The 57,671-nt window shown below is 58.2% G+C and carries 35 protein-coding genes and 7 pseudogenes; 26 read left to right on the forward strand and 16 right to left on the reverse strand.

Annotated elements, in window-relative coordinates:
• The 6 genes and pseudogenes from ABIB66_RS40970 to panB form a co-directional block, all read left to right on the forward strand.
• On the forward strand, window positions 1-209 hold a 209-nt coding region (locus ABIB66_RS40970; RefSeq protein ID WP_354211521.1), incomplete at its 5' end, for an ATP-binding protein.
• A 1,080-nt stretch (window positions 210-1,289) separates the two neighbouring features.
• A pseudogene (locus ABIB66_RS40975) lies at window positions 1,290-1,813 on the forward strand (radical SAM protein); the annotation flags it as partial.
• A 59-nt stretch (window positions 1,814-1,872) separates the two neighbouring features.
• Entirely contained in the window at window positions 1,873-2,226 is a 354-nt protein-coding gene (gene panD / locus ABIB66_RS40980) for an aspartate 1-decarboxylase (protein ID WP_275174115.1), read from the forward strand.
• 83 nt (window positions 2,227-2,309) lie between these two features.
• Window positions 2,310-3,202 (forward strand): annotated as a pseudogene (locus tag ABIB66_RS40985) (aminotransferase class I/II-fold pyridoxal phosphate-dependent enzyme).
• A complete protein-coding gene (gene bioD, locus ABIB66_RS40990; RefSeq protein ID WP_275174113.1) occupies window positions 3,199-3,831 on the forward strand; it encodes a dethiobiotin synthase in 633 nt (210 codons plus the stop codon). The pseudogene ABIB66_RS40985 and the gene bioD overlap by 4 nt, the downstream one beginning before the upstream one ends.
• Before the next feature lie 1,418 nt (window positions 3,832-5,249).
• On the forward strand, window positions 5,250-6,122 hold the full coding sequence (panB, locus tag ABIB66_RS40995; protein WP_275174152.1) for a 3-methyl-2-oxobutanoate hydroxymethyltransferase: 873 nt from the start codon (window positions 5,250-5,252) through the stop codon (window positions 6,120-6,122).
• 974 nt (window positions 6,123-7,096) lie between these two features.
• On the opposite strand, the gene nolL is transcribed toward panB, so the two are convergent.
• The 5 genes from nolL to ABIB66_RS41020 form a co-directional block, all read right to left on the reverse strand.
• Entirely contained in the window at window positions 7,097-8,218 is a 1,122-nt protein-coding gene (nolL, locus tag ABIB66_RS41000) for a nodulation factor fucose acetyltransferase NolL (protein WP_354259456.1), read from the reverse strand.
• Window positions 8,219-9,144: 926 nt separating this feature from the next.
• Window positions 9,145-10,407: a diaminobutyrate--2-oxoglutarate transaminase gene (gene ectB / locus ABIB66_RS41005; protein ID WP_354259508.1), complete on the reverse strand. Its 1,263-nt coding sequence runs from the start codon at window positions 10,405-10,407 to the stop codon at window positions 9,145-9,147.
• Between the two features lie 980 nt (window positions 10,408-11,387).
• Entirely contained in the window at window positions 11,388-11,732 is a 345-nt protein-coding gene (locus ABIB66_RS41010; protein ID WP_502918363.1) for a response regulator transcription factor, read from the reverse strand.
• A gap of 135 nt (window positions 11,733-11,867) precedes the next feature.
• Window positions 11,868-12,551 (reverse strand): response regulator transcription factor, encoded by a 684-nt coding sequence (locus ABIB66_RS41015; RefSeq protein WP_354259462.1) that lies wholly within the window; start codon window positions 12,549-12,551, stop codon window positions 11,868-11,870.
• A gap of 2,024 nt (window positions 12,552-14,575) precedes the next feature.
• Window positions 14,576-14,728, reverse strand: a complete 153-nt coding sequence (locus ABIB66_RS41020; RefSeq protein ID WP_354259465.1) for a hypothetical protein — start codon at window positions 14,726-14,728, stop codon at window positions 14,576-14,578.
• Here ABIB66_RS41020 and ABIB66_RS41025 point away from each other — a divergent pair.
• The 5 genes and pseudogenes from ABIB66_RS41025 to ABIB66_RS41040 all read left to right on the forward strand — a co-directional run.
• Window positions 14,708-19,579, forward strand: a pseudogene (locus ABIB66_RS41025) (AAA family ATPase); the annotation flags it as partial. The gene ABIB66_RS41020 and the pseudogene ABIB66_RS41025 overlap by 21 nt on opposite strands.
• A gap of 12 nt (window positions 19,580-19,591) precedes the next feature.
• The gene (locus ABIB66_RS43770; RefSeq protein ID WP_502918364.1) at window positions 19,592-20,101 is read left to right on the forward strand and encodes a sensor histidine kinase; all 510 of its coding nucleotides are present in this window, start codon (window positions 19,592-19,594) and stop codon (window positions 20,099-20,101) included.
• Between the two features lie 1,277 nt (window positions 20,102-21,378).
• Complete coding sequence (locus ABIB66_RS41030; RefSeq protein WP_354259471.1) at window positions 21,379-22,644, forward strand: pectate lyase family protein; 1,266 nt, start codon at window positions 21,379-21,381, stop codon at window positions 22,642-22,644.
• A 215-nt stretch (window positions 22,645-22,859) separates the two neighbouring features.
• A pseudogene (locus ABIB66_RS41035) lies at window positions 22,860-23,741 on the forward strand (TauD/TfdA dioxygenase family protein).
• Window positions 23,742-23,820: 79 nt separating this feature from the next.
• Window positions 23,821-24,027 (forward strand): polysaccharide deacetylase family protein, encoded by a 207-nt coding sequence (locus ABIB66_RS41040; protein ID WP_354259474.1) that lies wholly within the window; start codon window positions 23,821-23,823, stop codon window positions 24,025-24,027.
• A 2,294-nt stretch (window positions 24,028-26,321) separates the two neighbouring features.
• Here the strand turns inward: ABIB66_RS41040 and ABIB66_RS41045 are convergent.
• Window positions 26,322-26,642: a transposase domain-containing protein gene (locus ABIB66_RS41045; RefSeq protein ID WP_354259477.1), complete on the reverse strand. Its 321-nt coding sequence runs from the start codon at window positions 26,640-26,642 to the stop codon at window positions 26,322-26,324.
• Between the two features lie 421 nt (window positions 26,643-27,063).
• On the opposite strand from ABIB66_RS41045, the gene ABIB66_RS41050 reads away from it, so the two are divergent.
• The 6 genes and pseudogenes from ABIB66_RS41050 (at window position 27,064) to ABIB66_RS41075 (ending at window position 31,919) form a co-directional block, all read left to right on the forward strand.
• Window positions 27,064-28,302, forward strand: a complete 1,239-nt coding sequence (locus ABIB66_RS41050) for a cytochrome P450 (protein ID WP_354259480.1) — start codon at window positions 27,064-27,066, stop codon at window positions 28,300-28,302.
• A 222-nt stretch (window positions 28,303-28,524) separates the two neighbouring features.
• Window positions 28,525-28,794: pseudogene (locus ABIB66_RS41055) on the forward strand (type 2 isopentenyl-diphosphate Delta-isomerase); the annotation flags it as partial.
• 113 nt (window positions 28,795-28,907) lie between these two features.
• On the forward strand, window positions 28,908-29,054 hold the full coding sequence (locus tag ABIB66_RS41060) for a hypothetical protein (RefSeq protein ID WP_354259517.1): 147 nt from the start codon (window positions 28,908-28,910) through the stop codon (window positions 29,052-29,054).
• Window positions 29,055-30,519: 1,465 nt separating this feature from the next.
• Entirely contained in the window at window positions 30,520-30,720 is a 201-nt protein-coding gene (locus ABIB66_RS41065; RefSeq protein ID WP_354259483.1) for a hypothetical protein, read from the forward strand.
• Window positions 30,721-30,778: 58 nt separating this feature from the next.
• On the forward strand, window positions 30,779-31,174 hold the full coding sequence (locus tag ABIB66_RS41070) for a type 2 periplasmic-binding domain-containing protein (RefSeq protein WP_354259486.1): 396 nt from the start codon (window positions 30,779-30,781) through the stop codon (window positions 31,172-31,174).
• Window positions 31,167-31,919, forward strand: a complete 753-nt coding sequence (locus ABIB66_RS41075; protein WP_354210487.1) for a 4Fe4S-binding leucine-rich repeat protein — start codon at window positions 31,167-31,169, stop codon at window positions 31,917-31,919. Before ABIB66_RS41070 ends, ABIB66_RS41075 begins: the two co-directional genes overlap by 8 nt.
• Before the next feature lie 53 nt (window positions 31,920-31,972).
• Here ABIB66_RS41075 and tnpB read toward each other — a convergent pair whose 3' ends face one another.
• From tnpB to ABIB66_RS41095, 4 genes and pseudogenes are all read right to left on the reverse strand, one after another.
• Window positions 31,973-32,158 carry an IS66 family insertion sequence element accessory protein TnpB gene (tnpB, locus tag ABIB66_RS41080; RefSeq protein WP_354210486.1) on the reverse strand — a complete coding sequence of 62 codons (186 nt, stop codon included), beginning with the start codon at window positions 32,156-32,158 and terminating at the stop codon, window positions 31,973-31,975.
• Between the two features lie 616 nt (window positions 32,159-32,774).
• Window positions 32,775-34,128 (reverse strand): annotated as a pseudogene (gene hemN, locus ABIB66_RS41085) (oxygen-independent coproporphyrinogen III oxidase).
• Between the two features lie 741 nt (window positions 34,129-34,869).
• The gene (locus ABIB66_RS41090; RefSeq protein WP_275174433.1) at window positions 34,870-36,195 is read right to left on the reverse strand and encodes a DUF3422 family protein; all 1,326 of its coding nucleotides are present in this window, start codon (window positions 36,193-36,195) and stop codon (window positions 34,870-34,872) included.
• 1,854 nt (window positions 36,196-38,049) lie between these two features.
• Window positions 38,050-38,259 (reverse strand): response regulator transcription factor, encoded by a 210-nt coding sequence (locus ABIB66_RS41095; protein WP_275174434.1) that lies wholly within the window; start codon window positions 38,257-38,259, stop codon window positions 38,050-38,052.
• Window positions 38,260-40,565: 2,306 nt separating this feature from the next.
• Between ABIB66_RS41095 and ABIB66_RS41100 the strand changes: the two genes are divergently transcribed.
• Window positions 40,566-41,339: a polysaccharide deacetylase family protein gene (locus ABIB66_RS41100; protein ID WP_354259511.1), complete on the forward strand. Its 774-nt coding sequence runs from the start codon at window positions 40,566-40,568 to the stop codon at window positions 41,337-41,339.
• 1,226 nt (window positions 41,340-42,565) lie between these two features.
• Window positions 42,566-43,138: a GNAT family N-acetyltransferase gene (locus ABIB66_RS41105; RefSeq protein WP_275174435.1), complete on the forward strand. Its 573-nt coding sequence runs from the start codon at window positions 42,566-42,568 to the stop codon at window positions 43,136-43,138.
• A 250-nt stretch (window positions 43,139-43,388) separates the two neighbouring features.
• Here the strand turns inward: ABIB66_RS41105 and ABIB66_RS41110 are convergent, their stop codons facing one another.
• From ABIB66_RS41110 to ABIB66_RS41135, 6 genes and pseudogenes are all read right to left on the reverse strand, one after another.
• The gene (locus tag ABIB66_RS41110) at window positions 43,389-44,624 is read right to left on the reverse strand and encodes a diaminopropionate ammonia-lyase (RefSeq protein ID WP_354259490.1); all 1,236 of its coding nucleotides are present in this window, start codon (window positions 44,622-44,624) and stop codon (window positions 43,389-43,391) included.
• 206 nt (window positions 44,625-44,830) lie between these two features.
• Window positions 44,831-45,585 (reverse strand): annotated as a pseudogene (locus ABIB66_RS41115) (aldehyde dehydrogenase family protein); the annotation flags it as partial.
• A 248-nt stretch (window positions 45,586-45,833) separates the two neighbouring features.
• Window positions 45,834-46,097 (reverse strand): DUF3551 domain-containing protein, encoded by a 264-nt coding sequence (locus ABIB66_RS41120; RefSeq protein WP_354259514.1) that lies wholly within the window; start codon window positions 46,095-46,097, stop codon window positions 45,834-45,836.
• A 365-nt stretch (window positions 46,098-46,462) separates the two neighbouring features.
• Window positions 46,463-46,933 carry a MarR family winged helix-turn-helix transcriptional regulator gene (locus ABIB66_RS41125; RefSeq protein WP_275174437.1) on the reverse strand — a complete coding sequence of 157 codons (471 nt, stop codon included), beginning with the start codon at window positions 46,931-46,933 and terminating at the stop codon, window positions 46,463-46,465.
• A gap of 506 nt (window positions 46,934-47,439) precedes the next feature.
• Entirely contained in the window at window positions 47,440-47,691 is a 252-nt protein-coding gene (locus tag ABIB66_RS41130) for a DUF1045 domain-containing protein (RefSeq protein ID WP_354259493.1), read from the reverse strand.
• A 290-nt stretch (window positions 47,692-47,981) separates the two neighbouring features.
• Entirely contained in the window at window positions 47,982-49,325 is a 1,344-nt protein-coding gene (locus ABIB66_RS41135; protein WP_275174438.1) for an LLM class flavin-dependent oxidoreductase, read from the reverse strand.
• Window positions 49,326-49,890: 565 nt separating this feature from the next.
• Here ABIB66_RS41135 and ABIB66_RS41140 point away from each other — a divergent pair.
• The 7 genes from ABIB66_RS41140 to ABIB66_RS41170 all read left to right on the forward strand — a co-directional run bounded on the left by ABIB66_RS41140 (window position 49,891) and on the right by ABIB66_RS41170 (window position 57,667).
• Window positions 49,891-50,820 (forward strand): TauD/TfdA dioxygenase family protein, encoded by a 930-nt coding sequence (locus tag ABIB66_RS41140; protein WP_354259497.1) that lies wholly within the window; start codon window positions 49,891-49,893, stop codon window positions 50,818-50,820.
• Between the two features lie 26 nt (window positions 50,821-50,846).
• Window positions 50,847-51,917, forward strand: coding sequence for an ABC transporter substrate-binding protein (locus ABIB66_RS41145; protein ID WP_275174440.1), 1,071 nt, complete (start codon window positions 50,847-50,849; stop codon window positions 51,915-51,917).
• A complete protein-coding gene (locus ABIB66_RS41150; protein ID WP_275174441.1) occupies window positions 51,914-52,780 on the forward strand; it encodes an ABC transporter ATP-binding protein in 867 nt (288 codons plus the stop codon). The genes ABIB66_RS41145 and ABIB66_RS41150 overlap by 4 nt, the downstream gene beginning before the upstream one ends.
• Window positions 52,781-52,916: 136 nt before the next feature.
• Window positions 52,917-53,648, forward strand: a complete 732-nt coding sequence (locus tag ABIB66_RS41155; protein ID WP_354259501.1) for an ABC transporter permease — start codon at window positions 52,917-52,919, stop codon at window positions 53,646-53,648.
• A gap of 1,414 nt (window positions 53,649-55,062) precedes the next feature.
• A complete protein-coding gene (locus ABIB66_RS41160) occupies window positions 55,063-55,359 on the forward strand; it encodes a PilZ domain-containing protein (protein WP_275174457.1) in 297 nt (98 codons plus the stop codon).
• 722 nt (window positions 55,360-56,081) lie between these two features.
• A complete protein-coding gene (locus ABIB66_RS41165) occupies window positions 56,082-56,387 on the forward strand; it encodes a helix-turn-helix domain-containing protein (protein WP_354259504.1) in 306 nt (101 codons plus the stop codon).
• Window positions 56,384-57,667 carry a type II toxin-antitoxin system HipA family toxin gene (locus tag ABIB66_RS41170; RefSeq protein ID WP_354210474.1) on the forward strand — a complete coding sequence of 428 codons (1,284 nt, stop codon included), beginning with the start codon at window positions 56,384-56,386 and terminating at the stop codon, window positions 57,665-57,667. The genes ABIB66_RS41165 and ABIB66_RS41170 overlap by 4 nt, the downstream gene beginning before the upstream one ends.
• The last annotated feature ends 4 nt before the right edge of the window (window positions 57,668-57,671 follow it).

Consider the following 57,671-nt stretch of genomic DNA (forward strand, 5'->3'; position numbering starts at 1 on the left):
TCGTCGACGATCGACACCAGCGCGGATCGACCATCATCACCAGCCAGGTGCCGATCGAAAATTGGCATGAGGTCATCGCCGACCCGACCATCGCCGACGCCGTCCTGGATCGGCTCGTCCACAATGCTCACCGCCTCACACTCAAGGGAGACAGCATGCGAAAGATCACTGCGCAGCGCGCCAATCTTGACGCAGCCAAGAAAACCTGACCCAACTCCTCATGCCGGCAACGACACTCCGGCCGCCTTCGTCGGAACAGGTGGCCGCCTTCGATCGGAATGCATGGTCGCGTTCAATCGGAATCCCTGGCCGCAATCCCCGGAATCCGCATAAGTTCGGTGCAGATGATCAGGAGTAATTGGGACTGCCCATGCCGGGGTGGCAACCGCTCGATATATCAGCCAGAGGACACGAGCCGTGCCGGCGTCAACTCTATCGGCCGAAGCATGGAGGAACGCGTGAGGAAGCAAATCTTAGAAAAACTCGAGGCAGGGCGTGTCGGCGATGGCCGATTCGCCACCGAACCAGGATCTGTTCCTTCCGCTCACTTCGCGCAGGGGCCTTGTGGCTGTCACCGCGAGATCATTGGCTTCGTTCGTTCGGGGATGGGAGCATGTCTGGGTGTCGGCGCGACGGCGATCTTCAAGCTGGGACGAAATGTGCCTCGTCAAAGACCTGTTTGAGACGACGCGGCGAAATCCGTTATGAGACCGCACTCATCTGCCCAAGCAGATTTGCCGCTTGAGACGGCTGGAGCCCGGCGCTGTTTAAGTCGAGCGGCGGCAAAGTACTTTGCTGCTCCTACAGGCGGCGAGCACACCGTCGATGGAGCCTAGGTGACCTAGTGGTGCACAGGCCCGCCAAGGACGTGCGGGTCACCCCTCTGCGCCCCAGAGCCAAATCCGCTGCGCTTCTGAAGGCGGCGGGAGGCAACGCTCGCACAAGCGGTTCGTGTGCGGAATGCGACGTGCATAACCACACCAGCGAGGAATCGTCCGGGGGGCGAATAGAGCAGGTCCGTGGATCCGTTATATATGTCGTGCCTTCAAAGACATTAGTATCAGGAAAGGATCCTATGGAGCGCAACCACGGTACGCATCGGCTAGTTGCCTGAGTGAGGGGCGCTGAGGAGTGTTGTTGCGCGTTCCTCGATGCTGCGAGGAAATCCTGCGTGAGAGCCGGCTATGAGCCTGATATGAGCGCCATCCCGGCGCAACTCGGCGACAATTCTCGTTTAAGACCGGGCAAGAGTGTTGCTTTGCGGAGCTACGCACGATGGTATCGACTATATGATTGGGCGAAAGTACCGGAAGGCCGTGGAAATCGAAGGCAATAGCGGCCGCAACGGCGCGCCGGTCCGCCGCGACTGGGAAGGTGCCGAGGCGGGAGAGCTTTACGCGCTACCATTTGCCGGCCTCCTATTTCACGGCCAGACCGTTCATCGCGGCAATTTCGATCCAAACCATGTCGAAACCGCAAGCTTCCCCAGCGTCAAAACCGGCGGTTGTTCTGAAGACTGCGCCTACTGCGCACAGGTCGTGCATTACGACACTGGCCTGAAGGCGACTCGCTTGATGGATCGCGCGGATGTGGTCGCCGCCGCGCAGCACGCCAAGGCCGCCGGGGCGACTCGCTTCTGCATGGCCGCGGCCTGGCGCAGTCCCAAGGACCACGATCTCGATCAGGTCTGCGGCCCGATCGCCGCGATTAAACGTGTTGTCATGGAGACGTGCGTAACGCTCGGCATGCTTACGCCAAAGCAAGCCGCACGGCTCGCCGGCGCGACCTCGATTTTTACAATCACAACGTGGACTTCGCTTAGGTTGTCAAACCGATAGAGGTGCTGCGCGCAAGCATCAGCGTAGGTGAAAAATGCAAATTGTCTTGATGAAGGGAACGATTCATTGCGCCTCGGTAACTGAAGCCGACCTGCACTATGAAGGCTCGATCTCGATTGATCGCGGGCTCCTGGACGCGGCCGGTATCCTGATCAACGAACGCGTCGAACTCTACAATCTTGAGACGGGGGCACGCTTTGCAACGTTTGTGACAGAAGCGCCACAAGGATCCGGCACCGTAGACGTGAACGGTGCGGCGGCCCGACTGGCGATGCCCGGTGATAAGATAAGTATCGTCGCATACGCGTCATTTGACGAGGAGGATGCAAAAGTCTTCAGGTCACGCATTGTGCTGGTTGATCGAGAAAATCGCATCCTGCCAGTTTGAATTCAAACGGCCAACGCGGGAACGTTTAATCGTCGCCGCCACTTGGAGTTTTGCGGCGTCCATCGTTGCTCAGCGAGTGAAGAATGAGTTCCGTCATTGCCGCTAAATCGGCCAGCTATGTGGCAGGTTTGGATGCGCTTAAGGAAGACGATCGCCTGCGCGGTATCATGCCGCGCATCGGGACCGACTTTTCATCAAGCGATGATCTGGCCCTGGTGAGCGCGCCGCGCATGGAAAAGGCCATGCTAACCGCGCTGGAATCCGGTACTCCGATCGGAGCCGGCGGATCACGGCTTCTGCGCGGCAACTGCGAGGTCTTCGGCGGTGGCTATTTTGCAAGTTTTCCAGTGCTGACAAGGCTGCAACAACGGCACAACCTGCTTGTCATTGAGTCTCTGGTTCACGCCAGTACTCATGAAGGGGCGCGAGCTGGCCGATCCGCTTTCAGAATCTGCGCCCACAAGGGACGCGAGGATATAGAGAGCGAAATTCGCGACTGGCGTGCCGCGGGCGGAGCGGGGCAGGTCTGGATCGTAGTCGAGAGCCTCCACATCATGGATGGCGTTTCCGCACCGGTTGAAGATTCGCTCACGATCGCGGACCGGCACGATGCGTTGTTGGTTGTGGGCGAGGTGCATGGGGAGGCTCTGTTGACCCTGCAGGCGGAGCCGGAGCGCCAACAGCGCCTAGCGAAACTTGTCGCGTTCAAGCATTGGGGAGATCGTTGCGCGAGGCGAGAGAAGTCCTTCGAACTCGCAGATCTTGCCCTATATCGTCGGCGAGAATGCCCGCGCCATGAGGCTAGCCTCGGCGCTACACGCTCGCGGATTTGACATCCGAGGAATTAGACCGCAAACGGTGCCGGCCGGCCGGCACGCTCCGCTTACGAATTTCACTGACGCTTAACGTCGGAGAGGAAGAGGTACATGCGATGCTCGATGCGCTCGCTGAGGAGACGAGGGACGGATCTCGATGAGTCAGCGGATCGTGGTGACCGGCACAGATACTGGGATCGGCAAAACTGTCTTTTCGGCAGGCCTTGCCCATCTCCTCGGCGCGAATTATTGGAAACCAATTCAGGCCGGTCTTAAAGAAGAGACCGACAGCCAACTGGTCGCCCGACTGGGCGGTATGTCGGCCGATCGGATCATTCCGGAGCGTTACCGTCTTAGAACGTCCGCTTCCCCGCATCATTCCGCCGAAATAGACGCAATTCGCATCGATCCCGATTCGCTCGTGGTGCCGGATGCCGGGGAGCGACCGCTCGTCATCGAAGGCGTCGGCGGACTGATGGTGCCGCTGCATTCCAACGCACTTTACATCGACGTCTTCGAGCGGTGGCGGCTTCCCGTCGTGCTTTGCGCCCGCACGCAACTCGGAACCATCAACCACTCTCTGCTGTCGATAGAGGCCTTGCGAAAGCGCCAGATCGAACTTCTTGGGATCGCATTCATCGGGGAAAGAAATTCTGAAACTGAGAGCGCAATTTGTGACATCACGCGGGTGCGTTGGTTAGGACGGCTTCCCTGGATTTCTCCTCTGACGGCAGACAGCCTGCAGGCTGTCTTCAAGGGCTCGTTTATCCCCGGCGATTTCGGGCCTTGACGCCAAACAAGAGGTGGCCAACTTGGCATCCATTCACGCCGCATGCTCTTGACAACGAAATGACCAAAGTTGTGCATGGCGACGGTGCTTATCTCTACACTGCGCCATCGGATCAAAAATGAAATCGCATCCTGGTGGATCGTCACTCACGGCCATTACTATCCGCAAATCGCGAGCGCGATTTAGAAGAACAGGCCGGCAAGCTGACCAAATCATGTTCGCCGGCTCCACGCACGATCCGGCTGAAGAGGTCGCTCGGCTCCTTTTGAACCTCGCACCCCGAGGCGCCGAACATGTTTTCTACTCGGATAGTAGCTCAGCCAGCGTGGAAGTCGCCTTGAAGATGGGACTCTGCTATTTTGCAAACGTTCGCCGTTGCGGCACAATCACAGCACACGATCTGAAGACGAGATAGACCGGGCTATCTCGCAGGCGTTAGCCCCAAGCTTCACGCCATCTTTAAAGATCGCAATCTCTTGCTGCGCCCATTCGGTAATACGATTTACATGATGCCGCCGTATTGCGTAATAGCAGGAGACCTGGCTGAAAGTTATTACGCGTCTGTGACGGTGCCGATGCGCTGGCCTGAAGACGCGCGCGGGAGTGCAAGATCCAGGAGTCCGAGCTGTCGTCCGCTTCTCGAACACTTGAGAGAGCCTTGCCCTAGACTGCCTACGAAATTGACGATTGTTGCTTCGCATCCTGCAATGTCGGTGCGGCCGGCCGGGAGACCGCGGGCTTCGCCGGCCGGTCCACAGTGTGACCGTGCGTTCGTTTTCCATCCGATCGCGTCATGGCGAGTGGGTACCCGTTGAGGATGCCTACCCGAATCCGCCATGAGGTGATGAAGTTATGCGTCCATTGGTGACGGTCTGTTGCGGAAGGTCGTTCGTCATTTTGATTAGAGAAGATCGGCCTGGCGGCGGGTCTGATCAAGAGGCGACGCACGCGAAGATGGTGGACACGTCATCCGCATTCTGGAGTGTGAGGCAGCCGTGCGAGCGCCGGTGCATCTTCCCTATTTCGTTCGCCTGGATCACGCATCGGAATGTGCCTGCAGTCCGCCGAAGCCGCGGCTTTGAGCGCCAATCAACGGCCATACGAAATCGACTTGCCGCCTTAACGTGGGCTTTGGCACGTCGATCGGACCCTCATAAGGACATTCACTGTCGCCGCGTGCGTGCATCGTCTACAGGCCGCCGTTTTGAGTCGCAGAATGTTTGGATGGTGGAGTCCCAGAACCACCTCGCAGAGGAACATCTTGAAAGAGTTTGTTTGCTGATCGCGCAATCATTGGAAGCTTTGTGCTCTCCAACTTCTCAGCGACGCGTCTTTTCGGCCTCCCTATTGACAGAGACCATTTGCTCTTCCAAGGGAAAGGCCATTTCCAGAAACATGCGGGCCGGGTCCGATCGAACATGAGTCACATTTCGCAGCTGCCAGTTGAGCGCGTCACGATTCCAGTTCTGCAACGATTCAAAGAGGAGAGGCGTGCCATCGTCATGACCACGGCTTATGATGCGGTAACGGCGCGTATCGCCGATCCTGTGGTCGACCTCATTCTTGTTGGCGATAGCGTCGGCAACGTATGCCTTGGGTTTGATGACACTTTACCGGTCAGCATGGCGATGATGAATCACCACCTGGAAGCGGTCGCGCGGACAAGGCCTCGGGCCATGCTTGTAGCTGACATGCCGTTTCTTAGCTTTCATCTCAGTCCCGACGACACGATACGCAACGCTGGAGGCTTCCTTCAGCGTGGCGCCGATGCCGTCAAGCTTGAGGGAGGGGGTAAGCGTGTCGAGACGATCCGAGCCTTGGTGAATTGCGAAATTCCCGTGATGGGCCATATAGGTCTCACGCCACAAAGCGTCAACGCAATGGGTGGCTTCAAGGTACAAGGTCGGAACGCCGACGATGCCCTACGTCTGCTTGACGATGCGCACCAGCTACAGCATGCGGGATGCTTTGCTCTTGTCCTTGAAGGCATCCCGGCTGAGCTCGCTGCCCGAGTGACTGAATCTCTGACCATACCAACGATTGGGATCGGAGCGGGTCCAAGTTGCTCAGGGCAAGTCCTAGTGTTCCACGACGTGTTGGGGCTCGCAGGAAGCCATTATCCAAAATTCGTGCGTGTCTATGTAGAGGGCCATCAGCTGCTGCAGGAGGGCCTCTCGCGCTGGGCAGCTGATGTCCGTAGCGGAGCATTCCCTGCGGCGCAGGAGTCATATCGGCTTCCGGACGGCTTGCGCGGGGCGGTCGTAAACTGGACGCCTTCCAAGTCAAGCTAGTGCAAGGTCCAACATGCAAACGAGCAAGTACGGTCGGGGAACTGCGCGGCGCCATTGCAGAGGAGCGCCAGTCCGATAACGAGGCGGGGCTTGCTGCGACGATACGTTGGCCGCACGATCGTCATCTAGCCCAGGCCGAAAGCTCGACGACCTCCGTTATCACCGTTAGTGAGCGCCTTCCTCGCACCCGCCCTAGTTGAGACCAAAAGAGGATCTCGGCAGATCGTCTCGTGACTTCCCAAACGGTGGCCGTGCCGCGAAGCGGCTCGGGTTCGTCTCTGCGCCAGATCCCGGGAGACTTGTCCGGCTTTATTTGAGACCTCGTCGAACCGGCGAGCCCGCCAAGCCTCGACACGCTTGCATTTTCGCGGCCATGCAAAGTACGTGTGCAAGCTGTTTCATCGTGGAGCCATTGTCGCATGCATTGGACGCGGGAGTTCAACAACGCGCGGTCGTGCGCCGCATGATCGTTAATCTCAATTAAATCTTCCGATCGAGATCGTCACCGTCTCGAGACGGTGAGAAGCAGACAGGCTCGCGATGAGCAATCGGATCGCCTCAACGAACAAGAACGGCTTGTTGGTTTCCAAAGGCCTTTTACTTCGGGCAGCTGCGGGTCTAGACGGAGATTCGAACGACTGGGAGATCTCGGGTTCAGTACGGCAGTCGAAGAACCATCTTGTTGAGTGTGAATGGATTGGCTTCGATCTGGGAAAACTGACGGCTAGACGACTGGTACAGCCGAAGCTAATCTCACGGCACTCGACCGTATTTGGATGGACGGCAATGGGCTGAGTTCGCCGGTGCCATACAACTGAGAGCAATACACGCTCGATTGGGTTGCTCTTATGCCGATCATCGCCTCGACGGCGGCTCGCCGTCGCCGCCGGATCTGGGTTCGAAAGCTATTCCAGCGGCTTCACAAGTCGTTGCTATCGGCACCCTGCCGTACTCAAACAATCAAATGGATACAGCTAGTTCATTGCAGGTTTGGCTTGCGGGAGACCTGAGCGTGGCGGCATTCCAAGGACGAGCTGAGACAGATATGGAACGCCTCGAACGATCGAGCGGATCGTTAGGGCGATCGCAATGATCGCGGCCCCGAGCACACCCGCGATGATCAACCGGGTCGTGAGATCCCAAAGCTCTCCGAATTGTATGAAATCCATGAGACGGAACACGGTACCCTGGACCAGGTAGAGCAGCAGCGTGGTCTGGCCCAACTCCACAGCGATAAAGCGGGCCATTCGATTTGAATGGCCAAAGCGCCAGCATTGCAACAGGAGTACGATAGCGATTGCGGACGCAGCTGCAGAGCCAACAAACATCACAAGCACGTCTTGAGTTGACCGAAAGTCGTGAATTACCCCAAGATTGTTGTAGACATAGGTGCTCTTGCCCCAAGCTAGAAAGCATACGCAGGTCACAATTGAGAGAAATAAAATCAGGAGCGGCTTGTGATGTCGCAATGCACTGGTCGATCGTTCTCCCGATTGAGCAAGCAAGAAGCCGAAGCAGAAGAACGGGTAAGTAAATCTGATCAGCGGTGATATGGAGAATGTCAGAGGCACGAGCGCGACCAGTATGGCTGAGCCAGTTATGACCCACGATCGGCGGGTAAGGATGGTAGAAATCTTGATGAGAAGGTAGGAAATAAACGTGGCCCAGATGAACCAATACGTGCCAGCGAGATCGTCTAGAACTTCCGAAAGTCCGCTTGTTAGGCTGGTCGCGCGCCACAACGCCGCCAACTTAGCTGTCTCCATTATTGCCCACCAAAACAGCATCGGCAGCAACAGCTGCTTCGCACGGTCGCTGGCGGCTCGAGTGAACGGCTTTTGCAGCAGCGATCGAGCAGAAAGATATCCGCTTATCGCCATAAAAAGTGGCATGTGGAACATATAGATCAATTTGTAGTACGGTGAATACCAAAATCCGTCGTCTCGGTAGATGACATACTGGATCAGGTGCCCAACAATCACCAAAACAATGAGGGCACCTTTCGCGAAATCTAAACTGAGATCTCGATCGTATGCCTCTGCCGTGCGCGAGCTGGGGACGTTCGTTCGAGTCACGGATAGCAATGTATCAAACATCTAGATATCTGTTGCTGAGGAGCCGGCGGCCCGTTGTCCGCTTCTTCTGCCTCATTTTCGATCGAAACGAAAGGCGATGGCGGGAGTTTTTGGAAGGGGAATAGGCTCAGCTTGTTAGGCCTTCCACGAACTAGCTGTGGGCCGCGCATCTCTGAATGCCCCGCGGAACTTTGTGGCAAAGACAAGATACCCTAATTTCGCACACGGCGGTAGCGGCATAGGCGCGGCATACGACTTGCAGACGCGTTTGCGGGAGGAAGACTGTCACGCTCAGTCTCCCGCTCGGCCCGACGCATCTCAGACCCGGCAGATGCGTCGGGCTTCCTTGGTTGGCCCAGCCTAGTTGGCATGCGGTCCATCACTTTCGCTTGACCCCGAGGTGCTCACGCCAATAGGGGCTTCTGATAACGGAACGGCGAGCACGCCAACATTGGGATTACGGCACGTGCTACGGGCGTGCGCCGATAGCGGTGCTCTGCAGTTCTGGAGCAAAAGCCGAGGACCAACCGTTTTGATTGGGAGGCTTGTTCGGCTTCGTGTGACTCATGCCGTCAACCCGCGTGCCTTGACGACTTTCGTCGCGCCATCTCTTGGTGCAGCTCGTGGCTTGGTGTGCATCTGCGAAGGCTTTGGTTGGATCGTACTCGCAGGATGATTGATAGAGAGCCAGCTCCACTAGTGTCGTTCGCGATTGCGAGGTTCTATGCTCAAAGGCGCTGCTCGCACTCACTGTTGTGGATGGAGGGCAGCAGCCGTTCTTCGCGCATCAGCCGACTCAGCGGATCACAGACAGAATCGGCGTTCAGGCGTCACCTCCATAATCGCGGCTTCAAAACTCCTGAACGTTTCGGCGGCAAGGAGGAGCTCGCGCTAGTGACTTGTGCGGCGATGCTGTTGCGCAACAGTTTGTCTCGTGTGCCTACAAATTAGCTTCCTCGGGCTGAATTCAACGTTTCGGTCAACGACTCCTCGAATATGTCTAGGCCTTGTCCCAACGTGCCTTGGTCGATCGTAAGTGCGGGCAAGAACTTCACAACCTGATCCGTCGCTCCGCATCGCTCGATAATTAAGCCCTTCTCAAACGCTTTATGTGACGTCGCCTCTGCGATTTGTGTCGTTTTGCAATCGAAGCCGCATACCATGCCTCGTCCACGAACAGCAAACTTGTTTCCGTACTGATGCGCGATAGCATCGAGCCGACGCCGCATAAATGCGCCCAAGCGTTGGACCTGGTGCGAGAACGTCTGGTTACGCCAATACAGGGTCAAGGCCGCTTTGCCAGAAACGAGTGCAAGATTGTTTCCTCGAAACGTTCCCGTGTGCTCGCCTGGTTCCCATGCGTCGATCGCTTCTTTGATCAACAGCATCGACAACGGCAAGCCGTACCCACTCAGCGATTTCGACATCACAACAATGTCTGGCGACAAGGCAGCGAACTCAAAGCTGAAGAACTCGCCTGTACGACCACAGCCCATTTGGATATCGTCAACTATGAAAATAGCTCCGACCTCTTTTGCCAAAGCCTGTATTGACTGCAACCATTCCTTACCGGCGACGTTAATGCCTCCCTCTCCTTGCACGGTTTCGACGAGAATGGCGGCGGGAAGGTCAATACCACTGCTCTCGTCCACTAATACCTTTCGTACGTAATCCGCCGGACTGCCAGCGGAGCCAAGATACCCATCATACGGCATGAAAGTTGTGCCGGATAAGGGAATGCTGCTGGCGTTGCGGTAAAAGCGGTTACCGCTCGCAGCTAGGGCTCCCAAGCTGTGGCCGTGATATCCATTCGTGAAAGAAATGACGTTGTGACGCCCTGTGATCTTACGCGAGAGCTTTAGGGCTGCTTCAACGGCGTTAGCTCCCGTAGGACCCGTAAATTGAAAGCGATAGGAAAGATTCCGTTCACGAAGGATGACAGAGCTAAAAGTCTCCATGAATTCGACCTTTGCTGGAGTGGCCATGTCCAAGCCGTGGACCACGCCGTCCGACTCCAGGTACTTGGTGATTGCTGCTTTGATCTCCTGATTGTTGTGGCCATAGTTTAGCGCTCCAGCGCCGGACAGAAAGTCAATGACCTTTCGGTCACCCTTAGTGAACATGATCGAGCCGCGCGCCCGACTGAAGACAGCAGGAAAGGAACGTGAGTACGAGCGGACATTCGACTCGAGCGTTTCGACTGTTTTCATTCTGCGCGGCCCGTGTACTCCGACCATGTGATCGTCTCCTCAACAAGAAAAGCTGCCTGACGAACATGCGCGCGGCCAACATCGTACAAGAGAGTCGAACAGTCGTCTCCCGACGTCCTTTGGGTTGCGCGTAGCGCGTCCGAAAATCAGCTCCATTGATTTAGCTGAGAACCGTGCGGAACGAAGCTACTATGTCTAGTAGTATCTCCACGTCCAACGAACGCCACTGGCTAAGGTCGTCTTTCGCGGACAGGCTTGCTTAGCCGGCGCGCGAGGAATTGTCGCATGCCGTGCGGTAGCTTGCGCTAGGATGAATCCTGAAAAAGAGAAAAAGTGGACCTAACTTTCATGGTGACCCAAAAGGGCGCACTCCCGTCGGTAGCGAAGGCAGGGCTTGAGATCGCATCGATCAGGGGCATCAGTGTGCAACGGATGCGTAAGTTTCGGGTGCTTCGGCCCGCCGAAGGATACTGGGATGGAATGCTCCAATCTCGCGGTGCAAACTGTGGATCGCTCGCAAGTTCAACATGGCCTGCAGCCTTTTGTGATTGCAGCGATCGTCTTACGGGCTGCGTGATTTCGCTGTGATTGGCGCGTCATCCTCCACAGACACCGGGGCCGGACTTTCTGTGGAGAACTCGCGAAAGCTCGGGTGAACCCTTTTCGGCGAGGTCCTGCCTGGCAAGCCGCTGCCGTGATACTTTCGGCCTAAGCTCAGCATCGCCGTTAGTGCGCACCTTTGTTCGGGCGAGGAGGGCCTCTGCTCGTCTGATTACGCGATCATACGGGTGGCGTTTTTGTCAGGAGCCCTTGCACGTGTTCGATGAGGGGCCGAAGGCACAACAACAGAGACAGGAATGCGGCAAGGTCGAAAGGCCATGGTGCCACGGGCACGATGTAAGCAGTGGCAGCGGCACATGGATCGATATCGTAAGCGCCGCGCGGGCGCGGTGTGGTGGAGACTGCTGCTTCCCCGTCTTTCACGCGTCCGTTCCGCCACGATGCTCGCGCAGCGCTTCATCGAGGCAGGTTATCAACTCCAGACCGGCAAAGGGTTTGGCGAAAAAGCCAGCTACACCGACGCTCAACGCGCGGGCTCGCGTACGATCATCCGCGACGGCAGTAATCAAGATGAATGGCGCGGCGTGGCCCTGGGCCCGCATTTGTTCCAAAAGTTCAAAGCCGCTCATTCTGGGCATCTGCACGTCTGCAATGACACAGGACGTGTTCTGCAATTGAGACGACCGCAAGAAGTCCTCAGCCGACGCAAACGTATGAACGACGTGGCCCTGCGATTTCAAAAGGTTGTTCAGTGCGGCACGAATCGAAGGATCGTCGTCGACAACGGAAACAGTTGAATACGTGGACAAGACGACCCGTTCTAGTTGGACGAAGGCGGTGACAGAAGCATGATGGCCAGCTGAAGGGTGCGCGTGCTCGATGAAATTGTAAAATCATACTTAGGTTTGTACTCTGAAACGGTCAGTGCCAATTCCCAGCCTCTCACTCATCCTGATCAAATCGGCTAGGGATCGAGCGCCCATCTTCTTCATCACGTGCCCGCGATAGATTTTTACCGTAATCTCGGCGAGCCCGAGTTCCGCGGCTACCTGTTTGTTCAACAGGCCGGCGGCGACCAGTTTCAAGACATCCTGTTCTCGTGGACTTAGGGCCTCAAACAATGACTGCAGCCTCCCGACCACCTTCTCTACACCCCGCCTCTTCCGATCCTGTTCGATAGCTGCGACTACGCCATCGAGCAGCTCCTGATCGCGAAATGGTTTGCTGAGAAAATCGATTGCTCCACTCTTCATGGCTTTGACGGTCATCGGAATATCGCCATGAGCGGTGATGAAAATGATGGGAATGTGGATCTTCAGTTTGGCTAACTCACTCTGGAGCTCAAGTCCGCTCGATCCTGGCAGCCTGATGTCAAGCACGAGGCAGCTAGGAGCATCAGGAAGCTCGCTCTGGAGCAGTTCCTGAGCCGTTCCGTAAGCAACGACATCTAGACCGATCGAACGAAATAGGTTGACCAGGGATTCGCGCATCGAGAGGTCATCGTCGACGACGAGGACGCTCGGCCTCACCTCCGGCCCTACAACATTTGCGGCTTCCTTCCGCGATTCAGAGCGCTTGGTCACGATAAGAGCCTCATTTGTACGATTTAAAGAGGAATTGTCTCGTAATGACGACCTTTGATTGAGGTGCAGTCTTTCACGCAGGCGAATCTTTGAGATTTTCGAGGTACGTGACTGGTTAGCCATTCGCACCCGACCCATTACAGGAAAGTCTAGCAAAAACCGCTTGAGTGGTCGAGAACGGCCTTTCGCGTCTATCCCCGGCGCGTTGGACCGGCCCCGCGGCATCGATCAAATCGATGAACAGCCGGTCGAGAAGCACCTAATCCAGGACTTAAGGCGCTTGCTTTAGCACGGCGGCGCGTCTCGCCTGGCTTCGCGAGTGGGGCTGCAGCGGACGACTCTTTTTGCGGCTGAAGCATCAGAATGCCCGGCGCCTTGGTCGTTGAACGCCGGGGCGCGAGCTGAACGAATTGACGCGATTGTGCTTGTGCACGCGCAGATCCCGTCGGCGTTGCGATCGGCAAGAGGCGTAAACTATCGCACCCGTACTAAGGAAAATAGAAACCAGAACGACTAGCAGCGGCATCAGGACATGAACACTTCTTTTCCGTCGTCAGAGCGCCTGTGAGTTGCGTCTTGGCGAGTTCGGGGAAAGCACCTTGCATCGGCTTCGTACAACCTGACGCACGGTGCGATTCAAGTCCTTTCCGTCATCATGTTTGTAGGAAATGCGCTCGAACTCACGCTGTTGGAGGGGCGCTCACGCTCGTTCGTCTCGTTGCTTCCTTCACCAGCAAAAGCCAGCTGCATTTGCTCTCCCATCAGCCAGACAATCGCTGATCCAGCGAAAGAATCATTCTCCTACCAGAATTGGCGGACATCACCGTGCCCGGAGTTGAAGATTAGCTCTTTGACCTACATAGGAACGCCAAAACGCGCCCCGAGCGGGTCAACCTGAAGCCCTTGTCAGACCTGCCACTAGCTCATCGATCCGCCAAGGGCATAAAGCCGAGGTAGGGTCATTAAAGGCGGCCCGACGCACTCCGTCGAGAAGAAAGCGCGTCGGGTTCGCCCCACATCGCCAGTACATCCGTGGTGATGCTGCCTCCAATGAAGCAACCAGCGTGGCAAAACTGAGGCTCGTTCAGCAAGGCAGAGTAGTAGTGCCTCCCTGCGTCTTCGTACCTAGCGTACCCGTTGTACGATCCTGGTGTAGATCTATCGAATTTGCAAAAGTTCGATCCGACAAAGTTCTCGTCCACAGAGGTTGAATAAATGTTGTCGCAGTGAGCGCGGCGACAAGAGGCGTTCCGCCGTCCTTCGTTTTGATTGAATTTTTCTTCACCGCTTTTGGGATAGCCTACGCCTTGCTTAAAGCGATTCAAGCAGCGAGATATCGCTCGGATCTATCGTCTCTCCCGTGAAGAGACAGACTTCGTAAGCTCGCGAGCTGAGTGCTACAACCCGACGTTAAGTGGGATTCAAGGTCTTTTTTCGTGTTGCTTTTCTTTTTCGCTCCGAGGCAGCGCTCCTGACAATTCGGCGTTCGGGAAAACGTAAGCTCTCGGGTAGCATAGCGATCAGCCCCGCGGCTATCCGTCCCAACAGATAAGAGCAGATTGCGAGTCCCGGCGGCTGATCAAGTTCCTTACGATCCACCGCAAACCGTAACCGGGCGAGTTTTCTCCATATCCGCTTCGGCCACGGTGGCCTTAATTTGGGTGCGCCTGAGAACCGCGATCGTCGCCGAGACAATCAGTGGCAGCATAGCTGACGCAGGTCCTCATTGAGCAGTCCACATCGCACGATTCCCAAATACGCCCTAGTCGGGAACGCCGTTGCCGATGCTGTGCAGGCCTGCCTGCGCGCGAGATTGGGCTGGATCGACACGATCAGGCCGTGACGTGTTGGGTGTGTAAGTCGCATCTTGGTTGCCGCGGTCCAGTCTTGGGCGGCCTTGATCGGTACTCGCCCCGTGCGAAGTCCCTTCACAAGCTCGCCCCATATGTGTCAGATTCTGGCTCAATCCTTATTGACTGGGCAGGCAAATGCCGCGGGATTCCCTCAGCCGAACTCTGTTCGGCTCAAATGTCGACAGTGACATCGAGCCCCTGTGGGAGGACGGTGATCGCGCGTTCTGCCGTGCGTGGCGCCAGCAAATCCACGGCAGCAGGGCTGTCGTCCTTGTCGTGCGGCCCATAGCGGAACACCCAGCGATGCTCGACCGCCTCGCCCATGAATGTGAGCTGAGGGAGGAGCTAGACGAGGCGTGGGCGGTGCGGCCGTTGGAACTCATCCGGGAAGCTGGTCGGACTATGCTGGTCCTGCAGGATCCATGCGGCGAGCCACTGTTAAATTTACTCGGGAGCCGCATGGAGCCCGAGCGCTTCCTGCGCCTCGCTGTTGGTATCACAAGGGCGCTGGGCAAGCTTCACCAGCGCGGCTTCGTGCACAAGGACCTGAAACCCGCTCACATTCTGGTCAATTGTCCTGACGAACAGGTCCGACTCACTGGGTTTGGTCTGGCTTCCCGACTTTCCCGCGAGCGCGTGCCGCCTGAGCCTGCCGAGTTCATCGCCGGCTCGCTGCCCTACATGGCGCCCGAACAGACCGGACGAATGAATCGCTCAGTCGACTGTCGCAGTGATCTCTATTCACTTGGCGTGACATTCTATCAGATGCTGACCGGCGCGCTACCGTTCACGGGCTCAGATCCCTTGGAGTGGATCCACTGTCATATTGCAAGAAAAGCGACACCGCCTGTTGAAAAATCGCAAAACCTCCCGGAGCCAATCTCTCAGGTTGTGATGAAACTCCTCGCGAAAGCCGCCGAGGAACGCTACCAGACGGCCGCTGGCCTCGAGCACGATCTGCAACGCTGTCTGGCAGCATGGGCCAACCACGGTCGCATCGACACATTTGAGCTCGGCGCAGACGACACACCTGATCGGTTGCTCATCCCCGAGAAGCTCTATGGCAGAGCCCGCGACATCGATACCTTGCTTGGCTCTTTCGATCGCGCGGTGAAGAGCGGCGCGCCGAGATTGGTGCTGGTTGCCGGCTACTCCGGCATTGGTAAGTCCTCGCTTGTCCAGGAGCTACACAAAGTACTCGTGCCCTCGCGCGGACTGTTAGCATCAGGCAAATTCGAGCAACTGAAGCGCGATGTTCCCTATGCGACATTAGCACAGACCTTTCAGAGTCTTGTGCGTCCTCTTCTCAGCAAAAGTGAGGGCGAACTCGCGACCTGGCGGCAAGCGCTCCGGGAGGCGCTCGGCGCGAATGGGCGCCTGATGGTCGAATTGATCCCCGATCTGAGCCTGATCATTGGCGAGCAGCCCGCGCCAGCTGAGCTTCCACCCCGGCAAGCGCAAAATCGTTTCCAACTCGTGCTTCGCCGCTTTATCGGTGTTTTCGCCCGGCGAACCCATCCATTGGTGCTCTTCCTCGACGATTTGCAGTGGCACGATGCCGCAACGCTCGACCTGATTGAGGATCTTCTGACTCAGTCGGACCTGCACCTGCTGTTGATTGGAGCTTACCGCAGCAACGAAGTTGATGCAGGCCATCCACTGAAACGCAAGCTCGAGTCCATCAGGGTCGCCGACGTAAATCTCGAGGAGATCACGCTGTCGCCGCTCACTGCAGTCGATGTCGCGCAGTTGGTCGCCGATACCCTTCGCTGCGGACCAAAACGCGCTGCCCCGCTTGCAAAGTTGCTGCATCAGAAGACGATGGGCAATCCGTTCTTCGCCATTCAATTCTTGTCCGAACTTGCCGAAGAGCAGCTGTTAACGTTCGATCACGAGCCGGGGCTCTGGCGTTGGGATCTCGAGCGCATTCACGCAAAAGCGTACACCGAGAACGTCGTCGATCTGATGCTCGGCAAGCTCATCCGGCTGCCCGAGGAAACGCAGAACGCGCTGCAACAGCTTGCCTGTTTCGGCAACATCGCGGGGACGGCGGAGCTTGCGATCGTGCTCGAAACCTCACACGAGCAGGTGCATGCGAGGCTTTGGCCGGCGATCCGGCAGGAACTGATCGCGCGCCAGGGAACAGTCTACCGGTTTGTCCACGATCGCATTCAAGAGGCGGCTTACTTGCTGGTGCCGGAATCCTCGCGCGCTCCTGCCCATTTGCGGATCGGTCGAATGCTTGCGGCACATGTCCCTGCGCACAAACGTGAGGAAGCTATCTTCGATGTTGTCAGTCAACTCAATCGAGGTGTCGCGCTCATCGCTTCCGGTCAGGAGCGAGAGCAGCTCGCGGAGTTTAATTTAATCGCAGGGCAGCGTGCCAGGGCGTCGGCGGCCTACGCCTCGGCACTGACATATTTCACCGTCGGTGCTGCGCTGCTCGCGCAGGATTCGTGGCAAAGGCGCCACGAACTCGCATTCGCACTGGAAACCAGTCGGGCCGAATGTGAATGCTTGGTAGGCCGGCTGGAGGTTGCGGAGTGCCTCCTGTCTGCACTGTCGAAGCGCGCTTTGAGTGCGCCCGAACGAGCGACGGTCGCATGTTTGCGGGTCGATCTTTACTTGACGCTCGGTCAGCACAGCCGAGCGGTGTTCATAGGTCTCGAATATCTTCGCGATGTCGGGATCGAGTGGTCGCGGCATCCGACGGACCAAGAAACACTAACCGAATATCAGCGGATGTGGTCACGTCTGCCGGACGCGATCGAGGAGCTTGCTGGTTTGCCTGAAATGACAGATCAGACCACGCTTGCCACGCTTTCCGTCTTGACGCGGATTCTTCCGCCCGCAGGTTTCACGGACGCCAATATATCCGCCCTGGTCATCTGCAGAGCCGTCAGCATCAGCCTCCAATACGGCAACACTGATGCGTCTTGTACCCACTACGCATGGCTGGGCCGAATCTCGGCCGGCCGCTTCGGTGACTACCAAGCGGCTGATAAATTTGGTCGTCTTGCGTGCGATCTGGTTGATCGCGGTGAGTTCTCTCGTTTTCGGGCTCCGGTCTATTTGGCGATGGGAGGCAACGTGATCCCGTGGACGAAGCCCCTGAGGGACGGACGAGTGTTGATCCGGCGAGCGCTCGAAGCTGCGAACAGCATCGGCGATTTCATCTATGAGGCGTACAGCTTGGTTCATCTAACCTCAAATATGTTGATGGCAGGAGATCCCCTGAAAGAGGTGCAGAACGAGATAGAGAAGAGCCTTGCTACGATACGGAACAGAAAGGTCAAGTTTGCTGCTGATGCCATGACTGCACAGCTCGCAATTATCAGAACCATGCGCGGCCTCACGCGCTCATTCGGTTCCTTCGATGATCAGCAATTTGACGAGCAGGACATCGAGCAATCATTTGAACGCAGTCCGGAGCTGTCACCGAGCGAAACCGTCTATTGGATCCGCAAACTTCAGGCGCGGTTTCTGGCCGGCGATTATCCTGCAGCTATTGCTGCTCGCTCGAAGGCAGAGCCCCGATTGTGGACCATCCCGACAGAGTCCTTGATCGCGGAGTTTCACTTCTATGGCGCGCTGTCTCTCTCCTGTTACTGCGAGAGGCTGTGTGAAAGCGAACAACAGCAACATCGAGAAATGATTGATGCCCATCACAGACAGCTGCAGATATGGGCCACGAATTGCCCCGAAAACTTTGACAATCGGGCTTCCTTGGTCGGGGCTGAAATTGCGAGGCTGGAATGCCGGGATGCAGACGCAATGCGGCTGTACGAACACTCAATCCAGACCGCAGGACGTAACGGTTTCGCCCATCACGAGGGGGTCGCTTGTGAACTTGCAGCGCGCTTTTATGCAGCGCGCGGCTTTGACAGGATCTCCCGGGTTTACCTGCAGGACGCCCGGCATGGCTACCTTCGTTGGGGAGCAGATGGTAAGGTGCGTCAACTCGACGAGCTAAATCCCCATCTCAACCATGAGGAGACCACTCTTGCCGTGAATGGCATGAGGATCGGAGCTCCGGTTGAGCATCTTGATCTGGCGACGGTGACAAAAGTGTCGCAGGCCATTTCCGGCGAGATTGTGCTTCAAAAGCTCATCGACACGCTTATGCGGACTGCCATTGAGCAGGCTGGCGCCGAGCGAGGTTTGTTGATTCTGCTGGATGGGGACGAGCCACGGATCGAGGCGGAAGCTACAACGGTAGCGGATGCGCTGCTTGTAAAGGTAGGTGAACAGCCCGTGACTCCGATGGCTCTTCCCGAGTCCGTGCTGCATTTCGTCCTACGTGTCCGCGAAAACGTCATTCTCGAAGATGCCGCCGCCCAGCCTTCATTTGCGGAAGACCCGTATATCCGCGAGCGCAAATCGCGTTCTATTCTTTGCCTGCCACTGATCACGCAAGGCAAGCTGATCGGCGTACTTTATCTGGAGAACAATCTCGCCCCGCGCATATTCTCAGCTGCCCGCAACTCGGTGTTGAAAATGCTTGCCTCTCAAGCTGCAACAGCGCTGGAAAACAGTCGGTTGTACAGCGAAGTCCAGCAACGGGAGGCGAAAATCCGGCGCTTACTCGACGCTAACGTCATCGGAATCTTTATCATCCGCAAAGGGGGCGAGATCATCGAGGCAAATCAACCCTTCCTCACGATGGTTGGATACGACCAAAGCGATCTTCTCGCAGGGCGAGTGAACGGTCTCGACCTGACGCCTCCAGAATGGCACGAGCGCACAATGGATGCTCGGACAGAAGCAAAAAGGACCGGAGCTGTTCAGCAGTTCGAGAAAGAGTATATTCGGAAGGATGGCAGCCGCGTGCCGGTGCTAATTGGCCTCGCCGTATTCGATGAGCGACAGGACCACGGTGTTGGCTTCGTCCTCGATCTGACAGAGCGAAAGAAAGTGGAAGCGGAAGCCCGTGAAAGCGAACGACGTTATCGCGAAACTCTGATGGGCCTTGCACACGCTAATCGGATCACGACAATGGGACAGCTGGCCGCCTCGATCGCCCATGAGGTGAACCAGCCGATTGCGGCGATCAGCAGCAATGCGGGGGCAGGGCTAAATTGGCTCGGTGCTCACCCCCCAAATCTGGAAGAGGTTCGGCAGACCTTCGGTTTGATTGTCCGTGACAGTATGCGCGCGGGGAATGTGATTCGCCGGATCCGCGCTCTTATGAATAAGGCTCCGATACAAACGGAGCTTCTTGCAATTGACGAAGTGATCTTAGAGGTGCTGGCCCTAGTTGGCGCGGAACTCGCAAAACATGAAGTGTGGGTGCGAACCCGACGGCCTGAGGCGTTGCCGCTCGTTCGAGCAGATCGCGTTCAGGTGCGGCAGGTGATCCTCAATCTGATCACGAACGCCATCGAGGCAATGAGCCAGATCAACGAAGGCGAGCGCGAATTACTGATCGCTACGCGGACTGACGGCTCGAATAATGTAGTGGTCGCTTTTCGGGATACGGGTCCAGGACTCGATCCAAACAGCGGAGACCGCGTGTTCGAGGCGTTTTACACCACGAAATCCGAAGGCATGGGCATGGGGCTGGCGATTTGCCATTCTATTATTGAGGCGCACGGGGGCCGAATGTGGGCCGGCGCCAATGATCCTCACGGAGCCGTCTTTCAGTTCAGCATGCCCGTTGCGCCGGAGGGCGTGGATCGGGCGGTACAGGTCTCTTGAGCGTCTTAGGTCGAGTGCGTCGTCGAGCCGGGGGGCTCCGGGAAACCCCAATCATCATGACAGAAGTAAGCTGCGCGACCTTGATAACTTGAGACATTCGCGTTTCTTGCTGCCCGTCGGGAGTGTTGACGCCACCGCAGATCGTCGCGAACTGTCAGAGAATCTGCAACCCGAGCGCAATGTCAGATTTCAGACGCTCGCTGGCTATTTGCAAATCTCTAGAGAATTGCAAGCCATCAAGCGCAATCAGACGAAACCTGCAGACGCAGTGGCTTGAGGTTGAGCAGAGCTTCGGGGGCGGATCTAACCCGATCGCAAGAGTCCGTGCTGAACTGGTTGGGAAGAGGGGGCTTTGACAATAAAGAGCCGGCGCCGCGCTCGTAGACCCGATCTCAAAGCCAAGCATTGCTGCAATGCGCTGCCAACGCCACTGGTGCATCGTTTTTTTCCCCGAGTTGGCCTCGTAGCCCGGGCGCCACGGCGGCCGCTCGCGATAGACGGCGCGCGTTCGACGGCATCATGCCCTCTTCTGTCTGCGTAAAGCGCCTGACGCGAGCAGAAAGCCACCGCCGCCAGCGCTACGGGCGCATGTGAGTGCGTCGCGCGGCCCCCGGCCATAGACGCGCATCGATAAGGCTAGTAGTACGAGCATCGCTCCAACAACCCCTTCGTGCATGGCGGTGATCAGTGTCGCTGACCGCGGCTCGCGCATGTTTCGATGGACGTCGGCGATGTCGACGACCCGGAAGGGGGGCGGTATGTACATGGGCGAAGCTCCCCGGCTGCCCGACCGACAGCCGGGCGGCTCTTGATTTGAACTGGCGTGCGCCTCATGCGGGATCACAGAAAGAGCCAATCTGGGTAGTTTCATTCCTCCGCGCGCTGACGCTGAGGGCAGCTAACCTATGATGTGTCAAAGGGGGTAGATCAAAGAGCTCGTTTGCAAGCTGGTCCAGCCGTCGTCTTCGAGCCGTCCGCGTTACGGCGAGCCGTGGGATAGCATCTTGCTTTCATTCTGACCGAGCTCTCGAAGCATCGACCGCTGCTTTCATCGGCCGTGAGTGGCTCAATTGCTACCCAGATCCGTCGCAGTTGGTACGGGAGACCTGCGGCTGCGCACTTCGGCTGTTATTTAGCACGGTTCCAACATTCCGTTCCTGCCTTATTGAGGCCGATGTGATGGCGTTAACGCCCCATGCTGATGGCCCACTCCAGTTCAGCATTTCAGTTCGAAAGTTCGGTTTCTCGTGCGGATTTCCGGGTAGCAGAGAGAGCATGTGTCTAGGAAAAACACGATTGAGCACATCAAGCGTTCGTTGCGCGTGCTCGGCGGATTTGCTGTCGTCCTCGGCATCTCTTCCGTGCTCGGATCGAACAATGTGCGATCGGAAGTCCTCAAGGGCTTTGGCTCTGCAGCGACGGGCGGCCTTGGAGGCGAGATAGTTCAGGTCAGATCAACCGAAGCTCTGAATCATGAGTTATGTCGTTCGTACAGTTTCGGGCAGTGCAATGACAATAGTCCGCGCGAGATCCAGGTAATCGGAACCATAGACTTTACCGATACGGAAGGGCGAGGCGAGGGGCAGGGATGCCAATACGGCCGCGTTTGTTCGGCACCTTACAAGCGTGAGTCCCTTCTCCTTATGGATGGCAACGACGCGCATTGCGATGGCAAGGAGAAGACGTTGGTCGGCTTCGACAGGGCCGGCAAGCGCCCGCTGGAAATTGGCTCAAACAAAACAGTGATCGGCGTTGGCCCGAGCGCTACAATCAAAGGGAAGGGGCTGCGCCTGAATGGGGTCAGCAACGTCGTTATTCGCAACCTGACTATCACTGATGTCAATCAAGGCGTGATATTTGCCGGCGATGCTATTGCAATTGCACAAGCCGACCTGGTTTGGATCGATCACAACCGATTTCATAATATTGGGCGACAGATGATTGCCGGCGGCTTTGGCCCCACGACGAATATTACGATTTCTTGGAACGACTTCGATGGCAGCGATACCTATTCCTCCTATTGCAACGGGGAGCACTATTGGAATCTCCTATTTCTCGGTGTCCCGCAGACGATCACTATCGCAAATAATTATTTCCATGAGATCTCGGGGCGGGCGCCGCACATTGACGGTGCGCACGCCGTTATTCATCTCGTCAATAACTATTTCCACAATACGAATGCGCAACAGAGCGGCGGATTCTTCCATGCAGTGGATGCTGGATCATCTGTGCAAGCACTGGTCGAGGGTAATTACTTTGACAACATTGAAACACCTATAAAGACTGGGAGTGGACATATCTTTGGTTTGTTAGGCAAAGCCAGCGGGACCATGCAGAGCATCTGCCTCACCGTGCTCGGACGCCGGTGTATCGAGAACATCGCCATCCCCGTGCCGCGGTTCAATGGCTTTCGCCTGGATGAAACCGTAGTTCAATCGTTTGGAGCTCTTCCAAGTTCGTCTATTCCTCTTCCATTTCCAGCGGATGATGTTCCGGCAGTGATTGCGGCCAGGGCAGGTCCCGGACACCTTGAGAGCCGGTGATGGCTCGTTCGCAGATGCGGCTCGGCATTTGGCCGATTGCCGCAAACAGTTGAGAAGACGCCATACTGGACGTGAACGGCACGCTCGCCTCGCGCCCCGAAGTTGCACGAGGACCGTGTGGCCGCCTTTCTGTTCGGGAGCGCCCTCGTCCGCTTAAAGAATCCGCAACGTTTGGAAAAATTCGGAATGAAGAAACGGCTTCGACGGAGCGTGTCATGCCACTGACCGATGTCGTCAAGCGCGCAGCGCGCATCGGTGTTGAAATCAGAAACATCAATCCCTCGGGTGATTTGGCGAGCCAAACCAGCGCTGCGATTAATTTCCTGCTGCTTGAGCACAAGGTGATCTTCTTCCGCGATCAGGGACATCTTGATGACGCGGAGCAGGAGCGCTTTGCTGCTTGTTTGGGGAAGCTGGTGCCCCCTCCGAAACTCGGTTCGATCAACGAAACGACCGGGCTTGATTCCGCGCGGAGGTAGCCGGGCTGATGTACGGCACGTCGAGGGAATCGTTCCCGCGGCGTATCCCAAGCTTGCGGTGCTGCGAGCTGTTGTGGTCCCATCGTCCGATGGCAATACGATTTGGTCGAACGCTGTGTCCGCCTATCTGCATCTGCCACGACCGCTCCAACGGCTTTGCCGAAGAACTCTGGACCATTCATAGCAACGGCCTTCGATTACCCCGGGACCTGCCGTGTTCGACAAATCGACCAGAAACATTCTGATCAGGTCATTACGATCTGTGAGACCGAGCATTCGGCGGTCCGTGTACGTCCCGAGACGGGCGAGCGCGCGCTGGTGCTCGGTGATCCGGTGCAAAGGTTTATTGATATCCCAAACGCGACGGCCAGAAGCTGTTTGATCTATTCCAGTCGCATATCACGGCGCCCGAGAATACCGTATGCTGGACCTGGAAAGAGGGCGATGTCGCGATATGGGATAGCCACGCAACGGAGCATTATGCGCTCAACGTTCGGTGACCAGCATCGCGTCGTTCGTCGTGCCACAATCGACGGCTACGCGCCCGTCACCGTCGACGGTGGATGCACTGTAACGCGCGTTAAGACGACGAAGCACCCGGCCACGAAGGTTGCCTAGCAAGGTTGCTGCAATTCCCGTAATGCACCGGTCCTATCGCATGTTCGCACGAATAGGTGCTTGCGAAGAGCAGTTAAATGTGGCCGAGCGCGAAATTGTGCTGACCTTCGACGACGGGCCCCGGCCGCTGCACGCGGAAAAAGTCTTACAGCGCCGCGCGCAGGAGTGCGTCCGAGCCACATTCTTCCTGGTCGGCAAGTCGTCGGCCCCATCCCAGAGCTCGCGCGGCGGCTGGCCGCGCGGCCACACCATCGCGCAACCCGGATGGTCGCATTCGATGGCGTGAAGGCGAAAGAGGACATCGACCGCGGGATTGGGGCTGACGAAGTGGCGCTCCATGGCATATCGACAATTGCGCTCCTCGGCGCCGTTCCTCCGCTTCCGCAATTTCGACTCGACGCCTAAGACGCTCGATCCGCTTCAGGATCGGGGCATTGTCATGTTTGGAGCGGACCTGTGGGCCAGCGACTGGGAGGAAATGACCCCCCAGAACAGGAGCTGAAGCTCATCATCAGCCGATTCAACGCTGAGGGGAAGGGCATCATTCTGTTTCACGACGCAAAGGCACATACCGCCGCGATGATTCCCGCCTTGCTACGGTAGCCGCGCGACAAAGGCCATCACATCGTTGCGACGGCGCTCCTGCAGAGGAATGCCCTTACGCATTAATACGGAAATGTGACGGCGGGCGCAGAACGGAGTAATCCCGAATCCACTAAGCCTTCGTTCATGCTAGCCGGCGCAGTGATGGAGGTGAATCGCGCCTCAGCCGTTTCGGGCCCGCTCTGTCACAGGAGGCTACGAACCGCAAAGCGACGTAGTAGGTTATTTCGGACGTCTGCCTCATTCGTGCAGCACTACGTGTTCTGGAATCGCCATCGGTAACCTAAGCTTTCTTCTGCTGAAATGCCGCAACTGTCTTACGCTCTAAACCCTGTCCGCAAGCATTAGAACCGTCTTCCAACAAGGAGAGTCGACGGGAACGATAGGGACGATCTCGCACGATACGACCTGACGATACTCTCAGAAAGCATTGAACCGCAATGCGATGGCTCGCCGTGAACCCTGCTTCACCAGGGGGCATGGTCTATTCGAAGAATACGAGAGAAGCTGGCCTTAGTCGTGAGCTCAACGACCAAAGTGCACCCGTCATCGGACGTCCGCAATGTTCTACGTGGCGCAGCAACAAATGGCGCGTCCGATGGAAAAATTAAGAAAACTGAATGTCTGAACACAAGAAAAATAGTGTGTCTTGGACTCGCGCCTTCGACAAGTTTCTGCGAGCGTTGGTCTCGGGCAACGCTGCTGGTCAGCGACGCTCATGATGCTCGCGCGCAGCCATCGCAATGGGGCCGCTGAACGTCATTGCTCGGAATTGGATCCGGAAAATCGCTGGTCGGCCTACCACTCGAGCTGCTGTAAGATGGGGAAAGTAGATCCAAATCCGTGTTCGCAAGCGGTCAGCCGCACTCCTGGAACGTCTGAGTATGAACATTATGTGGGGCGATACGCAGGTCCAAAGAAGAAGAGAGTGCTTCGTGCAACCATTACGATGTTCGACAAGTTATCTTTCGAATTTCTGAGATATTCGTGGCAGGGAGCGACACGAAGACGCTATCACCTCAGTGCGACCTAAAGCGTCATCTGACCGTCAACCGTGCGGCATATCTTTTTGAACCGGGTGCTCTGGCAGCCCCTCCCCCGATGCGCCGCCGGACGAGGTTGTATGTTGGTTAAACCTGAAAGAGGTGATGACATGGTGACCACGCGTGAAGTTGCTAACGATGACGCCACAACGGTGACCCACATGGTTACTGCCCTACTTGCAGAACTTGAGGGCGGACAAAAGTAGGGCGGACTAGATACCCAGCTTTGTCGATCTACCCGCGTGAAAGAGCGTGTCTATGGGTTTCTGCCTTTCACTGAGGTTCGCCCGGTCGGCCTCATTATGTTGTCGGAAAGCGCCGCCCTTTTCGCGGCGAACCTAAGGCATTGTCACCGAACTCTACGTGGTGCCGGAACAGCGCTCGTCTGGGGTCGCGATGCGTCTCATTGAGGCTGCGGTGGGCCTGGGCACGCTAAAGGGCTGGGGCCAGCTTGAAGTGGGGGCGCCAACCCATATGGACCCGTAGCCCGTCAGCATTGTACTTGAAGGCCGGTTTTGCAGAGGCCCACGCCTCAAGTTGCCGTTACGCGGCTTAGCTAGTCATCGTGCGAAACGTATTGCTGTGGGGAGATCGCGGTTAGATTCTCAGCGGCAACGCGCGCCAAGCCGCTGTATCCCGGATTCGTCTTCGACATTTGCGTGAGCGTCGATGTGCCGGCACCCGGTTGACGCGCGATGGAGTTGGTAATGCCGGATTTGAGTCCGGCCGACAAATCGGAGAGCACCGGCGCATCTGAATCCCTCATTATGAGTGAGCTGATCCGGGTGCCCAGCTCGAAGGGACATGAACCCCTGCGATACGCAGGCGCCAGCCTCTACGCGGCGATGAGCCATCTGTAAGGCCCGAACGCTGGCCCGTCTCCCAGGACGTAGGGATCGGACGGCTTACGAAAGGCTCACGAGCTCGAGCGGGCTCATGACATCGGTCCAGCCACGATCGCGGCGAGGTGGTCGTCGAGCATGGGAAGATTTGTGGCGGCAGGATGCTGATCGGCGTAAGCCCGGAGCCATCGTTCGAGCAACGCAATCGGCATCGCGGCGGCGGTCATCGACGATGCTTTATGGTGACGTGGGCTCACGCAGCGGTCTGCGCAGCGCGCTGGCGGGCCGGCTTCCAGTTCCAGGCGAGCAGCTCGTGCAGCTGATGGTTCTTGGTTCCCCCGGAGGCGATTGGGCTCCAGCACGTCAGTCAGGTAGACCTGCGGATCGAGTTCATGGAGCTTTGCTGTGTTCACGATCGACTCCAGCGTCGCCCAGCGCTCGGCGCCACCTCTGCTGCAAAGGGCGTCCCTGCCCGAGAGAATGAGGATGAGCGGCTGCGTGCCATAGCTGCGAGGCTGCGAGTGCTTGCGAGTGCTTGCGTCCTGATATTGAATACCACAAAAACACGCGTTCGTACACCTCCCAAGCCTGATAGGCGAGCTTCGCTCGCTTTGCCATTATTCTTCGTCGACAGAAGCCGAACCAAGGTCGACCCAACTTCACCCTAACATGATTTCAGATTTCAGAGCTCTCGCGAACCCGAGCCATGGACATGCGAAATACATGTTAGTGCACCGCCCAAGCTCGTTGTGTTTCGATCGAGCTTCCCAGCGAACTCTAGGAACGCACTCAGCTGAGCCAGCAAAATTGCAGGCCAATGTCCGCGAGACAACCATGATAGCATTATCGGCAGAGGACGCTTGCGAGAGGGCTGATATCCCGCTGAGCCGCCTTGATGTAAGCGAGCCCAAGCGCTTTAAGGATGATACCGTTTGGCCTTGTTTCGAGCGGCTGCGAAGGGAAGATCCCGTCCATTATTGCGAAGACAGCCCATACGGACCATATTGGTCGATAACAAAATACCGCGACATCATAGCCGTGGACTCAAACCACACAATATTCTCATCAGAGCGAAGCGTCACGATTGTCGACCCGCCGGAGGAGTATTGGACCCCCAGTTTCATCAAATTGAGTCCTCCTCTCCATGCTCAGCAGCGTAAGACTATCAGTCCCATAGCGGCATCGGAGAGCCTGGCGAATCTTGAAGGCGTGATCCGCTCGCGGGTTCAGAAGATCTTGGACGGTTTGCCGCGCAATGATACCTTCAACTGGGTCGACAGGGTCTCGATCGAGTTGACGACCCAAATGCTGGCCACGCTGTTCGATTTTCCATTTCAGGATCGACGGTTGCTGACCTACTGGTCGGACGTAGCTGCCTTGACGCCACAAATGGGCGACCAGATCGACAGCTGGGAAAAGCGAAAGGTGGTGCTGTCGGAGTGCCTGGACTATTTCACACGGCTTTGGAGCGAGCGGGTCAATCGCGAGCCGCGCGCTGACCTGATCTCGATGATGGCGCATTCGCCGGCGACGCGAAACATGGAGCCGCGCGAGTTCTTGGGCAACCTCATTCTGCTGATTGTTGGAGGCAACGATACCACGCGCAACTCAATCAGCGGTGGCGTCTTGTTCATGAGCCAAAATCCGTCCGAACTGCGGAAGCTCCGAGATGATGCTTCACTACTGCCCGGGGCGGTATCCGAGATTATACGATACCAAACGCCTATCGCACACATGCGCCGGACGGCTCTGGACGATTTGGCGATAGGCCACAAGCAAATCAGGCGAGGCGATAAAGTTGTGATGTGGTATATCTCTGGCAACCGAGACGACGAAGTCATTGCGAACCCCAACAGCTTCATCATTGATCGAGAAAATGTACGACAACATCTCTCATTTGGATTTGGGATTCATCGTTGCGTGGGTAGGCATCTCGCAGAGCTGCAGTTGAAAATCCTGTGGGAGGAGATGCTGAACCGATCTCTGGAGGTAAAGGTGGTCGGCGAACCGGAGCGAGTTGAATCTAATTTTGTGCACGGTTATTCGGCACTGCCGGTGCAGATTCCAGGTTAGTCTCGGTTGCGGGCGACATTCAACACTGGTGGTGCAGAACCGGCGGTCAGGATCACGGCCTGATGGAGACCAGTTGTCTGGGTAAGTTCACCGGCGTTGCGTTACGGGCTTGTGGGTTTTTCGAAGAGTCCGGACAGGGCCAAGCGTCATTATCCGGTCGAAGACCCTGGTCGGCCGTTTCCGGTACGTCAGGCCGCCGCTTGTCGCATCGTTGTTACTGGAGAGCGGGTAAGTCGGGCGCTGCCAACGGTGAAGCTGATCGCGGCGGGCGGGATCCGCGACGGCGTCGACCTGGCCAAGGCCATCCGCCTGGCCGCGGACATCGCCGGGCAGGCGGCCGGCGTGCTGCGCGGCGACGACCGAGGCGGTTGTCGCGCATTTCGAGATCGTCATCGGGCACTTGGCTGGCGCTGCTTCTGCACCGCCTCGGCTGATCCGGCGGCGTTGCGTCAGGCGCGGTTGTTGCCCTTGGCGCATCTGCCCGCCGGTTGATGCCGACGTCGCCCGCACGTGGCGGCAGGCGCAGGCTGCTGAAATATCAACGCGAAAGATAGACTGCTAATCCACCTTGGCGAAACGGTTCGATGCGCGGGAGCGACGTGTTCATGGAGCAGCTGTTCACGTTCAAGCGGTTGGAGGAGTTCGTTCCAGCCCATCATCCACCGCTGCGCCGGATGTTCGGCTGTCAAGATCCGGGGCCGCCCTTCGAAGATGTTTTCGGCAAAGCGCTCGCACTGGCCTTGCAGATCTAAATGCCGCGAAAAACGGCTCCCACATCTCAGATCACCTTCGCCTTGGCGCTTCATCCTGACCAAGCTGGCCAGTCGCTGGTTGCCAATAACTGGATAGTTATTGAGTGAGCAAGGGATCGGGGTTGATACAGTGTAGAAATGTACAAATCGGCAGCGTAAAAAGTTCGCGCCATTCGACGGTACGTCCAATTTCAGGAAGGAAAACCTGTGCTTCGGTGAGCAGTGCCGCGGAGCGTGATAGCAATGCAGCCGGTTGCATGGCGATGTCTTAGAATTAGTCTGTTGCAGGGTGGACGGAAAGCTATTGCCTAGGTCAAGAGGATGAACATAGCGCTTACGCATGGGCAAGTTCGTCGTACCAAAACAGTGCGAAGACCTCGTCTGGCGTGTGACTCAATTCTCCTCAATGATGAGGAGACCGCAGATCTGACACATCGCCGCTGTTGCAGCGCGCCAGGTGTGGCTCTCCCCAGACCACTGTGGAAGGTCAGTCAACGATCGGAGCTGCTGCCGAGAACAGAGTCTGGTTGATGTCGCATGCCGAATACCTGCAAATGACGTTTCAACTATCTCGGCTTGATCGGCTCATCGATCATCAGTCTCATCTTTCCGTCATCTCGATCAATTACCAGCGTTGGTAGTTGACCGGAGCACAGCCATTTTGCATTCCCACACTAGGAGTGAGGACAGACGTCCCGGACAAGGCCTAACAATCAAAAGACCGTCAGCTCAAAGCAGGCAGCTCAACGGCAAAAACCTGCGGAGGATCAAATTGTGGACGCCGGTCCCCGCTCACGCCCAGATCGGCTCCACGGCCGATTCCCGTGTTGTGAGCTCGTTCCGGTGATATTCGCCGACAGAAATATCGCGGCGGCGTAGACACTATAGCTGTTGACCGCCTGGTTCCACATCAGTTTCAGCCTCGGAGAGAAATTCTCGTACGAGGTCGCGCTCTTCCAGAAATGCGCGTGCCACGAGCGCCGCGCCATGGCGATTAGGGGTCCCGCGATGCTGGCTGAAATTCCTGCCGTAGATGCTGGCGAGGGCCGCGACAACTCGCCGCCCAATACCGGCGTCACAAACGTTTAGGTCCATGCGATCAAAATCAGATCAGCACGGCACAACATGCCGAGGGCGGTAGAAGGACTGGCGGCCGCAGCTCGTGCTTAGAACGGATAATTCATTCCAGCGCGCAATGTCTTCAGACGATCTGTGTAGGCGCATCTGTTCAACGTAAGTCCGGTTTCTTATTTGATGCTGATCGAGATCAAGAAGTCCATACGACAACAACTGTAAGGTTGATGAGTTGCAAGCTAGCGTCTGGCCGGTCTTGACGGTTTGCTGTGTGGCGACAAGGAACACTCGATTGTAAGGCAGTCTTCGATGCGATCTAGGAGCTCTTTTGTGGGGACCATAACAATTTCGCTCCTCCCAAGCGGTGCAGTCCATTCGGCAGGAGACAGTCTTGTCTTTCCTGGCTGGTGGGACGCTGGTTCTCTTCGTCGCATTCTTCAACCCTTTTCACGGCGCGCGCGGTCAATCCGGCTGCGCAGGCCGAGGCCGTCCTCGATGCGGCCGGGCATCTGCTGGAATCATCGTTCTCTCCGGTTTTGTTGTTGTCCTCGATGCCATCGTCGACCGCGCCGAAGAGCGGCTCGTGGTCTGACGGCCCGCGCCTGCCCACGAATCCTGGTAACGCTCTCGCACCAGCCACGGAGGTTCGCATGCACGTTTTGACACGAATGATGCTGGTCGTGGCGCTAACCGCTTGCTCGGTCATTTGGGCGCAAGCCGCCGAGCCCCAGACGGCAAAATTGAAGATCGCCGTGGGGGCACAGATCCTCAACTATATGCCTCTCCAGCTTGGCGTAAAGCTTGGGTCGGCTCGGGGTGATGGCCTTGACGTTACCGTCGAGAACTTCCAGGCCGTTGGCCCAAAGACTCTGCAGGTCCTGGTCGGCAGCTCGATGGACGGGACGATCGGCTTCTACGAGCACGCCATTCAGATGCAGGCGCAGGGCCGGCGCTCGGAAAACCTCTGGAGCTCGCTACCTCCTACAAAATTTGGACCCAAGTCGTCGCTGCGCGTGCCTGACCTATGTGGGCAGGACAATGGTTGATGACATCGACAAGACTCTTGACTGGGAGGGCAACCGGCTTGACTGCGCATCGTGCGAGCATCTCGCACTGAGCGGAATCGGCGGATGCCGCCTCAAGCACGCCTGCGTCAACGACCGTTGTCCCCGCGGTATCGAGAGGTTCTTCGAGTGCAATCCGGATCTCGCCGACGGCTATCTCAGCCATCCGCATTGTGAGGTAAGGGCAATCGCGGCGAAGTTTGCCAGTGTCTTTCTGCTGCGGTCGCTGATCGATGATCCCAATGAAAAAGTGCAATGGAATGCGATGCTTCGCCTGCCTACAAACTACGTGTTGCAATTACGGAAGCATCCGAATCCCGAGCTGAGGAAGCGCGTGGCGAGCCTGCTCGACGGTGAAGAATTGCTGCCCATGGCCTCAGACGAATATTACTATGTTCGGCTTGTCGTCGCGAGCCGGATCGCGCCTATGCTGCTCGGCCGAATGGTGGACGACGAGGAAGCCCATGTCCGCCGTGTTGTGGCACAGCGCATTCCAAACGAATGGTTGCTCCGCATGATCGACGATCGTGAGGCGTCGGTAAGACTGGAGATAGCCCGACGAGTATCTGTGCAGCTCGTGTCGCTGCTGCTGCATGATCCTGACTGGCGCATCCGCCTCGAGGTCGCAAGCCGTGCGCCAGCGGCTCGGATCCATAGCCTCGTCAATGACCCGTATAGTCTCGTGCGCGAAGTCGCGAGCTCGCGGATTGCAGGAGACCGCCGCTGAGCTCGATACCGCGCCGGCTGACGCCGACGGCCGATCAACCTGCCGCGATATGCCTATTGCATCATGCCGAGGATCTTGACCAGATCGCCGCGTCGTTCTCGGAAGATGTAGAGATCGCCAGCGTGCGGATCGCGCTTCAGAGTCTCCTGAACCGTAAGAGCCAGGCTTCGTATGGCGGGACGCATGTCGGTGTGGCCAGCGGCGATCCAAACCCTGACGCCGCTCGGAATCTGGATCATCGTCGCCGCAGCAGCTCAGGAACTCACTGCAGCGCCTCAACGCCCCTGTCACGGCCAACTCGAACGCGACAGCCGCCGCCAAGCTCGATCTCCATGACTCCAGCCGTTGCACGCTGCGCAGGTGGGGAAGAGGACGATTGTGGCGCGTCGGTTGAGATCGGACGTGATCTCGACGGGAACGAGAGCTAGCACGGAATCGCCGCAAGCCGACCGTGGCGCGCTTGTCGACTTCAAGTGAACAGCAGGCTGTGAGCCAGCCCGTGTCGGCGCGCGCGACGCCGCAGACCTTGCGACTTCGACAAGGTGGAACTGCGAAAGGGGACATGACGCCCGACTCGAGGGCGAGATCGTGGTTATTGCGGGTATCGAGCCGCAAATTCGCCTGCTCGTTCTTGTTTCTTGAAGGAAGCCCACGCTGCTTACGCGGCTCCATTAGAGGTCATGCAACGGAAAGCATCCGCCACGCTCAGTGATCGTTCCGAGACGGTCAAGAAGCTGGACCGGTTAGTCGAGGCCGACGCCCAGCTGATCGACTTCGCAGCTCGCTCAACAACCGCCGTACCTGCGGCAATCTAGCCTAATCTCATCACGCTTTAATGTGGCATCTCCAGGAGCCTCATACTGTGGGGCTGTGAGCCGCCACTGACCGCGCCAGATGAGCATCGAATGCGGACGCTACGGTCCTGACGAGAAACTCGGCGCCTTTCCTGACGAACAGTCGCTCGTCGCCGTCCATGGTCACTGCGCCGTCAGCAATGAGGCTATTGAGCCGCGAGCGATCGACGACGGCCGACTTCGGATCTCGGCCATGCGATCGAGCGATCTTCGACAGGTCGATGGCCATGTCGCACATCAGTCGCTCGATCAGATCGGCTCGGAAGCGATCGTCACCCGTGGAGGCATACCCCTTGAGGGTGGCAGGCCGGTCCTCGGCGATGCGCGCCAGGTAATCACGGGTTACCACGACATTCTGTGCAAATCCTTGCGGCATCCTCCCGATGGCGCTTGCCCCTAGGCCGATGAGCGTTTCGGGGGTGTCGTCGGTGTAGCCCTGGAAGTTCCGACGCAGCCGCCCTTCGCGCTTCGCCGCGGCACGATTGTCGCGGGGTAGGGCGAAGTGGTCGAAACCAATGCGCACGTAGCCCGCGTCGACCAGGGCTTCTGCAATCAATTCCGACTCAAGATGGCGCTCGACTGTTTGGAGGAGGGCGTGTTCGTCGATGTTACGCTGATGCTTCTTGAACGAGGGCATATGCACGTAACCGAACACCCACAAGCGATCGGGCCGGAGTTCGATGCATTCGGCAACCGTGTCTAGGCCCGATTGCATGGTCTTAAGCGGCAGGCCGCAGATAAGATTAAAGTTGAGCCGGCCGACGCCCGCTCGCCGCAGGCGCTCAACGCACGTGGCGGTCTGCTCGGATGTCTGCACGCGGTTGATGGCGCGCTGCACAACAGGATCGAAGCTCTGTACCCGCAGGCTCGCGCGATTGACTCCGCTCTAGCCTAAACCCGCCGCGATCGGCTCGGTCAGGGTACGCGGCTCGATCTCCACGGCGATTTCGGCGTCGGGCAACACGAAATACGAGAAGCGGAGCGTGCCGACGAGACCGGCGAACGTCTCGGGCGTCATGATCGTCGGCGTGCCGCCGCCGAAATTGATGTGCGAGATAGGAAGGCGGTGGCCGATAGTTTCGGCGATTAGGTGCGCCTCAGTTCGCAACCCATGTATAGACTGCGATGGGGTTGTCTTTCTTCATGACCGAGGTGCGGCAACCGCAGTACCAGCACATAGACCGGCAGAACGGAACGTGCACATAGATCGAGGCCGGCGGGCGGGGCGGCAGGGATCCGAGCCACATCCGGTAATCAGGTTCGCCGATCGCTGGCGAAAAGTGCGGCGCGGTCGGACAGCTTGTGTAGCGGGGAAGCCTGTCGTGACCGTACGATTGCGTCAGATCCGATCTCATCTCTTTCTCCTTCAACTGCCAAATTGTCGAACGACTTCGCTGAGGAGGCACGTTGCGCTGGCGCAATCCTTTGGTCGTTTCGAGCCTCAATTCCACCCGCAGCAGCTGGCACCACGTTTTGGCCGCTCTGATCCTCTTAAGCGGAAACGCGGCCCGTGGCTTGATTGCGAAAAAAAGGCCGGCCGAAATACGCTCGACAGGCCAGGTCGCGGAGAAGAAACGTCGGCCGGGTTGAAAGGATAAGACTTGTTGCCTTACCTCGTCGGATGGCGCGGGCACTTGGCGTTCTGGCGGACTGCTGGCGTGCTAACAAACCTCGAAGCCTGGATTCGCTGAAGAGAGCGAATGTATCTCTGGCGACAATGGCAGAACCGGCACAAGGGATTCATGGAGCTTCGCCGCCTCGGCATCGCGAAGTTCGCCGCATCGATTGCCGCCGGTTCGCCGGCGGCGCTCTGGCGAATGTCCGGGCACCGGCGATCCAGCACGCCCTGCGCGACCACTTCTTCGCTCGCGGCCTCTCGCGAATACTGGTTTCTGAGCCAGCATAACTCAGTCGAACCGCCGCGGTACGGACCCGTGTATGCCAACTGGTGTGGGAAGGGTGGCGTCGCGAGACGTCCACCTATCCCGATCAATTAAAGCACAATTACCGGCTAACCCGTCGGGGCTCCGGTGGCAGTGTCGCACCACGACTATGCGAGCTTCGTAGGACGGACGCACTGATTCCCACAGGGAGCATTAGTCACGCGCCGCCGAGGGCGCGTCGTCGTGCTTGAGGTGTCGCTTTCGAATCTTGTAACTCACCAGCCAGATCACGCCGACCGCGATCGGTACGAAAACTGCGGTTAGGAACGAGGGCTCTACTGGCAATCCGGCATCGTGCGCGCCCTCGGCAAGATAGTTAAAAAGACTGACCACGTAATATCCAATCGCCCCGACCGACAAGCCTTCGACCGTGCACTGCAGCCGAAGTTGCTGCCTCGTGCGTTCGTTTATGGCCTGCAACAGGTCATGATTCTGTTGTTCGATTTCGACGTCGACACGGGTTCGCAACAGATCGGCGGCACGCGCGAGCTTGACCGAAAGCGACCCCTGACGATTTTCCACGGTCGCGCAGGTTCGCATCGCCGGCGCCATGCGGCGCGCCAGAAACGACGACCAGGTCGGATAGCCCGAGACATCATTGCCTTCAATGATGGACAGTCGCGATTGGACCAGCTCGTTATAGGCCCTGCTCGCGCCGAAGCGAAACAGGCTACCGGTCGCGCCTCTTTCGAAGGAGGCGGCCAACGCCGTCAGTTCGGCAAGCAGATGGCTGTTGAATTGCAGCCCCTCACCGCTCTGCATTTTTTCGAGAGCCTCAACAAGACGGCGGTCGATGCGATCAACAGACGGTGCAAGCTCAAGGGCCGCCGACAGGCCAAGCAGCGCCAATGGACGGTAGGTCTCGATTTCCAGGAGCCGCTGCACCAGCGCTCCGAGATCGTGCGACGTCAATCCGAGGTCGCAGACGAGGATTTTCGTGAAGCCGTTTTCGTCCACGTGGAAGTCTGAGGCGGCAACGCCTGCACCGCTCTTTGTGGCAACCATGGCCAGACTATTCTTGTCAAAAATCTGTTCGGCGCGCTTGGTCGGCGAGGCGCCGTGCTCCACTTCTAACCTGATCGCGACGAGCAATTGACCCGTCTGCCGCAACGCGCGGATCAGCGATCGGACGGTATCATCAACTTTCTCGAACGTCTGATCAGCAGGACCATTTGCGTTAGTCCAGATCCAGGTGAATGTTGTAAATTCCGAATGCTGCTCCCAGCGTAGCATAGCGGGACCGATGACAATCTGATGATGTTTCGCCGATTGCTCGGGCGGCGAAACATTGCGCTCCAGGCAGAAATCGATAAAACGGCAGCGATCGCTTGCGGCCGCCTCGCCTTGCGCAAGAACAGCGAAGTGGATCACGCTGAATGGCGAAACAAGCTGCGTGAAAGGGCGCGCGTGCACTTCGCCGAGCACGGCGGCGCGCTGCGGATGCAGCTTGAAGGTTCGCAGATCCAGTTCATCGATCATCTATTGACGCCTCGCTTCAGAGTGAGCAAGCAACCGTCAGCCTTCACTCGAGAGGCATTGGCGGTGCTGGAAAACGGGTGCGGGCGTCAAGGCGCCGATCAAGTCATGTCGACGATCGATACCGAGGCCGCCTTCCGATTGGAAAAGAGGTCTTGCGGGAGCAGGATCAGGCCGAGCAGATTGAGGCGGAACAGCCTCGTCCAGGCTTCGACTAACGCCGTCAACGACGTCTGTGGGGTACGATCCGGTGTCTATGGCGAAATTCCGGCATTGTAGATCAATCCGCGTAGCGGTGCGCCAGCAAACCGTTCCGCGACCTCGGCAGTGGTGTGCGGCACCGTCCGACGAATGCCTAGATCGACGTGGACATGGTTGTCTGTCTCCGAATCCGACGAACATCGCACGCCACCAAAGTGGTGCCCCGCGCAAACAAGGATGCGCCGGCCGTCTTCTGAAAACAGGTTTTCGATGACATGACCGATGCCGCGCGAGGTGGTGGCAAGCGGCGGCGCTTCCGTTCTCCCAGCTGGGTGCAGACAGTGCGGCAACCCCATTGTCGATTGACAGATCGAGGCCCAAACACGACTCCCATCCTGTTGCCGCCCCCAAACTTCCTGGCGCGGAGAGCCGCTGCAGGATTTGGGCCAGCGCTGTAGAAGGGGCGCGCTCGCGTATTTCTTCGCGCAATGTAACTTTCGGTCAGAGTCGGAGGCGGGTTTCAGACATGAAGCGCGCTTGTATTCTGACAAAATGCGTACGTGACGCAGGCCACAGGAAAATTGCCTGTTTCGGCAAGATGATCGCTTGCCCGGCCGCTGCCATTCTCTGAGCAGCCACGCTGTAGCCGGATTTGTCGATGCAGAGCCGGGAGAGTGACCGCGCCCGGACCCGCGGGGGAAGGCTTGCCGATGGCTGATAACGTCACATCGAGTGAGGATGACTAGATCACGGACCCAGAGCGCTCGCCGTCCTCTCTTTGACCCCGATACTCAGAGTAGTGCAAGCGTCGCGGCTTGACCGATTATTCCAGGGAGGCCCTTCCATTGAAGAGGCCGTTCGGTGCGCTCGATCCGAACAGAGCTGACATCAATGAAATCGCGGCGATAGACCGAGAAGCCGGCCCAACGCATTCACTGGTGATTGGCTCCTTGTGCTGACAGGCGCAGATTTCCGCTAGCGATCAGTGCCTCGGCCACACGCTCCCCTCACGAGAGTCGCCGGCCGCAGCTGTGGTCTGCCGTTATTTGTCGATCACTCACAACGATCGCCACATATCTGGCCGTTCATGAAAAGCGATTGCGGGCTTTCATGACCGGGCTCGGGGACGATGTCACGGGAGACCGCGGTTTTGAGCTCGTGCCGCCACCAGATTGTCCGACCAAGGGAGCGGCGTTGCGCGATCGGCTGAGCCTAGGCCGGCGCGCAGATCCTGACTATCGGCGCGCCTTCATAAGATGAGCCGCTGGTGCTGCCATCAATACGACATCCCAGCGCGTCGTGTTCAGCATTCCGCGGCGACAATGACGAGGCATAGCAGCGGGCGGAGCGTTTCGTCTCGCAGGAGCTCCGCGACCGGCTGCTTGAAGACAGATCGCAGCAATAGGCGCCGCGCGTCTGCAAGTGGTCAAAGGACTTGTACGGGGCGATTGGTGTCAAGGCTTTTCGTTGTGGGCCATCTCCTTCTTCGGCCGGGCTGCGACTTCTCTTCGTCCCGATCTGCGTTTCGCTGGCTGCTGCGCGCCGCGGCTGTCAAGGGTGGCCGAAGGCCATCGCGGAGCGACTTGCCGGAGGGGTGACGGGCGACATCGCCACGCGCCGTAGCCGTACAAGATGACAGCAGCAGCACTCCACGGTTCAAAGAAGCCCGAGGCGGCGCGCCTTGATAGCACACTGGATTCGGGTGGTCACTTCCAGCTTTCGCATAGCGTTCTTGATGTGAAAATCGACAGTGTTCTGGCTGATTCTCAATATCCGCCCTATTTCCCAGGATGATTTGCCCTCCTCTACCCACCGCAAGCACTCCTTTTCTCGTGCCGACAGCACAACGGCTTGCCCATCGATCATGTGTTTCTCCTGGAGCCGAAACGACTGGAACGCGATCAGCAATTGCCGTACCAGCGACGGCGATCGCAAGCTCTCCTGCCAACACCAGCCTTGGAGCACCAATCAGCTGCCGATCCAACTGCGGCACCATCGGCTGTCGAAGCGATTGCGACATACGTCGTAAACGCGACAGCAGTGGTTGCAACAACGGCACACTTGACGTCCGCGACCTAACTAGGCCTGGGAGGTCTCCTCATAGCTGGTAGGCGCCAGCGTTATGTCCTGGGCTTGCTCCAGCGCGGCTTTCTGCGTGACCCCATGGAAGGGGCGGAGCGGACCCAGCTACATTCGTTGCGGCTCCAAGCCAGAGGTTGTGGGCATGGCCGGTAATGGCGTGGAGGACTGGTTCTGTTCGCGTAAATCGCTCGACGGCTCATTGACACTGGATGAGTTGATAACGGACATCGAACAAAACCAAAGTCATTAACGCTATGCGGACCACGGTGCTGGGCGACACTATTGACTCTAATGTCGCCGCGTGATGCTTGATTCATCTCGTGATCCGCACCGATCGCTTGCGTCGCGTGATGTCGGAGGGCGTCAGAAAGGGGTGCGATCCGTCTTATTTGTAGACCACAGCTATCCAGCGGCCATACCTGCGCTCTATGTTTGTTTCTTGCCGGCGAAGCCTACACTCATAGCCTCATACCGACTATCGTTCGGGGCGGAGGCATGAGCGGCAAGGGCGAAAAGACTCCGATCGAGGCATTAGGGCCGCCGAGTAATCGGATAATTCCGCGTACCACGAAGCCCCGTCGCAAGAACCGTGGCATGCCGCCGCCCGCGACGTTGGATATCGATACGCTGCCGGGCAGCTCTAATTTGACGGCATTAGAGGCCGCGACGGTTATCCGGCGCACGCCCGACGCGCTGGAGCAGTGCCGGCCGGATCCAAAACGACGCGCTGAAATGGCGTTACGTCGACGGCCGCCCACTCTATCCTGTCGATGCGGTGCGCGATTACAGAAGACGGTCGACGAGGACAATCGGTCAGGTTGTTTGCTCACCGGCTTGGCAACCGAAGGGATTCGATGCAGGCGCTGATATCTGCCGAACTGCTACCCGAGGAAAGCTCTCGGCTGAAGCACGAACTAGACAGCTACCTGGGCAGGGTTCAAGCGGCTTAAATCGGCGTGTCAACGTCGCAAACTCTCCACGCCTGAAAGTTGACCTTTCTTCCGCAGCCAAGTTGCCCCATCTGCTCTCGGATCGGCCTGTAAATGCTGGGCGTTCTATCAGACCGGGTCTCTTAGAGCTGCAAACGCGGAAGCGCTGAGCACTCCTGCGGTCCCATGCAGGGTTTCTTTATCTCCGCCGCAAGACGGCGGAGCGAGCCGTAACCACGCTGGAAAAATGCTTTCCCTTCCTAACCACAGCAGGAATAGTGCGCCGAATTTGAATATTAATTTGTGTGCTGACCGGTCAACGGCGCAACGCAGCCATTGCTGCTCTCTCTTCTGCGGTGCAATCGAGGGTATTTCCATGCGAAATCATGACCTTGTTTCCGGTAGCTTCCTGGCACTGACCGCGGCTGGCCTCGCGCTGCTCTGCTCGAGCCTGCTCGTCTTTGCCTTCGCTTAGCGGCTGCATCCGAAGACGAGGAACCGATCGATATCGAGCATATGGAATTTTGAGCCGATGGTCCTGCTGCGGTGAAGACGCTAAGCGTCGGCATCCAGTAGGCGTTCTGCAGCATTGGCGGGTCCGCGGCAAAGCCGCCGTTTCTAAGCGGATTGGATCGATATCATGTCCTCTGGAAGGAAGATCGTCGCCTTATGAAGGTGACGGTCGCCGGTCAGTCGCCGTGATTGCCGATCGCTGGAGCGCCGTCGGCACAAGCCGACAGTCATTGGTGAAATCCGGCGAAAAACGGCATCAGACGCGGAATTCAGGCGTCAGTGCCGCGCCATTGCATTAATCAATATCGCCATATGGCTACTGTGCAAGGGCGAACGTGACCGTTGCACGAGCCGACGTTTGTGGAGACCGGCAAAGTACAATGGCGGCGGCAAACCAATTCCAATTGGACGAAGCAGCAAATGATCTGGCTGCAGACAATCTGATGCGCTCGGGAACGAAGTCGTCCGATCGGCGCGCCGGTCCATTGCGATGGGTCAGCTAGTCCGGAATGGAAAACGAGGCGGCTGAAGCCATCGGCATGCTGATGTAACTCCAGCCAGGACGGCAGGACTAACTTGTTCAAGTCCGCAACCAGACACCTGTTCGGGTACGACCCCGATGGCAGATCTCGGCACGAATGGATCCTGCTGCTTGTGAGCGCCGCGACGGCGGTGCTTGCCGGCATCACGGCTGCGGAGGCGGCCGACTGTCCGCGTAAGGACGCGCTCGGGACCTCGCGCGTGCTCGCCGTTGACGCCAAGAGTCATCCACGGGTCGGACTGAAGAGCTTTCCCCAGACGCTGCCCTTGGCCGACCACGAGGTTGTGCTGACCTTCGACGACGGGCCCCAGCCGCCGTATACAGAAGAGGTGCTGGCGGCGCTCGCGCAGGAGTGCGTCCGAGCCACGTTCTTCCTGGTCGGCAAGTCGTCAGCCCAATATCCCGAGCTCGTGCGGCGCGCGGCCGCGCAAGGCCACACCATCGCGCACCACACTTGGTCGCATTCGATGGCGTCGAAGATCAGCTTCGAGAAGGCAAAAGAGGACATCGACCGGGGGATTGCGGCCGAGGAAATGGCGCTTCATGGCCTATCGACAATGGCGCCCTCGACGCCATTCTTCCGCTTCCCCTATTTCGACTCGACCCCTAAGACGCTCGAGCTACTCCAGTCTCGGGGCATCGTCGTGTTCGGAGCGGACCTGTGGGCCAGCGATTGGGAGGAAATGACGCCAGACCAGGAGCTGAAGCTGATCACCAGTCGGCTCAATGCCGAGGGGAAGGGGATCATTCTGTTTCACGACGCCAAGGCACATACCGCCGCGATGATGGCCGCCTTCCTACGGTACCTGCACGACAACGGCTATCACGTCGTTCACGTCGTTCCGACCGCGCCGCTGCAGAGGAATGCCGATACGCATTAATGGCCGAATGTCACGGCGGCGAAGAGTGGAGCAATCCCGAATCCACTGAGCCGTCGTTCATGCGAGCCGGTGCAAGGATGAAGGCGGAATCGCGCCTGAGCCGTTTCGGGCAGGTAGGAACCGCAAAGTGACGTAGATCACGTCAGACGTCCGCCTCACACTTGCCGTTTACGCGCCGGCAGGAGTGGCAGGGGCGGATAGCCGCTCAATATCTTCGTCCTACTTCCTGATTTTGGAATGGAGAAGCCCACCGCTCGTGACCCGAGCTATCTTCCTCTGAAATGCCGCGACCGTCTCACGCTTTAATGCGGGTCCGCAAGCATTAGAAGAGGTCTCCAAACAAGCAGATCGTAAAGTGATGCACGTGAACGATAAAGACGATCTCGCGCGACACGGGCCCGACTCACAAAGCATTTAACGGCAATGCGATGGCAGTCCGAGAACCCGGCTCATCAGGACGGGACATTGTCTATTCGAGGAACGCGCGAGAAGCCGGCCTCAATCGCGAGCTCAGCGACCAAGTTACACGTGTTCTTCGGGCCGTGATGTTCTTCATTGCGCGGCAACAAATGGCGCGTCCGGTGAGAGATTAGAAAAACTGATTATCTAAACACTACCAAAAATAGTGTGCCTTGGACTCGCGCGTTCCACGATTCTTTGAGAGCATTGATCTCAGCCAATGAGGCGGGTCAGGGTCGCTCATGATGCCCAACAATTTCTCCGACAAGGTGAGTAATTCAGTTATTGACGCGAGCCGATGAGCGTTCCTTCCGCGACGCGCGCAGCCCTTGCGATGGGAGCGTCAAATGTGATTGCTCGGGACTGGATCCGGCAAATCGCTGGTCGGCCTGCCGCTCGAAACTTTCTACGAGGGGGAGCGTAGATCCAGATCAGTGAGCCTGTTCGCAAGCGGTCAGCCTCGCTCCTGTAACGTCCGAGCATCAACACGAAGCCCCCGATGTGGGGCGACACGCAAGTCGAAAGAAGAAGAGACTGCTCCGTGCGACCATTACGATGTTCGACAAGTTACTCCTCCGAGTTTCTGAGATATTTTAACTTAGCTGGGAGCGACACAAAGACGCTATCACCTCGGTGTGAACTCGGCCGTCATCTGACCTTCAACCGTGCGGCATATCTGTTTTGGATCGGGTGCTGCGGCAGCCTCCTGCCCCGATGCCGCCGCTGAATCAGGTCGTATGTTAGTTAAACCTGTAAGAGGATATGACATGGTGTCCACGCGTGAAGTCTCTATCGATGACGCCACAACGGTGACTCACATGGTTGCTGCCCTACTTGCCGAACTTGAGGGCGGACAAAAGCAGGGCGGACCAGATACCCAGCTTGTTGTCGACCTCCTGGCCATGAAAGAGCGGGTCTATGGGTTTCTGGCCTACTCGGAGGCACACCCGGTCGGCCTGATTATGTTGTCGGAAAGCGCCGCCCTTTTCGCGGGCGGAACCTACGGTATTATCACCGAACTCTACGTGGTGCCGGATCAGCGATCGTCTGGAGTCGCGATGCGTCTTATTGAGGCTGCGGTGGGCCTGGGGACGGCAAAAGGCTGGGGCCAGCTCGAAGTGGGGGCGCCGAGGCAGCCCACGTGGAGCCGTAGCCCCACCTCAGCATTGTACTTGAAGGCTGGTTTTGCAGAAGTCGGCCCACGCCTCAAGTTGCCGTTACACGGCTTAGCTAGTCAACGCGCGAAACGTAATGCTGCGGAGAGATCGCGGTTAGATCCTCGGCGGCAACGCGCAATAAGCCGCTGTATCCCCGAATCGTCCTCTGCGAGATTTGCGTGAGCGTCGATTTGCGGGCGATCGACCCGCGGTGAAGTTTGTAGTGCCGGGTGTGAGTCCGGCCGACAAGTTAGAGACACCGGCGCATCTCAAACCCCTCATTCTGAGTGGGCCAATCGGCATGCCCAGCTCGAAAGAACATGAACCGCTGCGCCGCGCAGAGGGTCGGCCTCTGCGCGGCAACGAGCCTTCTGTAAGAACGGAACGCTGGCCAGTCTCCCAGGGTGTAGGGATGCGGCGCTTTTCCAAATGCTCACGAGGCCGCCCCATCCGTTGACCTGTTCCTGACCGGCTTAATATTCTTCGCGGTCACTTGCGCTGGCGTCGCACCGACGAACTGTTCGTACAGAAGAGGATCTGTGGCGCCCTCGGTGTTGATCAGGAAGACCCGGGCATTGGGTCCAAGACCAATCTTACCACGCAAGGTCGGGTCGGAAGCAGCCTTCAATAAGGCTGCGAGGCCAACACCACCACTTTCGCCTGCAATGACAGCGGGATCGCTATCCTTCGGATTTGCCAGACATTTCATCACGCTGATTGCGTCCTCGTCGTCCACAGTCATAAAAGCATCCGCTGTGCGCGAAAGGATGCGCCAAGCGACGAGCGAAGGCTCGTAGCATTCGAGCATCGCCATCACGGTCGATTGCCCATGATCTACCTTGACAGAATGCCCGGCCCGCGCGCTTTCGAAGAGGCATGCTGCCCGCGAGGGATCGACAACTGTGAAGAACGGGCGCTCGTCGCCGAACAGAATTGATAGATGTCCAGCAACGGCTGCAGCGATCCCACCGACGCCTGCCTGGATGAAGACGTGTGTCGGCGGCTCCGGTAGCTGGCGGAGTGCTTCGCTCACAAGTGCGGTGTATCCCTGCATTACAAAGCGGGGGATCCGCTCGTAGCCAGGCCAGGACGTGTCAGACACTGTGATCCAACCTTCTTGAGCTGCAACTCGCGATGCTTGGACGACAGAATCGTCATAGTTGCCGTCGACGCGGATCATCTGCGCGCCAAAGCCGGCAATGGCGGCGATGCGCTCGTTGCTCACGCCTGAATGAACGAAGATGGCGCATTTTGCACCAACGAGCTGGGCGCCCTGAGCAACCGATCTGCCATGGTTGCCATCCGTGGCGCAAGAGACCGTCATACCGCTTGCCACGGAATTCACTTCACGTGTGTGCACCTCGGACACGTCAACATCGCGACCGAGCTGCCGAGTTGCTTCCTCGAGCACCAGACGGATCACAGCATAGGAACCTCCCAAGGCTTTGAAACTCCCAAGGCCGAGACGTTGGCCTTCGTCCTTTAGATGGATCGAACCCACTCCAATCTCGCGGGCAACGCCTAGCAAAGAAACAAGAGGGGTTTCCTTGTGGCCATCGCGATGCTTGAGAAACCACTCGACCTCGCGAGCGGCTTCGACGCTCACCGCGTCGGCGTCCAAGGAATCGAGGGGAGCGCGGTGGTCGATGTGTTGGTTGAGGAGAAACATGGTCTGCCTCGTCAGTAGCGCTATGTATGGGATACCTCATTCACGACGATATAAGTGGCTTATTCTGCGGCGATTTTGAAGCAGCGCCCGGGTATTGTACGCGCCTTTGCCACGACCAGGTTTTCGATCGACGATCCTCTTACAACAATCGGCAAGTTCACAGAAACCTGCGGCCCGCGCGCTATATCAGCGCGTCTGGAGAGCAGCTATGTGGGAAGGCCGTGGGACCGCCCACGGCCTTCTCCTTCAAAAGGACAGCTCATCGCCGGCATAAGGAATTCGCCGCCGGCGCGGACCCCGTCGGCCACCGGGTCGTGTTCGTCTTGCGCTTGGTGTAGAAGCGAACGCCCTCGGGATCATGCACGTGGTGATCGCCGAACCGGGACGCTTTCCAGCCACCGAATGAGGGGAGCGCCATCCGCACGGGGACGGATCGGAGCGTTGATCCCAACCATTCCGACTTGAGTTTGATGGGCAAAGTCGCGGGCCGCATCACCATCTCTGGTGAAGAGTGGGGGTGCCGCTGCCAAATTCGTTCTTATTAATCATGTCCGCTGCATCATCATAGGAGTTGGCGCGAGCCAACGCGAGGACGGGACCGAGATCGATCTCTTCGCAGTAAATTGTTCATGTCGGTGGTCACGCTATCAAACAGACTTCCACCGATGAGATATCCCCCTTCATAGCCTTGACGCCGAAGTTCGCGTCGGTCGACGATCAGCTTTGCACCTTCTTGTACGTCCGCGTCGATGTAGCCTCGGACCTTATCGAGATGTGGCTTTGTTGCTAGTGGCCCCATTTCGGCATCGGGACCAGTGCCAGGACCGACGTTCAGGGCGCGGACCTTAGGCGCCAGCTTTTTCAGAGCATCGACCGCGGGGTCCATTTCGGCGTCCGGCATGACAATCATGTGGTTCTTGGCGCCTCCGAGAGCCTGGCAGCGCTTGCTGCGACTGGATGCCTCGAGACCGGCGGTCGGATTTGGTCGAGGATTGAGGCCGGTGCCGGTGCGACAAGATTGCCCAATTGCGCGTGAGGCCGATGAGCCTCCCGTTCCGATCGTTGTGCTTGGCGTCCCGAGGCGACTGAGGACGTGAGCGTACTCGAGCGAGGACGTCCAACCAGGCGGAAGCCCAATGCTTAGCCAGCACGGCGGGTCGATTTATAGGAGCAAAGACTGATGTCTCGACCACACTTGGCGATCACCCGTCAGCGCAGGTGCCCTTGTTGCTGGAATGCATAGATCGGATTCATCCCGCAATAGGCTAGGGTACCGGAGGCAGTGGCCATGCACTGGTCATAGGTCGAGAACTGGCAATTGCCTGGATATCCCCAGATACGTCCCTGGAGGCAATAAACGTCCTGCCGAGCCGGTGGAATGAAAGAATGACCCCGCGGAGCGGCGGTCAATGGCGATGCAAAGCCGATGAGGATGGAAAGTGCAAGCACACGAATAAAGGGAAGGTTGCGCATGAGACCTTTAACCTCCAAATCTAGAATTGATGTTTTGATCTTGGTCAATGGCAAACAGCTTCGTAGACGGCTTGGCCGACGGACTTCGTCGCGATCTGCAGATTCCACAAAGGCTTCGCGGCTGACCGATGTAACAGGTTGGGGACGTCAGAAATCTGAACTCCGCGGAGAACTCTGGCCTCACACAGAATCCGTATTGGTCGCCCAATCGACTAGCGCTCGATCCACAAATGGCAACTTTAGCCTGTCACCGCTGCGACTGGCCGCCGCGAGAACCCATGTGCTCCTCATGGTGGTAGTGCTTCACATGAGGGCATGCGGCCCAGGCATTCAAGCAACCGTGGATCATCCAAAGCGCCTCCCTTCTAACGTCGCCCCCTCCCTCGGGCTGACTCCGCGCCGGTGTCCAGTAGTTCGGCTTTCAGGCGAGCTCTCTCCAGCCGCTTCCTGAGCGCTGCAAGTCGGCTCGACAGTCTCATCGATTCCTCAATGCCAAGCTCACCGAAAACGAACTGATCCAGTTCCTCCTGTTGTGCAGCGATGTTCGCGAGACGCTTACGGGCCTTGTCCGTTAGCGAGAGCTGGACGACCCGAGCATCCCTGATACCGGTCTTGCGCCGCACAAATCCGACTTTCTCCAGCGCCTTCGAATGTAGCGTGATGAAGGACGGGTCGACTTTCATCAGTTTTGCGACCACTCCGGCCGGCGCACCGCCATCCTTGTCTAAGTCCATCACCGCCATCAAGATCGCCAATTGTGTTCCACTAATGCCGAGTGCCTCGGCTCGAACGTGAAGAAAATCTTCCAGACAGACATTGAGGGATCTGATCTCCAACGTTAATCGCCGCACCACCTCCTGACTCTCAGCAGAGCCATTTCCCCCTCGCGTTGCTTGCTTAGCCAAATGCGGTGCCGTCGAATGTTAGGAGCCTGCTCAAAGCTCGTTCGCGCTGACAAGGTTCAAAGACAGGGACAATGTGTTGGGCCTCACGTGCTTACTTCCGTCGATTATTGGAGAATGCCAAGAAGTGGCCCGAAGTACGAGACTCCTGGCCTCCATGTCGGCGGCTACTGCTTGCCAACCTATTGGCTTCACCAAAGATAGTAGGCTCGCCGCTCAAAAAGAGACCCTCGATTCGTAGTGTCGCGCACACCGGCGCGACACTACATTTCTTACGCTCTGGCCACAGGTTGCCCCCAATGCGGGAAGAGACCGTGCTCGGATCTGGACAACGGCTCGAATATCTCTCGAGAGTGGGGCAGCTCTGCGCTTAACAGAATCGCAACTTTGCACAATCGACACGGTGGAATTCATCAAAAACGGTCGCCGGAACGCCGAATTCAAGCGCGATCGCAGCGTTGCATCTCGTCTATTGCCGCCCACGAGCGCGTGTTGCCGCCCAACGAGGCAGAGGATTTCGTTCGTCGGCTGTCCGACAATCCAGCCCTTAATTGTCGAGGAACAGGGAGCGAAGACCGCATCCAACTCCTGCCGTACCTGGGCTGAGGATCGGCGGGAGCGCGATCGGTTCGGGTCATGCGGAAGCGGAAGCGATCGAAAACGTACGGGTAGCCCCATCGGACGAGGCGCATCCAGAACCCGCCTTCCGGCCCCGAGTCATTCTTCCTTGCCGTCGAGACTTGATCACCCGCCGGCTAAACCCGGCGCGACAACTCACTTATAAGATGTCTGGAAGGCACGGCCGCAGAAGGACAGATCTATTCGCCGAATTCGTGCACCGGGAGTGAACCTCGCTCAGATCCCGACTTCTTATGAGGGGCATAGATAAATCTCCCCTCGCTTACGCCTTCGCCGTCCAGCGACCCAATGAAAACAACCCGTTAGGCTTCGCGGCATCGTCAAATCAGTGTTGTCAGGCGAATTATGCTATCGCCTGAATGGCGTTGGAAAAGATGCTGGCCGGCCGGTCCAGGCCGTAATGATCGCGCAGCGTTGTGCCCGTGTAATCGTGACGGAATAGGCCGCGCTTGCGCAGAATGGGCACGACCTGCTCGGCGAAGATGTCGAACCCGCCGGGCAGCCAGGGCGGCATGACGTTGAAACCATCGGCTGCGCCGTTCTCGAACCAGGTCTGAATGTTGTCGGCGATCTTTTCCGGCGGTCCGGCTATCACCCAATGGCCGCGGGCGCCGGCCAGGCGCTGTACGAGCTGACGAATCGTCGGCTTCTCGCGATCAACGATGTCGATCACCAGCTTGAAGCGGCTGGCAGCGCCGTGGGCGCCCTCGGTATCGATCAGATGACGAGGAAAGGGGCCGTCGAAATCAAACCCGGAGAGGTCGAGACCGATCATCTGGCGTAGCTGGCTCAGCGAATACTCGGGCTGGATCAGCTCGTTGAACTCGTCCTGCAGCCGATCGGCCTCGATCTGCGTGCTGGCGATGAAAGGACTGATGCCGGGTAGAATCTTGATCTGATCGGGACTGCGGTCGAAGGCGCGCGCCTGACGCTTGATGTCGGCATAGAATTCCTGGGCGCTCGCCAGTGTCTGATGCGCGGTGAAGATGGCTTCGGCGAAACGCGCCGCAAAGGCGCGTCCGTCGTCGGAAGAGCCGGCCTGGACATAGACCGGTCGTCCCTGCGGCGTCCTTGAGATGTTGAGCGGCCCACGCACGCGGAAGTGCTTTCCGATGTGATTGATTGAGTGGATCTTGCCGGTGTCGGCGAAAACACCCGAGATGGGGTCGTTGACGAGCGCGTCGTCCTCCCAACTGTCCCAAAGCCGCGTGATGACATCGAGATATTCCCGCGCCCGCTCATAGCGTTCGTGATGCGGAGGATGCTCGGGCAAGCCAAAGTTCTGCGCGGCCTGCGGCGTGCTCGTTGTCACGATGTTCCAGCCGGCCCGGCCGCTACTGATGTGATCCAGCGAGGCGAACAGCCGCGCCAAATTGTAGGGCTCGGTATAGGTCGTCGATGCCGTGGCAATCAGGCCGATCCGCTGGGTGGCGGAGGCGATCGCGGTGAGCAGGGTGATCGGCTCGAGCCGAAACCGCTGGGCATAGCGGACATTGTCCGCCAGCGCCGGGCCATCGGCGAAGAAAACCGCGTCGAACTTGTGCGCTTCAGCGCGCTGTGCCAGCTCCTGATAGTAGGTGACGTCGAGGATGCGATTGGCCGCCGAACTCCTGTGGCGCCAGGCAGCCTCGTGATGGCCGTCCGGATAGATGAAGAAGTTGAGGGAAAGCTGCCGTCGTTCGCTCATTTGTGAGATCCGCGTGCATTGGGAGCTGTAGCAAGCGAGACTCTACGTCTGCAGTCCCCCGGATGTCGATGAAATGAATTTGCGTTGTTGAGGTGGATGCAAGCATGAAGCTTGCGACCAGAGCGCCAATCAAAAACCAGGGCAGTCGTCACGATGAGAAATGACGGCGGCTGTAACGATTTTATCGCGTCTCTGGACGAGAAGTGCGTTGCGTCGCGTCAAATTGCGCCGCTCTTGCAGCCGGGCGGGCAGTCATCATTGCAAATCTTTCAGTGTCAGCATTGCTAATGAAGCGTTCGTTGCCTCTCGCCGAAAACAAAGCTGGTTTCATTTCATTGACTGACGATCGATCGCTCGTACCATTCAAGCCCGCAATGCGAGGGCGTTTCATCATGCTCTAATCCGATCGCCGTGACCGATGTGCCGGCTCGGGCCATCTGCCGGAGCACGTTGCGGCCGAGTAGCGCCCCTAGCCTGAAATGATTTCATCTATCTCTGCCGTCGTTTCCGCGACCGGCGCATGGCGGAGCTTTGTCCACGGGATCGCAGTGACGAGAGCACGACCATGAGCAACACGACAACCATCGACAACGTCATTCCGCGCGCCGACATCGTCAAGCGTGCGGCCAGGCTCGGCGCCGAGATCAGGAACGTCAAACTGTCGGGCGACCTTTCGGACGAGACCATCCGTGTCATCAATCAGGTGCTGCTCGAACACAAGGTCATCTTCTTCCGGGACCAGGGAGATCTCGACGATGCCGAACAGGAACGCTTTGCCATCAGGCTCGGCAAGCTGGTGCCCCATCCGACGGTCGGCGCGCTCAAGGGCACGTCGTCGATCCTGGAGCTGGACTCAGGCCGGGGCGGTGGCCGCGCCGACCAATGGCATACCGATGTCACGTTCGTCGACGCCTATCCGAAAATCTCGGTGCTGCGCGGCGTGGTGATTCCACCCTACGGCGGCGATACCGTCTGGTCGAACACGGCAGCCGCCTATCTCGACTTGCCGGCGCCGCTGCGCAAGCTCGCCGACGAACTGTGGGCCGTTCATAGCAACGCCTATGACTATGCCGTGAAGACGCGGGCAACCGAGGCGGACAAGAAGCACTTCGACGAGGTGTTCACCGGAACGATCTTTGAGACCGAGCATCCGGTCGTCCGTGTCCATCCCGAGACTGGCGAGCGCACGCTCGTGCTCGGCAATTTCGTGCAGCGCTTCGTCGGCCTGCCGAAATACGACGGCCAGAAGCTGTTCGAGCTGTTCCAGTCGCATATCACGGCGCCGGAAAACACCGTGCGCTGGAGCTGGGAGGCCGGCGACGTTGCGATCTGGGACAATCGCGCCACGCAACATTACGCGGTCAACGACTATGGCGACCAGCGCCGCGTTGTGCGCCGCGCCACCATCGATGGCGATGTACCGCTCAGCGTCGACGGTCGCCGCAGCGTGACGCGCGTCGAGACATCCAAGCCCCAGACCGCCAAAGCCGCTTGATCCGGATTCGCTCAGGAGAGTTCGCAATGATGAACGCTATATTTCGATTGCTTCGCGCAAGGCGCGCCCGGTTGGGACGTGCCACCCGCAAGGGGTTGCGGGCTTTGCTGGCCGGCGCCGTGGCGCTCGGCCTCAGGGCCCCGGCATTCGCCGAGCCGCCGCTCGATAAGACCGAGATCCGCTACCAGGGATCGGCCGGGCAGGTGACGTTTATCGAGCTGGCCGAGGACCTCGGTTTTCTTGCGCCGCTCAAGCTCAAATGGGTCGGTAACACCATCAGCGGTCCGCAGGACATCCAGACCGTCGTCGCCGGCGATATCGACATCGGCGGCGCGTTCTATGGGGCGATCCTCAAGTTGATCGCGGCGAAGGCCCCGGTCAAGGCGGTGGTCGGCTACTACGGCTCCGATGTCAACACCAATTATGGCTACTTCGTGAAGGACGACAGCCCGATCAAGACCGCGCGTGACCTGATCGGCAAGAAGGTGGCGGTCAACACGCTGGGCGCACATTTGGAATTCGTGCTGCGCGAGTACCTGGCCAGGTCCGGCCTCAGCGCAAGCGAGGCCAAGCAGGTCACGTTGGTGGCGATCCCGCCAGTCAGCGGCGAGCAAACGTTGCGCCAGGGCCAGGTCGAAGTGAGCGCGTTGAGCGGCGTCTTGCGCGACAAGGCGCTTGAGCGCGGCGGCATCCGGTCTCTCTTCAACGATACCGATCTGTTCGGCCAGTTCACCGGCGGTGCCTATGTGCTGCGAGAGAAGTTCATAAACGACAATCCCAATGCCTCGCGCAAGCTGGTGGAGGGGATTTCGCGGGCGATCGAATGGGCGCAGACCACACCTCCGGAAGAGGTGAGGACCCGGTTCGACAAGATCATCACCGAGCGCAAACGCAACGAGGATGCCTCCTCGATCAAATACTGGAAGAGCACCGGCGTTGCGTCCAAGGGCGGCGTGATCTCGGACAGCGAGATCCAGGTGTGGATCGACTGGCTGGTGAAGGACGGCCTGTTTAAGCCGGGTCAGGTCAAGGCTTCCGACACCTACACCAATGCGTTCAACTATTTCCGTCCCGGAAAGACGGCGGAGGCCCAATGACCACTGTGAAGATCCGCTTCGAGCATGTCCGCAAGGAGTTTGTCGTGCGCGGCGAGGGCGGCGGACCAGGCCGCCACTTCACCGCTCTGGAAGACATCACGCTCGATGTTCGCTCCGGCGAATTCCTCGCCCTGGTTGGCCCAAGCGGCTGCGGGAAATCCACCTTGCTCGATCTGCTGGGCGGGCTCACGCTGCCGACCAGCGGTCGGATTTTGCTCGATGGCCGGCCGATTGCAGGACCCGGTCGCGACCGCGGCATCGTGTTCCAGCAGTATGCGCTGTTTCCCTGGCGTACCGCCGAACAGAATGTCGAGTTCGGTCTCGATATCGCCGGGCTCAAGGCCAAGCAGCGGAGCGACATCGCGCGGCATTTCCTCGACCTGGTCGGGCTGTCCGGCTTTGCCGACCGCTATCCGCATGAGCTCTCCGGCGGCATGAAGCAGCGTGTCGCGATCGCGCGAAGCCTCGCCTATGATCCCGAGGTGCTGTTGATGGACGAGCCGTTCGCCGCGCTCGACGCCCAGACGCGCGAGACGCTGCAGGGTGAGCTGCTGCGGATCTGGCGCGCGACCGGCAAGACGATCGTCTTCATCACCCACGGTATCGACGAGGCCATCGTGCTCGGCCAGCGGGTGGCAGTGATGACGTCGCGCCCGGGCCGGATCAAGCAGGTGTTCGACATTCCGGATGTGCTCCGCAGCGACGATGACGACGTACGTTCGCTGCCCGAGTTCGGCCGCGTGCGTCACGAGGTCTGGAGTCTGTTGCGCGAGGAAGTGTTGAAAGCCCAGGAGGGACAGTTGGCCGGCGCCATTGGTACGCAGCGTGCCGCCCGCAAAGTGGAAGAGGTTGCCCATGTCTAGTCTCGAAATGTTGACATTGCTGGAGGTTGCTCACAGGCGCCGAGAGCCGCTCACCAGCGTGGAAAAATCCGCATCGCCAGCGGCGGACCGGATCCGCGCCACGGCTCGCGGGCTGGCTGCCTTCGGACACCGCTCATTGCTGTTGATTTCCCTGCTGGCGGCGTGGGAGGCGGCTCCGAGGCTTGGGCTGATCGATCCCGTGTTCCTGCCACCCTTCTCGGAGGTCATCGCTGCGGGCTGGCAGCTTGCGCAAGCCGGCGAGCTCTATGATGACGTCGCCGCCAGCCTGCTGCGCGCCTTGAGCGGATTTCTCATTTCGGTCGCCTTGATCGTCCCGCTTGGCGTGGCTGTGGGTTGGTATGCGGGACTTGGCAATCTCGTGAACCAGTTCATCGAGGTCTGCCGCAACACTGCGCCGCTTGCGCTGCTGCCGGTCTTCATCCTGTTGCTCGGAATCGGCGAGCTGTCGAAGATCACGATGGTAATCTATAGCTGCGCCTGGCCACTCCTGCTCAACACCGTTGCCGCGGTGAAGCAGGTCGACCCGTTGCTGATCAAGTCGGCGCGGACCATGGGTGCAACCCCGCAGCAGCTGTTTCGCAAGGTGATCGTTCCGGCGGCGCTTCCCACTATCTTCGTCGGGATTCGCCTCGCCAGTGCGTCGGCCATGCTGGTGCTGGTGGCCTCCGAAATGGTAGGCGCCAAGGCCGGCCTCGGCTATCTCATCATCAACAGCCAGTACAGCTTCCTGATTCCGCAGATGTATTTCGGCATCCTCAGCATCACCGTCATCGGGCTGGCGTTCAATGCCATTCTGGAGGCACTGGAGCGGCGCTTCATGCGGTGGAAAGCGCCAGTGACCGCATGATATGGGGCAGGCGCCGCTAGAGGGTCCCGCGCCGGCAGCCTGCGTAACCATGTTCGGCGGATCAGCCAGATTGCCGCCGATCATCGACATGTCGTTTTCGGCGCAAACAGCAGCACCAGCATCAACACCCCTGCGATCGGCATGCGGATATCGATGTCGATTGGTCGTGGCTCGCGATGCGTGGCAGCCGTGTAGTCGCTGCTGCTGGCATCACCTCACGTTAGAGGTGTTCTTTCGAGGCTCCGGCAGAAGACGATTTCTCCTCCACGGGCTTTTCCAATTCCGCGGGGCGCTTGTGGATCCTCTTGCCCAGCCCTATCCACCCGGCACTCCCCTGGACACCGCTGCGCAATCACGACGGTTAGCCGTCTCGCCCCATGTAAGGGGCGCCGGATCAGTCAGGGCTGAAGATCAAACAGAGTAGGATCGCGGCCACGACCACTGTCCAACCGATTGACGCGGCGAGAGCCCATACTTGGATTGGCATCGGACGAACTCTCCCGATGAACCTAAGACACGCTGGCGCTGGACAGCCGGACTCTTGAAGCTACCTCAAACCCTGTTTGAGATAAAAGCCCTTACTTGGGGACCGCCAGAATCGAAGCCGGACTCGCCACTTGTGAAGTCAAAAACGATCTCAGACCTATGTTTTTCACTCGTGCCCAGGCCACTGTAGAGAGCCGTCATTGCGCCCAGAGGGCGGTCGTAAGTGAGGAGTAGCTAACGGCGCTCAAATCGGGCGGCATCAGCCTAGTTGTTTACGAAGCCCAATAGGCTTCGCGTCGCGATTGCGCCACGCCGGAGACGTTTCCCGCGTTCAACAGCCCTGCTCTGCATCTGAGCGCAGATGCTGTGCTCTATTCTACTGCGGACTAGTGATCGCGTCCCTTTACGCGCCACAGGGTTGAACGGTGTGTGAATGCGGCGCACTGCCAGCTGATCGTGCTGGAAAAGAGCGAACCCTTGGGAGACCAGCAGGAATTATGCGCCGTATTTGACTAATCTTTCATGATGAACCGGCGAACCGAGCGGAGATTACCTGATCTCTACTCCTCGCCAAAATTGAGTTCCTCATAGGCATTGTTGATCTTGTCAGCAGCAGCTTCTGGTGCTGTCGGCAGCTGAAGTTGCGCTCCTCTGCTCAACCTCTGCTTCTGGTCGGCCGTGTTGCCGTCTTTGTAGACCTTAATCGCTGTTGTCCCGGAGCGTCTCCAACTACGTCGCCTGAGCCCCCACGAACCATCTTCGGAAAGTGGCCGCGAGAGCCGGGCCCGCGTTCAGTATCTTTGTTTTCGTATCAAGCCGACAGATATTTTGCCTCTTGGTAGTTGTCATTTCCTCTTAATTGCAGATGCAAGGCTAGATGAGGAGCAATTTGACTCCGCTTCGCCCGATCTGGACTGAAGGCCATTGGATGTATGGATGGGATAAGCGAAAATCAAAGCGCGTTCGCTTCGAGCACGAGTACCGGGCAACGCTTTTAGGGTTGGACGGCACGTGGCGGCGCGATTGCATTCTCATCGACGTTTCCGACACCGGAGCACGTCTTCGAATTGATGGATCGACTGACGTGCTCAAAGCTCGCCAGTTCTTCCTGCTGCTTTCAACCGTCGGATTAGCTTACCGGCGATGCAAGCTGATTCGACTGGACGGCTCGGAAATCGGAGTCCAATTTGTAACCAGCCGGCGGTGCGACGGTCTCAGGACGTAGTGCTCCCGTAGCGTCGCACCGGTATAGCCGTTCCGGAATACGCCATATCGCCGCAACGAGCAGCACCTGCTTCGAAAACTGGTCGAAACCGCTAGATAGGAAAAGGCGGCATGACGTTGATCTCGTCGGCGGCACCAGCCTCGAACCGGGTCTGGATTTTTTCGTGATCTTTTCCGACGGACCGGCCATCACCCGATTGCCGCGTGCTTCAGCCAGGCGCTCCACCAGCTGACGTATTGTCGGCCTCTCGCGCTCGATAATGTCTACGACGAGCTTGGATCGGCTTGCAGCCTAACGCGACCTCGGTCGTGTCGATTAGATCACGTGGGAAGGGGCTGTCGTTTGAACCCGGTGAGGTCTAGCCCTGTCATCTGGCGAAGCCGTCAGTGAGAATTTCGGCTGGATCAGCGCGTTGAATTGCCGCCGAGGGCGGGTCGCCCTCTGATCAGATTGCCCTTGTGATCCGTCGGAAAGTGCCGCGCCTCGACGCGCGACGGCCTGATAGATGCTGAGGTTTGTCGCCTATCATGGCCGAGCACGACCCGTCCGTAATCGATCAAGAAGCCGGAGCGGATGTAGAGGGCCGGGGTGAATATCGACGCCGATTCGGTCGATTCACACGTGAATACGAATGTCGGCATTCGGTGACATGCGTGGATGTCATCGAGCGATGACATTTTAGGTTGTCAGCGAACGTCGACATATGCTAAAGTAAGCGAACGTTGACATTTGGGAATCCCATGCTCATACGCACTCCGGCCGAACTCGGCGCCGTCCTTCGCGACCGGCGCAAGAAGCTCAAACTCGATCAATCGACCTTTGCCAAACGCATTGGCGTCAGCCGCCAGTGGGTGATCGAGGTTGAGCACGGTCACGCGCGCGCTGAGCTCGGGCTGATCCTTCGCGCCCTTGATGCCCTGGACATTCGCCTGGATGCGGGCACCGAACAAGCGCCCGCCCGCGAGGCCGCCAGGCCAGCCGTCGATATCAACGCCATCGTGGCCAAGGCCAGGAAGAAAAAGGCATGACCAGCGAACTTGTTGCTCTGCTGGATGCTCAGGAAATCGGCCGCGTGCGCAATGACGCTCGTGGCCGGCTCACCTTCGTCTATGACAAGTACTGGCGCCAGGCCGAAGGAGCCTATCCGCTGTCGCTGTCCATGCCGCTCGCGGCTGAAGAGCACGGCCCTTCCGCCGTGCAGGCTTTCCTCTGGGGACTCCTACCCGACAACGAACGCGTGCTCGAACGGTGGGCTCGAAGATTTCAGGTGTCCGCGCGCAACGTGTTTGCTCTTATTTCCCATGTCGGCGAGGACTGCGCGGGTGCCGTTCAGTTCGTCACGCCCGATCGGCTGGAGGCCTTGCGAGGCGGCGCCGAAGACAAGGTCGAATGGCTCGACGAAACGGCGATCGCTAAACGCCTGCAGACCCTACGTGAGGATCACGCCGCCTGGCGGCTGCCGCGCGATACCGGACAATTCAGCCTTGCAGGCGCCCAACCCAAAACCGCCTTGCTTCTGCAAAAGGGCAAATGGGGAATTCCCTCCGGGCGGATTCCGACGACGCATATCCTCAAACCGCCGACTGGCCATTTCGATGGACACGCGGAAAATGAACATATCTGCCTCATGCTTGCGCGCCATCTCGGTCTGCCCGTCGCCGACACCCAGGTGATGCATTTCGGAAAGGAAATCGCCATCGTCATCGAGCGCTACGACCGGCAGTTCAGTGGGAACGAGATCGTCCGTGTCCACCAGGAAGACATCTGCCAGGCGCTCGGCATCCTGCCGACTATGAAGTATCAAAACGATGGCGGACCAAGCCCTGCCGATGTGATCGGGCTTTTGCGCACCTACTCCACGGATCGGGTCGCCGACGTTGACACGTTTGTCGACGCGCTAGGCTTCAATTGGCTGATTGCGGGTACGGATGCGCATGCCAAGAACTATTCGCTGCTGCTGGCCGGAGGCCCTCACGTACGGCTCGCGCCGCTCTACGACATCGCCAGCATTCTTCCTTACGATGACGTCGATCTGCAGAAGATCAAGCTCGCGATGAAAATCGGCGGTGATTACAAGCTCAGCCAGATTAGTTTACGCGATTGGCAGAAATTCGCGCGCGAAACGCGCCTCGATCCTGACAAGGTGATCGCCGGACTGATTGCCATGGCCGAGCAGCTTCCGGACATTGTAGCCGCCGTGCGGGAGCAAGCGCGGAAAGACGGATTGGACAATGCCATCATCGGGCGCCTCGCCGAGCACCTGATCGCAAGAGCCGGGCAATGCCGTCGACTGCTCGGTGGGGCATAGTTTC

This window comes from Bradyrhizobium sp. F1.13.3, from assembly GCF_040548265.1.
In the GTDB taxonomy this organism is placed as follows: Bacteria; Pseudomonadota; Alphaproteobacteria; order Rhizobiales; family Xanthobacteraceae; genus Bradyrhizobium.

What these genes read in the sequence shown, in the direction of transcription:
- panD (WP_275174115.1), top strand. Translation starts at nt 1,873, where the DNA reads ATGCAAATTGTCTTGATGAAGGGAACGATTCATTGCGCCTCGGTAACT.
- bioD (WP_275174113.1), top strand. Translation starts at nt 3,199, where the DNA reads ATGAGTCAGCGGATCGTGGTGACCGGCACAGATACTGGGATCGGCAAA.
- panB (WP_275174152.1), top strand. Translation starts at nt 5,250, where the DNA reads ATGAGTCACATTTCGCAGCTGCCAGTTGAGCGCGTCACGATTCCAGTT.
- nolL (WP_354259456.1), bottom strand. Translation starts at nt 8,218, where the DNA reads ATGTTTGATACATTGCTATCCGTGACTCGAACGAACGTCCCCAGCTCG.
- ectB (WP_354259508.1), bottom strand. Translation starts at nt 10,407, where the DNA reads ATGAAAACAGTCGAAACGCTCGAGTCGAATGTCCGCTCGTACTCACGT.
- ABIB66_RS41020 (WP_354259465.1), bottom strand. Translation starts at nt 14,728, where the DNA reads ATGGGCGAGGCGGTCGAGCATCGCTGGGTGTTCCGCTATGGGCCGCAC.
- ABIB66_RS43770 (WP_502918364.1), top strand. Translation starts at nt 19,592, where the DNA reads ATGAATAAGGCTCCGATACAAACGGAGCTTCTTGCAATTGACGAAGTG.
- ABIB66_RS41050 (WP_354259480.1), top strand. Translation starts at nt 27,064, where the DNA reads ATGATAGCATTATCGGCAGAGGACGCTTGCGAGAGGGCTGATATCCCG.
- ABIB66_RS41060 (WP_354259517.1), top strand. Translation starts at nt 28,908, where the DNA reads ATGGAGCAGCTGTTCACGTTCAAGCGGTTGGAGGAGTTCGTTCCAGCC.
- ABIB66_RS41070 (WP_354259486.1), top strand. Translation starts at nt 30,779, where the DNA reads ATGCACGTTTTGACACGAATGATGCTGGTCGTGGCGCTAACCGCTTGC.
- ABIB66_RS41075 (WP_354210487.1), top strand. Translation starts at nt 31,167, where the DNA reads ATGGTTGATGACATCGACAAGACTCTTGACTGGGAGGGCAACCGGCTT.
- tnpB (WP_354210486.1), bottom strand. Translation starts at nt 32,158, where the DNA reads ATGATCCAGATTCCGAGCGGCGTCAGGGTTTGGATCGCCGCTGGCCAC.
- ABIB66_RS41090 (WP_275174433.1), bottom strand. Translation starts at nt 36,195, where the DNA reads ATGATCGATGAACTGGATCTGCGAACCTTCAAGCTGCATCCGCAGCGC.
- ABIB66_RS41095 (WP_275174434.1), bottom strand. Translation starts at nt 38,259, where the DNA reads ATGATCGATGGGCAAGCCGTTGTGCTGTCGGCACGAGAAAAGGAGTGC.
- ABIB66_RS41105 (WP_275174435.1), top strand. Translation starts at nt 42,566, where the DNA reads ATGGTGTCCACGCGTGAAGTCTCTATCGATGACGCCACAACGGTGACT.
- ABIB66_RS41110 (WP_354259490.1), bottom strand. Translation starts at nt 44,624, where the DNA reads ATGTTTCTCCTCAACCAACACATCGACCACCGCGCTCCCCTCGATTCC.
- ABIB66_RS41120 (WP_354259514.1), bottom strand. Translation starts at nt 46,097, where the DNA reads ATGCGCAACCTTCCCTTTATTCGTGTGCTTGCACTTTCCATCCTCATC.
- ABIB66_RS41130 (WP_354259493.1), bottom strand. Translation starts at nt 47,691, where the DNA reads ATGCGCCTCGTCCGATGGGGCTACCCGTACGTTTTCGATCGCTTCCGC.
- ABIB66_RS41135 (WP_275174438.1), bottom strand. Translation starts at nt 49,325, where the DNA reads ATGAGCGAACGACGGCAGCTTTCCCTCAACTTCTTCATCTATCCGGAC.
- ABIB66_RS41140 (WP_354259497.1), top strand. Translation starts at nt 49,891, where the DNA reads ATGAGCAACACGACAACCATCGACAACGTCATTCCGCGCGCCGACATC.
- ABIB66_RS41145 (WP_275174440.1), top strand. Translation starts at nt 50,847, where the DNA reads ATGATGAACGCTATATTTCGATTGCTTCGCGCAAGGCGCGCCCGGTTG.
- ABIB66_RS41150 (WP_275174441.1), top strand. Translation starts at nt 51,914, where the DNA reads ATGACCACTGTGAAGATCCGCTTCGAGCATGTCCGCAAGGAGTTTGTC.
- ABIB66_RS41160 (WP_275174457.1), top strand. Translation starts at nt 55,063, where the DNA reads ATGTATGGATGGGATAAGCGAAAATCAAAGCGCGTTCGCTTCGAGCAC.
- ABIB66_RS41170 (WP_354210474.1), top strand. Translation starts at nt 56,384, where the DNA reads ATGACCAGCGAACTTGTTGCTCTGCTGGATGCTCAGGAAATCGGCCGC.